We start from the raw sequence: 49987 nt of genomic DNA, 5'->3' as shown, positions 1-49987 counted from the left end.
CTTGGTGGTGGCGGTATGGTCCCATACGCAGCCACCACCAAAAGGGGCTAAAGCAGCACGATTGTTGTAGGTTTAGCCCTCCCCTCCCCCCAGAAGCTGCGCGCAGCGTCGGGACATCAGATCGCTCAACACTTCGGCGTCATTGGCGGCGTCCACAGGATCTCGCAGGGACGCCGCGATTAGCGCATCACGCAGCCAGTGGCTGGTGTCAGGGGCCGCGATGACCCGCTGAATTTCCTCATGGATACTCATTTTCCCGCCTGATTGACGGCATCCTTGAACGCCTTTCCGGGGGTGAACTTCGGGGTCGTCGATGCGGCAATGGTGATCTTCGCTCCGGTCTGAGGATTGCGCCCATCGCGCTCAGGCCGGCTCACCGGCTCGAAAGCGCCGAAGCCGACCAGTACCACTTTGTCCCCTGCAGCCACGGTGTCCTGGATCGTCCCAATCATGGCGTTGAGAATTTCGTTTACAGCGGTTTGGCTGTGGCCTGCCCGCTCTGCAACGGCCTTTACCAGTTCCTGTCGAGTCATGCGGTATCTCCTGTGCTTGTTGGAATGCAGTTTTCTGTTTCGAGAGCCCATTGGCTCAGATTGCGATGCCCTGGCCCGACTCCACTTTTGGCCGTGCCTCGCTGTTCGGCGCGTGGCCGCGCGGCTCGATCCATTGGCAGTGACGTACCCCTGCATGGGTCTTGCAGCTGGGCAGGATGTAGACCGGGATCGGCCGAACGGGTGTGGTGACGGCATCTCGCGCCGCTTGGGTGGTCGGCACGCTGCTCGGCGCAGCGTGGTTGGCGCAACCAGTGAGTGTTGCCATTAGGAGTGCGTAAGCAGTAAGTCGCTTCTGGTAGCAGTGCACAGCAATTTCCTTGATGCCGATTGACTGCAGATAGCTTGCCCCTGGTAGGGAAAATCCCAAGGCCCTCATGCGCGCCGCTTACTCTTCGCACGCCTGACGTTGTAGCCCTTGACCCATTGCTGCATCGGCTCGCCTGGCGGCACCGACGCAACCGTGTTCACCCACTCGCGCGGGATTGGCTCAGCCATGAACGCCTGATAGGCGCCTTGCGCCCACATAGGACTTTTGCCTTTCATCTGGGCATACCCCAGCAGCTCTGCGTAAGCGTGTTGCTTCGTGTTCGGGGCCAGCTTGGTCTTGCGGTCTGCCAATTTAACCAGAACGCCAGCTGCTACTTCCACGCCGGCGTCGATCTTGATCTCGAACCCGCAGCGGGGACAGATCAACCCGGTCATCACAAAGCTGCAGGTGGGGCACGGCTTGGTCTTAGCTTCCTTGTCAGGGTTGTTATCCGGCTTGGCCCGGTCTACCGGGTCACCGTCACCCATGTCGAGCCGATCTGGTAGCGGGTCAGTGGGGAGCCCGTTACGCAGAAGATTCCCCGCATGGTCGATGATGATGCCGTTGGTCTTGCCTTCGAATATCCGCAAAACCCGTCCCAGAATCTGGTAGTGCAACATCAGGCTCTTGGTCGGGCGGGCGATCACAATGCACGAGGTCCTGGGATCATCGAACCCCTTGGCTAGCATCCCCACTGAAACCAGCACCTTAATCTTGCCAGCCTTGTAGAGCCGAATAATCTCGTCGGACTCGTCGGCGTGCATGTATCCGTCGATGTGCGCGGCCATCACGCCCGCATTGAAAAACGACTCGGCAAGTTGCTTGGCGTGATGGACGTTGCAGGCAAATACAAGGGTTTGGCGGTTTTCGCCCAGTTGCTTCCAGTGGCTTACAACGTCGCCCAGGATATCCGCGCCACCCATGACGCGGGCTAGCTCATCTTCCGCCCAATCGCCGTCAGTCGATGTTCCTACACCTTTCAGGTCAGGCACATGCGGGGCGTAACACTCGGCTGGGACAAGGAAGCCTTGTTCTGTCAGCTGCTGAGTGCTGATGCGGTTGACCAAACGGTCATAGATTTTGCCGAGCCCCCGCTTGAACGGCGTTGCGCTCAATCCGATCACCGGAACCTTGTTTTTGCGGCACCACTGGATCAGATCCTGATGCGCCTTGAACAGGACGTGCGCCTCATCGATCACCACCAGTTTGGGCGGCTGAGTTCTCAGCAACCAGTCCAGGCGCGGCCCGAGAGACTGAACAGTCGCCACCTGAACCACTTTCGTGTAGTCGGTGCACGGGTGATTCGACTGAATTGCGCCGGCATATATGCCATCGGCGTGGAAGCGCGCCAGCGTCTGATCAAGCAGTTTGACGCTATCGACTATGAACCAGACCTTGTTCTGCTTTGCCGCCGCGTTGGCGATGACGTATTTCGCGACCTCGGTCTTGCCCGAGCCGGTAGGGCTCATGAGCATCTGCACGAGGAATTGCTGGCGAATTCCCTCACGCAAATCTGAAACCTGATCGTTTTGGTAAGCCCTGAGCTGCATGGTGCCTCCCTGAAGTGCTGACATCAGGAGAACACTACTTCTGGGAAACCCAAGCCCGGCTGACCGATGAGCCCCGACACCCCCATTTCGCTGACGCGCTGCCCACGGCTGGCCTCGGCGCGCCGGGCACCTCTATGGGCGGTACTGGCAATTCGCGGGATCTGCGGCGCCACCTGAGCGCTGGGCTCGCCCCACGCCGACTCGACATATGCGTCAGCGATAAGAGCGTGAGTAGCAAACGCCTGATCAGCAACCCTGCAGTAGCACGGCGGTGTTGTATCGGCTCCAATAATCACAGCATTAATAACGTTATGTGTTATTATGTTATTCGTTATCTGTTATTTCGTTACGGAGCACACCATGGCCAACATCACACCGGATAGGGTTTTCGCTGCAGCAGATGCCCTTGAGGCCTCAGGCAGCCGCGTCTCCGTGCGCTCCGTGCGCGATTATCTTGGTGGGGGCTCGCCAAACCAGATCACCCCACTGCTCGCCAGCTGGCGTGCACGCAAGCCTTCAGTGGCGGCGCCGGAGATTCAGCTGGACCCTCGCATCGTCCAGCTCATTGCCGAGCAAGTCCGCGCAGCAGCCGGCGAAGCCGCCGTTCGCGCCGATGAGCGCGCAAACGAGGCCGAGGACACCCTGACGCTGTGCCAGCAGGAAAATAGCGAGCTGGCCGAGCAGCTGGCCACGACCCTCCGCGCCCTGGACGAAGCCCGCGCCAAGGTCGAGCAGCAGGCAGGGACCATCAGCGAGATCCGCGAGGAGATCGAGCGCGTGCGCAGCGAAGCCGAGGAAGAGGTGGAGGAAGCCAACACCAGGGCAAACCGTGAGCGAGAAGTGGCAGAGACGGCGCAGCACGCCCTGGCCCGAGCCGAACTGCGGCTCGAATCCATGCCTCGCCTGGAAGGGGAAGTGGAACGGCTCCGCACCGCGCTCGACGAGGCACTGTCCGGTAAGCAGTCGGCAGAGCAACAGGCGGCAGTCGCCGCCGCCAAGCTCGATGCCGCTACCCAGCGTGTGTCGGCAGCAGAAGAGCGCGAGCGTGAGGCACGCCAGCAGCAGGCAGCAGCTCAGGAGGCAGCCGCCCGTGCCAACGGCGATGCCCACCAGGCCCAAATCACGCTGCAGGCCGTGCAGGCGCGGCTTGAGTCCACCAGCAGAGAACTGGAAACCGCCAGGGGCAGCTTGAGCGAGCTGAAGGAAGAGCTGAAGGAGCTTCGCGCTGAGAAGAAGCCAGCAAAGAACGGTGAGCAGGGCTAGGCACCCTCAGCAGCGCGCTTGGGGTAATCCCTGCCAGGAGGTGGTGTAGGTCGGGCTCAGATGCTTCTGCCGCATCACCCATCCGCCGCCCTCATGATCGCTGCCGAGGCGAATAGCTCCCCTGCCCTGTCTGGCGTTGATCGCATCCATCACCTGCATGACTGCCTTGCTGCCGCTGCGCGGCGCCGGTGCGAAGAGGTCGCCGGTGATGGCACCCCGCTCGACGAACTGGCTTAGGATCACACCGGCTTTGGCATAGGCCACGCCTTCTCGAAATATCGCGCCGAGCCCTTGCTGAGCTGCCGCAACCAGATCGCGTGTGTCGTCGGTCGGGTACGGCAGTGCCATGATCCGCGTTCCGCTGAAGCGCTCGCCGGGCGCAAAGGCGCTGCTTTGGGCAAAGACCTGAATGCAGTTGGCCAAACTCCCCTGGGCGCGCAGCTTGCCAGCAGCAACCGAGGTGTAATGCGCCACGGCGCTACGCAGGGATTCCAAGCGGTAAATCTTCTCCCCGAATGTCCGCGAGCTGATGATCTGCTGCTTGCGCTCCGGGCCTGCATCGCCAAAAGGGAAACATGGAATGCCACACAGCTCGCGCGCGGTGCGCTCGACGTTGACGCTGAAATACCGGCGCAACAGCTTCGGATCGGCATTGGCTAGCTGCCAGGCGGTCTTGATGCTCAGTTCCGCTTCGAGTCTTGCACTCAGCCTCCGGCCGATCCCCCAAACCTCGCCCACCGGCGCATAGCGCAGCAACTTTTCCTGCCGCAAAGGATCGGTCAGCAGCACCACGCACCCGGTTTTGGCCTTCCACTTCTTCGCAGCCCAGTTGGCCATCTTGGCGAGCGTTTTGGTGGGGCCTATGCCGACACCCACCGGCAGACCAATGCGCTGCATCACTTCTGCCTGTGCCTGTCTGCCCCAAGCCTCCGGGTCGGCAATACCATCGAGCCATGAAAAACATTCGTCGATGGAGTACGGGGATATTCGAGGCGACTGCTCCTCCAGGATGGCCATCATGCGGTTGCTGAGCGATTGGTAGAGCGAGTAGTTCGAGGAGAAAATCTTCACCTGATTTCGGGAGGCCAATTCCCGCAGCTCGAACACCGGCTGCCCCATCTTGATACCAAGCGCTTTGGCCGGGTCGTTGCGGCTGACCACGCAGCCATCACCGTTACTGGCCACCACCACCGGGAAGTCGCGCAGCCACGGCTGGAACAGGATCTGCGCCGAGCAGTAGAAAGCGTTGGCGTCGATCAGGGCAATCGTCATGGTACCCAGCCGCCCGAATCAGTCTTGTTCATCGTCCAACAGCGTCCGGCGAAGGAAGCTTTCCAGCGCACCATCCTCGATGCGCCAAGTGCCGTGTTCAAGGTTTCCAATGAGTTCGGCGCGCTGCAACCGCTTGAGCGCTGCTTGTACCTGCGCCGATGACGGAGCCGTACCGCTCGGCAGCCCGTCGCCAAGCCGGTTTCGGTAGTCTGCCGAGAACAGCGATTCGCCGGTGAGAATGCCAACGAGCAACGCCTGATCCAGCGGCGGCAGGCCCTCGATCAGGGTGGAGAATTGGCCTTCATCGAGCATGGAAGCCCAGACGATTTTATCCGCCTCGGCTACCGACAGGTTCTGGGTCAGGCTCAGGTTGTAAATCTCGCGCAGGTGCTTGGGCATCATGCCGCGCCGTACATAGAGCGAGAACGCCTCGGCGGCATCCCACTGGCGCCCGGTCGCTTTCAGGAACATGCCGGCCAGGTGCTGTGCGAACTCCATGCCCAGGTCCGGGAAGCTGACCTCGGAGCCGTACTGATAAAATGGGGCTTTGCTGCGACGAAACATACGGGCCAGACCATGCTGGGATGAGCCGGTGAATACGGCGTAAACCAACCCTTGCGCGCCCTGCAGCAGCGTGCGAAGCGTGGCCGTGAATGTCTCGAAATCCTTGCGCGTCGCGAGGTGCTGAACCTCGTCGATGATCAGCAGCGCCTTGCCCTTGCCTAGCGTGCTGAACCGCTCGAACAGCTCCGGGAGAAGCAGGCCCGCGTCGTCGGCCAGATCCAGTCCAAGCGTCACGCCTTCAGTGCCCGCGCCGGCATTCACGCTGCTGATTACCTGACCCGGCCTCGTAAAGCGCAGGAGGTTGCGCCGCACGAATCCGGTTCCATGGATCGCTTCCTGCAAAGCTCGTGCAATCACCCGCTCGGGATGGTCCTTGTCCAGCCATAGGTCCGCTGTCGCCACCAGGAAACCCTTGTCTTTGGCCATCGGGATCAGATCGTTGCGCACGAACGTGGTTTTGCCCTTACGACGAGGGGCGAAGATGGTCGTAGCGGTTTGCAGGTTGTTCTCGAACCCCTGCAGAATAGACTCGGCAAGGGCGTGGCGCGGAAAGTGAAGCTGATCCTTGGTGGCGGTCGGGGTCATAATTATGCACCTTTATCCGGTATTGAATATTTATTCATTTTCGAATAATTACGCATAATCCCAAGCCACGCAACTCACCGGCCTGTGCCGATCTGGTGCAACGACCAGATGCAGACCCCCCACACCTCAAGCGTCTCCCCCTCCCCCAGCACAATCGGCGGGTAGGCCGGGTTCGCCGCCGCGAGGTAGAAATTGCCTTGTTCATCCTTGGCCAGCTCCTTGACGGTGAACTCGCATCCGATGATGGCCAGCACCACATCGCCGACCTTGGCCTCCTTCGCCTTATCCACCACCAGGATGTCGCCGTCGCGGATGCCGGTTCCGAGCATTGAGTCCCCTGACGCGCGGAAGAGGAAAATCGAGCTGGTCGGCCTGATACCCACCAGCTCATCGAGCGATAGATCCGGTACCGCGTAGTCGGCCGCAGGCGATGGGAACCCGCAGCTCACAGGCCCAGCCAGGGGGAGCGGTTGACTTGAGGCGCTTGGCGAGAGCTTGGCAGTGAGCGGGATCATGATGCGAAACCAATACTGTACATACAGACAGTATTCTAGTGCGGCAGCCTGAATCCTGAAACGAGTTTTTCCCCTGGGAATTCCAGTGATTGCTCGCCTTGGGTTTCGCCGGTTCCATGCAAGCCTGTTCTCGCGGGGATTGGCCCCGCAAATAATCACAGCGGAGTCACCAATGGACGAGGCTGGAAAAGCACGCGGTCGCAAATTTGCGGCCCAAATTGAGAGCGCTGGGTGGGTGCTGGACGCCGGTCAGGAAGATGTTACGTCCTCGGGAGGCTTCTGGCTCTATTCCTACAGCATTCCGCAGGGCTCGCGTCTGGTTGCTCAGCTGACACCTGAGGGGTATCGCGCTATGTGCTCGGGCGAAATGCTGAAGCATGCTGCCGGGCTCAGCCCAGTTGATGTGCTAGGGGGCGCCTTGTCTCATTACGATGCGCTGCGCCCAGAAAAACGGGATCGGGCTTCCTCTCGTGATCTGGCGCTGGCTTTGGCTCTGTATGCCAGTCATACCCAAACGCTCAAGGCTTTGCCACAGCTACGAGGTGGCCTCTCGTTGCACTTCATGGTTTTCGATTGGCATACCGCTCAGGGCACCCGCATTTTGAAGCCAGGTGCAGCACCTCACCCCTCCCCCATTACGCCCGCCGAACTGGAAGGTTTTTCCGCGCGTGTGCTGTTCGAGCACTTGATCAAGAACCCGAACGAGCGACCTGCATAGAACCGCTTTCAGGGAGGAATTTTCTTCTGGGTTTTGTAGGCATGTACGGGCCTCGCTGCCAGTAGCTCAGCAAAGGCACGCCGGCTCAGCTTGGGTTTCTTCGGGTCAGCGATAGCCTGGAAGCAATCCAAACAGCGAGGACACCCGTATGCAACCCCTCAACTTTTCCTTGATCTTCACCGGCACCGTCAACCCGAATGGTGGTGATGAGGAGGCCACTGGGATCGCCATGCAACGAGGCGAGCTGTACGCCAATCTTGAGCAGATCGTTTGCGATATCACCGGCCAGGGCCTGGTCACTGGGGACACGCCCGCCACTCTCGAAGATCACTCTCACCGCGTCCGTATCACTGAAGGGCGGTTCGACATGATGGCGATGCCAATTATCTCGATTGCGCACCTGGACCATCCGACTGCGCAGGCCGTGAGTGAAAAGCCGGACGCCTGTACCTGGGCCATCGTCGCCAATTACGGCGAAGGAATGTTCATTCGCTTCTTGGAGCAAGAGGGGCTTGAAGCAGAGCTGCCGCAGTGTGCCGCTGATATTCGCCAGTGGCTCAAGCGTCAGGGGCTCGATGGCTGGGTGCGCCTGGATCGGGACTGGGATGCCGTTGATGGCCTGAAGACCTACGAGTGGTAGTGCCAGTGGCCCTTGAAAGATTTCATTTGCTCGGGCGGCGTACCAGTGCCGCCTCCCTGGTGCTGCGGGGATGCTTCCAAGGAAAAGAGCTTGTCGAGGTTGCGCCTTGGTCCGGTGAACAAACGGACCATTGGCAGACCACTGTCCAGCTGCGCTTGGAAGGGATCACTGCCATCGTTGAGTTCAACCTGTTCTTCCCAGATGGCGGGGAAGATCCTAAACGTGTGGATTTGATCCGATTGCCGAACCAGGAAGCACCGAGATGAACATTGAGCGTGTTAGTGGGCAGCGGCCATACGTGGCGAGCTGGCAGGCGTATGGCGGACACATGATGTATGTCGGTGTCTTCCCCTCACATGTCTGCGGTCAGGTGCTGCTGGCAACCGCGGAGTCCTCCGAAGCGGCTGGGTTTGTGTCCGGTGAAGCTTGCGCTGCCGCACTGATGGCGTTCGGCTTCAAGGTTGACGGTGAAACGTGGATTGACATCGCTCCGATGTGCGGTCAGTTGGCGCTGTTCTGATCGCCCTACTCGGTTTGGGTCAGGGATTCTGATTTCACTGGGTACCTGCATGCAAAGCAGCATTCGTTGCTCGCAAATTTGCGTGCTCCATAGTTGCCAGATCAGAGGTGCGAGCAGCCAAGGTCCGCTCTTCCCCTGGTAGGGATGCCCTGTCGCTGCTAGCTGGCAAAGTTGGTTCGCAGGAGGTGGGAGTCGTGGTATCAGGCCCCAGGCCGGGGCTCGATCCCGCCTTGTCCACAACCGCCTGCCCTTTTAAATCTTTTTTTCTTGTTTTATGGCTTGTTTTTAAAAGCTTTATCGGAACGCTCCAGCCCTTCTACCATGCGGGTTTCAGAAGGGTCATGACTACAGATTCCCACCTTCATGACTACAGATTCCATGTCTCATGCCTACAGATTCCAGTCCTCATGACTACGGATTCCATGCTTCGTGCTACAGATTCCATGCGCTATCCACAGGCAGGTGCGAACGGGGGGTGAAGGGGCGAGGTCAGGGCTACAACAAAACAACCAATTTGCAAGGCTCAATCTTACGCTTTTCTTGTAGGTTTAAGCTTTCGGCACCACTGAAGGCCGCTAAATCATTGATCTTCAATCAGTTTTCCTTTTATCGGAACCTTGAGCTACTTCCGATTGTCCCGCTGGTCTCACAGCTACAAATTCCATGCTGTGAGCATGATCAATGTCACGATTTTGAGCCGCAGATCGGTCGATGGGGGCGGCCTCATGACTACAAATTCCATGTTCGGCAGCGCTCCGAACGGGCTCATGACTACAGATTCCATGTCATAAGCGAGGCTTCGAAGCCCTCACGACTACAAATTCCAGGCTTCATGACTACAGATTCCAGGTGGAAAAACTCCCTCTCTCGGCGTCATGACTACAGATTCCATGCGAAATGAGCGGGCTGGAACGTGTCATGACTACAAATTCCATGTTCCCAACCAGGGCGGCGTGGCCTTATGACTACAGATTCCATGCTGAAATGACCTCAGGAAATCCTCATGCCTACAGATTCCAGGTCGAGAAGATCACCCGTATCAAGCTGTCATGACTAAAGATTCCATTACCTGCCGGCACCGTGCGAGATATCTGCAGGATGGTCGGTTGGGGTTTCCGGGAAAGGCCTTTATGCTCAACACCCTGAATGACTTTTGACCAGGATTGAGGCATGGGAGACATCATCACGACTGATAACGTCGCCACTGAGCTAGACAGCGACACCAGCAATGAAACGATGATTTCGCCTCACGTTGTCTCCAAGCACAACGATCTGGTGGGCGCGTCCTATCGCTTGTCCGTGGCTGAGCAGCGGCTGATCCTGCTGGCCATTGCCAAGATCGATTCGCGCAAGCCCATGCCCAACGGGATCGTAGTCACCGCGCACGACTTCATGAGCCGGTACACGGTCAACAAGAGCGATGCCTACACCCAGCTCCAGGACGCCGCCAAGCAGCTGTTCAACGCCAAGATCACCTCCATCACCGGGACAGGCAAAGGCCGGGCGATCCACGAGGTCCGCTGGGTTGAGCGCTGCACCTATGTCAAAGGCGAAGGCCGGGTAGAGCTTCTTTTCTCCACGACCGTTAAGCCATATCTCTCCAGGCTGATCGGCCATTACACGTCCTACGACCTTTGGCGTGTTTCCGGCATCGAATCAACCTATAGCTTTCGACTCTTTGAGATGCTGATGCAGTACAAGTCGAAAGGATGGCTTTACATCACAGTTGAGGAGCTGCGCCGGCGCCTTCAGCTCGGCGATGCCTATGAGCGCTTTAGTAATCTGCGCAGTCGTGTAATCGATGCTTCAGTGAAAGAGCTGCGCAATAAATGCAGCATGGAACTGGACTACGAGTTAATAAAAGAGCACCGGACAGTTAAGGCAATTAAATTCAACTTTAGACTGCTCGATCAAATGACGCTCCAGTTCCAGAATGGGAATTTTCCCCCTGAGGACCTTGAGCAAGACATGAACGATATCATTGCTGAGCCCGAAAGTTAGGTAGCGCTGATTTGGGTATTTAAGCCCGCGCGGGACAATTTGGTCATTTCCTTATAGGTGATGACCATGTTAAACAACATACCCGCCACTGAGCCAGAAGTAATACCTGCCGATATTATTGATACGTTTTATGCTCCGGTCGCTTTCGACCGATTCTCCTCCCTTGTCTCAGCTTATGAGGCAACCAAGAGAAAGATATTGGAAGTGCATGCTATCTACACCCAAGAGAATGTCTCGGGTGTTATGCACTACTTTTTCAATGGGAACAGTAAAGACAAGTACGGCCACTCGGCAAGTCTTCGTCACACAAACTCGTTCTCCGAGATATTTCAACTCCAAGGCGCCCTGTTTGAGCTGGAAGCCACATACTGGGATAAAGCGCTGCGGGAAACGGACCTGATGGACTATATGCCGCAGGAGCGCCGTAATCAGTGGAATGAAATCCTGAACGCCTGGCGTGACCATAATTATGTAAAGGGCCAGAACCCAGAACGTGATATGCCGGATTTTAATATCGACAATCTTCGGAGCACGATCATTTCTTTGCAGGCTCGGAGAGCCGAGTTCTTGGCTGAGCGGGTAGATGGAATATTCAAGGGACTATCGCGTCAGCACGTAACGAATGTTCCAGAGGGATTCTCCAAGCGCATGATCATGAGTGGCGTGTTCAACGAGTGGGGAAGCACGTCGCATGATCGCGAGGGGTATATCCACGACCTGCGGATGGTGATCGCGAAATTCATGGGTCGCGACGATCCCTGCCGATCTTCAACGGGACGACTACTGCAGACCGCTCGCGCGGCGTCTGGAGAGTGGATCGAAGCGGACGCCGGCGCATTTCGGGTGAAGGCGTTCAAGGTGGGCACAGCTCACCTGGATGTGCATCCTGAGATGGCGTATCGGCTCAATAGCATCCTTGCTTATCTGCACCCTGCAGCCATACCTGAATCGTTCCGCAAGCGGCCGAAGCGGGCACCTACAGGCACATTCAAGAACAGGCCACTGTTTGATCGGCCATTTTCAAATGCGGTAGGGGCTCTGCTGGCCCAGATCGAGCCTTTCAAGAAGATGGTTAAGTCTGAAAGCTTCCGTCGCGAATACGACTACATTCCGGTGCGTAACGCGGTGTCCCTGCCCTTCTCCTGCCGTGAGCACAGCAAGCATCTACGGGCCGAGGTCGGAGCCGTCATGCAGGCGCTCGGCGGCGTGCTGACGCCATGCGCGGAACAACCCAGGATCACGTATTGGCAGTTCGATTTTGATGCACTGGACCTGATCCACGAAACTGCCGCGTTGGGGGTCCTGCCGGACCAGCGGTCACATCAATTCTTCCCCACCCCCGAGGCGGTAGCACGCCAACTGGTGGATTGGCTGGATATCGGCCTGCTGGATACCGTGTGTGAGCCTCAGGCTGGTCAAGGAGGCATTGCGGATCTACTACCGAAGGATCGTACCCGGTGCGTAGAGATCAGCCCCCTGCACTGCGAAATCCTGCGCAAGAAGGGACATCAGGTCATCGAGGGCGATTTCCTCGCCTGGAGCCCTGGTGATGCCTTCTCTGTGATCGCGATGAACCCACCCTATGGCGAGGGGCGTTGGCAGGCGCATCTGCAGCATGCGGGCACTCTGGTAGCCCAGGGCGGGCGTATTGGTGCGGTGCTCCCTCTGAGTGCTCGCGGCAAGGCTGCGGATCTCCTTCCAGGCTTCGACCTTGAGTTTTCGCAGCCAATCGAGAACGCATTTGCCGGTACGTCTATAAGCGTGCTCCTTCTCAAGGCAACTAAGCGCTAAGAATTGGGATTCGCCAAAGCTCGATCATTGTAATCGAGCACGACTTATCGCGCCTATCAGCGGATAGGCGCAGATATTGGGCTAAGAGAAATATCGGTGCTTTATGAAATGGTTTTATTGGCTACTTGTGCTGTACCTGATGATCGCTCTTTATGGTGCGGTCAGATCACAGAGTCATTGGAATGCCGTCAGTATCATCACTCAGTTACTGATTTGGATCTATATGTATCGGGCACACAAACAGGAAAAAATATCCAAAGAAGGAAATGTCATATGAGCAGCTTCACTATCAATCGCGTTCCGGGTGGCGACTATATGAACCCAGCACAGAAAGAATTCTTCGAGGGCGTGCTGCGGGCTCGCCTTGGAGAAGTGGCTGATTCAGCGCGTGCTGCCAAAGAAGCATTGGCAGGCCTTGGCATTGCAGCGGACGCGTTAGATCAAGGCCTTATCGAAGAAGAACGAAACACGCTTTATCGCACCTTGGAGCGTTTGAATGCGCAGAGTGCCGAAATTACACGAGCTATCCAGGCAATCAAAGATGATGAGTATGGATGGTGTGAAGATACCGGCGAAGAAATCGGGCTAGAACGACTGATTGCTCAGCCCACTGCGAAGCTAAGCGCTGTGGCACAGGCGCGAATGGAGTCTGCAGCTGCTCACTATAATCGGTAAATTAAAGGTTTGACTAATTCGATTATTGTTATATTGTTGGCGTTAGAGTTTGAATTGATATGAGGTGGGTATGCTGGTGAGTGAAGAGATTAATTTTGACACGCTGTTGCGCTTCGATGGTAATGACCAAGTAAAAATGCACGCGGCGCTCCGGGGTTGGATGGACCTTGCCCAAGAGCAAAGAGCTTTATTGTGGAAATTCTACAATCTTTCAGAAGTGCTCACTGTACAAGACGCTCCGCGTGTAGAAAGTGCGCTGATGATTATTCGTCAGATTCGTGCGCGCATTGCCAATCTTGTTGAGCAATTTGCATTGACCCCGTGCGTGAATGTTCTAAAGAGTGCACTTGAAACATTGGACTCCTGTGCCAATGACGCAGAAAAGTACGCCAAGTGGATTCTTTCGTTCTACTACGAGCGCAACAACCTCATGTTGTAGGACGCATGAAGAAAGAGTTACAAAACAAGACCTGCCCTCTGCAGGTCTTTTTTTTTGGGGGGGCTTGGGTTATGGCGGACCTGGGATAGAGTCTATAGATAAATGTTCAGTGGGAAAAACAATGGTCGGTCGGACGCCAGTTGTCTCCGGTAATGGGCTCTATCATCAGTTCGGTGCCAATCATGCTGGTCGCGATTTCGTGGTTGGTGACCTTCACGGAGAGGCTGAAAAGCTCAATGAACTGCTCTGCATGGCGCGGTTTGACTGGGATTCTGACAGGATTTTTTCTGCTGGCGATCTGGTTGATCGTGGACCTCTCTCACTCCGAATGGCATTGATGACTCGCCAGCAAGGCTTCATCGCTGTGCGCGGGAATCATGATCAGTGGTGTATTGACGCAGGTTTAGAAGGTGATGCGCCGGGTCATATCAATAATGGTGGCGACTGGTTTTATGAATTAAACGTACTTGAGCGAAGTATGGTCGCAAGGCTTTTAAATAAGCTTCCAGTTGCACTTTCGTTTATTGGGCCGTGCGGAAAGAAATACGGATTAGTTCATGCCGAATGCCCGCATCACGACTGGACCCACTTTGAGGAAATACTTTGTGGTGAGTGGGGCAACAATGTGTGCGCCCACTTCGCCTCCAAGGCTATCTGGAGCCGAAAGCGCTACCAGCAACTCGACGCTTCCCTGGTGCGCAATGTTGAGGCGGTGTTCGTTGGCCACACGCGGGTCGATCAGGTCAAAACCCTTGGCAACGTCTGTTACCTCGACACTGGCGCCTGCTTTGAGGGCGGTCGGTTGACCATGATCGAGCTGATGCCGAACGGCGCCCGTCACGTCTATCAGGTGTAAATGTGGGAGAGGCTGTGGGACAGATTGAGCCGGAACGGCCAATAGGCCGTAAATATGCGCTCTACAGCTCGATTGTACGCAGATACTATATCTGCGTACAAAGCGTGAAATCTGACCCTGCTGCTGGCCCTGCGGTGCCGAGATTTGAATTTTGCATAAAAGGATCAGCATGGAATCAGTAGTTGCAACCGTCAGTGCAGTGATCGAGGACGGCATATGCGCAGCTGCCATCAGCATGGCCTTGGATCAGGACTTCACCCAGGTGCGCGCGGAGATGGAGGTGCGCGCGATATACCTCAGCGCATCGCAGCGTCCGTTGTTCATAAAGGATGCAGTCGCTCACCTGGTCATCGAAGCCATCGGTGCGTTCGCTGAGTCCGAGGGGTTCACAGGCAACCGCTGTGCAGGTTTTGTCCGCGCCTGGCTGGGCTGCCCGGTTGGTGCGCACGGATCTTCCGACACGCTCGCCGGCTGGCAGGCAGGCTTCAGCCACCCGGCCAAGCCGCAACTTGAAACCTTCCTTGGAATCGAACCATGAGCAAACTGACCCCGAAGTTTGTGAAGGACACGACCACACCCGGCGCCTATCAGGATGGGCGGGGCTTGATACTGCGTATCGCGGAGACAGGGCGGAAAAGCTGGGTGTTCCGATATTCATTCCACGGGGATCGGCACGACATCTCGTTGGGTACCTACCCTGCCCTCTCTCTGCGTGATGCCCGGCTTGCCGCCGACGCTGAGCGAGTGACGATCTCGCAGGGGAAAAATCCGCTGGACCAGCGCTACGCCATTCGCCAGAAATCGGCTGCCAGCAAAAAGGCGGGAAAGACGTTCAAGTCTGAAGCCAAGCAGTACGTCAGGACCCACTCTGCCTCTTGGAGCCCGGCGTATGCTCAGGATTGGGAATCGAGCCTGGAGAATCACGTATTCAATGTTATCGGCATGCTGCACCCACGCGATGTACACACCGATAACGTCCTGGCTGTTCTCGAACCCATCTGGCTGCAGATTCCAGCTACCGCAAAGCTGGTCCGCAATCGCATCGAGCTGATTCTGGATGCTGCCAAAGCCAAGGGGCTGCGTGAGGGCGAGAATCCGGCCCGCTGGCGTGGCCACCTCGACAAGCTGCTGGCCAGGCAATCCAAGAGTAAGCGGCCCTTCCCCGCCTACCCTTGGCAGAAGATCCACGGGCTATACAGCGATCTCATCACCCTGGATGGGAGTGCTGCCCGCGCAATGGAGATGGTGATTCTCACTGCCTGCCGAAGCGGTGAGGTCCGTAATGCCCAATGGCATGAGTTTGATTTTGTAGAGCGGATCTGGACGATCCCTGCAGAGCGCATGAAGTCTGGGGTAACACATCGGGTACCGCTCACCGAGGCAATGATCGACGTTCTCGACAGTGTGAAAGGGCTCGATCCAGTCTGGGTTTTTAAGAAGGGTCGCGGCTCAGGCCCTTTGGCGGGGAATGCGTTGGGCCGCGTGCTGAAGAAGATAAAGGCCGGTGATTGCGTCCCGCATGGGTTCCGCTCGACCTTCAGGACGTGGGCGGCAGACGCTACCGATTTCCCCCGAGAGGTCTGCGAAATGGCTTTGGCGCACGGTTTGAGTGACAGGGTAGAAGCTGCGTACAACCGCGCGGAGTTGATCGATAAACGCCGGCTGCTTATGCAGCAGTGGAACGATTTCTTGCTGGGTACCAGAGAGCAGCAAGAGGCTGCTTAATGCCAGGCTTAGATAGGCATCTCATGGGAGGCCTCCATTTGAGCGATGGTGGCCGTCATGTAGATGACTGTGGCTGTAGGCCGGAGCTGGGTAATGGCGGGTTCAATTCTCTGACCGAGGCAATGAGCAGCAGCTGCATCTGCAGCAGCGTGCCAAAAGTAGCTAGGTCGGCGTTGCACCATGCATCAGGTAGCCTGCTGCATGTGCATTGTTGAGCGAACCAGTGCGATAGCTGAACTGGCATCCAACCATGGAGAGATCTTACGGATCTGCAAGAGAAACAAGCTCGTGACAAAGAAGGCGTCTGCAGCCTCAATCGGTACAGCTTTCACACCCCCGCCCTTCTCGAAGACCTTCGTGAACACCTTAGTACCCTGGCGCTCCATAGAGAAGCCTTTCGTTTTATCGGCACCGTGAGAAGAGAACTCGCAGGATTGGCGAGCGCCAAGCAGTACGGCCGCAACCACGGGTAGCTCAGCGCGCGTCATTTGAATGCGAGTTTTCTGCCCCCAGTTGTAGGATCGCGGTCCCGTTGCACTTGCAGCATCGAGTGCAATGGTTGGCACCCCACCACGGGTAACATCGGCTTCAAAGCATAGCGCGGCTTTGCCACCGTAGACGTGGAACTTCGCACGATCACTCAGCAGATTGTTCTCGTCACGTTGGCTACGGCCCTGGTCATCATCGTTAGTTTGGCCATCCATACCACCTTGATCATCTTCCTCATTGGCCGACAGTATTTGCGCGGCTGTTAGCGATGATCTGACATATTCCAATGCGTTCGGGTCATCGAGCTGGTTGAGCGAGGCGATCAACTTACCGCGATCAGCATGAGCAAGAACCACCTGGATCTTTTCGCGCGGGATCACTGGCAAGCTGAAGCGCATTAGCTGGTGATTGATCTGGGCAAGAGTTGGATTCTGATTGAGTGCGACTGAGCTATTCATGGAACCCTCCGGTTTTTCTTAAATCTATCCTAGATGGCCAGAAACCCAATGGCTTGGGATATAGCAGCTTGGCCGTACAGTCGATATAGGCATTGACTGGAGAGCCTGTATGGAAAACATTATAAAGCACATTTGCTCTGTAAAAGAGATATGCAATGAGTGCCCGTTTCTGAAAAGTAACCGTGATGCTGAAGCATTGAGTATTCGCCGGCATCATCTGTCTGAAATGAAAGGCGACCTATTTTATCGCCCCAACTGCCGCAAGCACGCTGACGTTGCTGACGGTGGCGATAACCCTATGTGTCGAGGGGCAGCGGTCTACATGCATAAGACCAAACAACTTAACGCAGCACTAAAGGTAGCGCTCGATAGCGGGGAGATCAAGGAGGAAGAGCTTGTAGCCGAGCACAATAAGGTTATTTGAAATCTACTGAAACTCAGCGAAAGAATAGAAACAAAAAAGCCAGCTTAGCGCTGGCTTTTTTGTTTTACCTTTACGGTCATTCGGTAACCCAGCTTTCAACCACATCGCTGCCGTGTTCGGCTTTCCATGCCTTCAGGGTCTTGTGGTTGCCGCCTTTGGTGGAGATTGATTCGTTGGTGTGGGGATTCACGTAGGTCTTGACCTTACGCTCTCCACGCTTCTTGGGCACCGCAGCAGCTGGACGCTGCCGGGAATCGGGGTCCAGGATTGCGATGATGTCACGTAGAGACTTGTTGTAGTCGGCCATCAGACTGCGCAACTTCTCTTCGAACTCCATCTCCTTGATCAGGCGTTCATCATTGCTCATGTTTGCCAGACGGGCTTGAAGCTCTTTGATAGCTTCCTCGGTTTGGCGGTATTCAGTGATGAGGGACATCGTTATTCCTTCCTTATGTTGGGTGTGCGCAATTAGCTTGCGTGTGAGCCAAACCCGACAAGAGTAAGGCATCCGTAGGTCGCAAGCATACCGAAAGCAAATATGCCTGCATAGAAAAGCTTACCGCGTATCAGCTGAAATGTGCTCATTTGTGTTCACGAGTGGTACTCGCCCTCTTTGATGTCAACTGGTGTGGTCGGTACGTTCTATCTGTACAGCTTTATCTAACCACGGACCCGCAACAACCCAAGCGAGGTTTAACGCCTGAACGACATAGCTTTAAGACGGGGGTATAGAAGACTCATGGCCTCAGAGGTAAACAATAGTAGTTGCATGTCCAGACCCTGTTCTACCTCATCCAGAATCTGTCCCACCAGTGTCTCTGCCTCATAGCCTTGCTCCATCGCATCCTTCGCCAGTGCAAATAGCAATTCGGTGCTGGACGGAGACTTCACCTTTGGTTGAAGCAAATCGTCTGATGCGGAATCTCTATCACAAGTGGATGGATTGAAGGATGCAGGATTGGATTCGATTGCATCACTTAGCGATGCTGGAGTTATGGGTTTACTTGCAGCCTTGGGGGCCGGCCTGCTCTTCTCTCGCATTTGCTTCGCAGCTTTGCATATGGCTTTGGGTCCATCGTTGCAAAGTGTTTTTTGTTCCTGGTCTTCCAGTCCACTGATTCTTTCTGCAGCTGAAATACTGATTTCGCCCGACTTCACAGCATCAAGCAACTCGGGCACGCCCTGGCGCACGACCTTGCAAGCTGAAGAAATGGATCTGGGGCTTACGCCCATGATGGTTGCTGCGTCATCAATCGTTATGCTCCCCTCTTCATCTGCGCCCTTCAGAGAGGAAACCTCTGCTGCGATCAATGCTCGCTGCGCAACGCTCAGTTGCCGACGATAGAGGTTCAACGACAGCACGAAGCCTAACGCGTCGTCGCCTGTGTACTCCTCCGTCGCAGGCTCAATATCGAGATCACAGCAGCTCCTATAACGATTACGACCGTCAAGGATCTTGCCCTGGAACAGAACGATAGGATGTCGCAGGCCATTGGTGCTGATATCGGAGCGGAATGAGACGTATTCATCCTCATGCATCATCGGGAACAACTTGGCGTAAGGATGAATTTCGTACTGTGTGACCATGATGCGGAGCCCGGCTAGGTGATGGACTTACGTTATCAGTCATCAACATGATCCGGTGCTTTAAACCTACCAGTTTCTGGTAGGTTTCCTGCCAAAAAAAAGGCCGCGTGGAGCGGCCTTCTATGAATGTTCATTGTCAGTTTTGGTTCGTCTCAGTCAAACCCCCTCTTTTTCAAGGGCTGAGATAAGTGCTTCAAGTTCCTTAGGATCGGGGTTTGTTTCGACGATCCTCAGCGTTTTATCAGACAGGACCTCCATTACACACCAGTCGATGCTTCGGAGATCTTGTCCCGGCGCGGGCGGTTCGACCCAATAAGGGAATGAATGCACAACGCTAGGCTCTGACTTTTTCTTCATGGTGGCTAACCTCTTGCTCAGTCAGCAATTTCAACATTGCGGCACGCTGGCTGATGTGATCGCTCAGCTTTGAAAGGCCACCTTGTGTGGGGTGCCTTCAGGCCAGGCGAATCATGTCAGATTGGGTGGTATCAAATATTTTCTGCATTAACTTGGCATTATCCCTGATGGGACTGCAGCAGGATTCTAGGAGTTCTCGTTTCGCGCAGGGTGTGCATTTTCTCCAGTGCTCCACTACGGCGGCGTGCAGCTCAGCAGTGGAAGCGTCAATAAGGTCATTACGGGTTATGGTGTCCGCCAAGCGCATGCTCTCGAATCGAGAGATCGCCCGATGAGAAATTTGTGTGCTGTTTTTGGTTGGCTGTTGCATGCTCGCCTCCGAAAAGTTCGGATGGCATTGTGCCATCACGTAAGAATCTTTGGCACATCATATTGATATTTTAGTACGCCGTTCGTTCCGCTCACCTCACTCATTTACTCATATATAAGCGTTGTTTTAGACATTTTTGCTAAATGAAACTTTCTGGTGCTGTAGCCAAGAGTCATTTCTTGGCTGAACAGAGGCGCGTGTAGCTCTAGCTGTCCATCGTCTAGCTTGAAGAGCACGCTCCTGCTACCCCGTATGGGGTCGTTGGTGTTCATTACCTCCAGTGCCTGCGAAAGATTTGCCTTAAGACGCTCGAAATCTGCCGCGTCCATCGTCAGCCAGGCTGCATCAAGGGTGCTCGTTTCGTCGAAGGCTAGCAGGATGTGTTGCACCTCTGGGTACAGATCATTAGACGATATGACCTCTACTACAGGCCCGTTCGTGAAGCTGTACCCTTGCTCGCTCGTGACTATGAAATCTTCCAGGATCGATTTCATTGTGCTCTGCCCTACTCGCAAACCCAGCGGCAGGCGCAGATCGTCGCAGCGTTCTTTCGGGGTGAAGGCGTCATCATCTAATTTCAGCGCGCTTTCCATGACTGTCCTCTTTGTGGTGAGTGAGGACATGTTGGAGTTTTTTTTCAGCTGCGTGCGCTGGAATCCTGCAGCTTTGTTGTCGATTTAAAAAATAGTTTGGCGCCTGGCGTCGTCGGATGCAGGCCGATATGGCAACGGCTGCGCTCGAAGTCCTTCACTATGAGTGCGCATGCTCAAAGCGCTGCCAATACGGCAACTGGCCGTCCACGCTTGAGGCGCTATGCCAGACGGCATCCAATTTGGCAGCATCGGCAATTCCAGCCGATGATGATGTTTCACAGTGAAACATTGATAAGGCTGCATTCCTGATTTCACGCCGCCCATGATCATCGCGGTGTAGAGGAGGGGGCATCACAGTGTTTCACGGTGAAACACGCAGCCGATAGATGCGCCTCATTCGCTCTATATGCTGATAGATGTCAGATCTTGCTGAACCATCAGCATCACCTAGTGGGGCGCCCAAAGGGGGGGCGTTCTGAATGCGACCTGTCCTGTTTCACTGTGAAACAACGGCAACAGCAGATCGAGGCGGGTAGGGCAGGGTGGTTGCTTGTTGAGGAGTGGCGATTCGCCACTTAGCGTGAGGGCTCGCTCGATAATAACGGCCTGTGTTTCACGGTGAAACAAAAAGGCCCCGTCATGAACGGGGCCAGGGGTGGATTCGATAGAGCTGGCTACTGGATTGACTCAATAGCCTTGCGTATCACTTCCTGAGCCGCGCTCATGTCCAGGTCCTTAGGAAGCTTCAGGCTGATCGTGTTCTTTCTGACCGTCATTGATGCAGCGCGTCCATTTCCCAGCGTCAATTCAGAGGTGCTAAAGCTCGGAGATCTCTCCTTGTTGCTATCGTCCTTAATGGTCTTCTCGATCCACCTTAACGCCGCTTCTTGGCTGATGCCTTCTTCTTCGATCTTATGCAGCGCCTGCAAAACCAGATCTGGATGAGATTCGCCGGCCGTTACAAAGTCAGCAATGCTGCGGCCGCCAACCAGGGAAGGGTGGGTTTCGAGATACTGAATCGCCTGGGGCGGAAGCTTCATGAAGGACAAGCAACGGGTTACGGACGCTAGGCTTGCGCCAAGCCTAGAAGCTAGCGCCCTTTGATTCTTGATCTTGCCTCGGCTCAAGATCTTCGCGTATTGCCGGCCCTTCTCGAAGTCCGTTAAGTCGGTATGACCTTCGTTGTCGGCTACTGCGAGTATTTCGGCCTCGGCGTCATCAGCTTCGATGATTCGGATTGGAATCGATATCCAGCCAAGATCTGCGGCTGCTCGGTACCTGCCATAGCCGCCAAGCAGCTCCAACTTCCCGTCATCCAGCATCCTAACCAGAACTGGTCTGGTGATCTTGCCAGCCACAGCTATCGAGGTCGTAAGACGCTCCTGCTGATCGTCGGTACGCGCGAGGCGCGGTTGGATCTCAGGATTGACGACAATGCGGGAAAGGGGGGCTACGGTCGCGTCACCCTGATCAGCGTGCTCATCAGCACTTGGATGCAGGGGGAGGGCGGTAGCGCTTGCTGGATGTTCATCAGTGGACTGCTGCTGACCTTTTGTCTTGAGAATGTCGTCAAGCGAGACTCCAAGGCTCGCCGGTGGAATCTTGCTTGCACTCTCCTGCTTCTGCAGTTGCTGCAACTCCTCGACCGAGGGCCGGTCCTGGCCGAAAGGCCGCACCTTCTTGGGCATCTGAACCTCCGTTGTGGTGACCTGATTAGCTCAGCGCAATCAGTCGATCAAGAATTTCACTGTAAACAGACCGCATGGCGCCAGCGGAATTGTCAGAAGCACCCTTCCAGGTAAGGATCGGCAGGCCCAGTTCGAGGGCCTTGGAGTAGTCTTCAGACATATACAGCTTCGATTCCGTAACGCACCCAGGGAAAACATCTTCCAGCTTCGCCAGGTGTTCCATGGCCCGTGGGCGATTCTTGATAAACATCGTAGGAATGGCTGCTACGGCCGGGGTGCGACCGTACTCCTCGTGGGAAGCGCGAAGACGGTCACCCAGGCGGGCGAGGGCGCGCGAGGAGAATTTATCCATCCTGATTGGGCAGACAATCAAGTCACAAGCGACAAGACTGTTGCGAGTCATAAGGGATGCTGTAGGGGCATTGTCGAAAATAATCACGTCATAAGAGCGCAGGTCCACACCGGGGAACTCGCCTTTCAGCCCCTTCGAGATGAGGGTGGCGTAGCGGTAGTCGTGGTTCTGCGATGCGTTGATGCCAATCTCCAGCTCTTCCAGCTGCTCCTCCGATGGGATGAGGTGAGGCCCATACTCACCAAAAGGCTTTTTGATGATCTCATCGAGGGATTTGGGGGCGAAAAGTCCACGAATGCCCAGCACGTTGCCAAGGCTTCCGTCTACGCCGCGATCTGCAGGAATTCCAAGGTCCTCCAGCTCTTCCGGGGTGAGGTCGGGATAGTAGCCGAGCATCTCCGTTGCATCGCTCTGCGGGTCATTATCGATGATCAGGACCTTCAGCCCCATGAACCCCAAATAAATGGCCAAATTCACGCAGTTGGTGGTTTTGGCCGTACCCCCTTTCTGCACGTATGTGGAGATCGTCATCGGCCGCTTGAGCGTCCGGGTAAGACCTTTGCTGCGGCGCAAGGCAGCGATCTGGAACAGGTCAGCAGGGGAGTACACACGACGCGCAACCGAGCCGCTATTGATCCGGCGAATCTCTATTCCTGGCTCGTCTTCGACCAGGCGCAATGCGCGCTGAGAGATGCCCAGGCAGTCGGCGGCAAACTGAGGCGCGTAAGCGATCTCATCGTAGTTAGGGTAGGGCGGTCGGGTGTTTTCCATGTCGATTCCTTGAGTGATTTTGGTGAGACTTTACACGGTGTGCGTTGTAAATCAAGTCTGCGTCATACGCGAGCGTTGATTAGAGCTAAAAAGCTTACGTGGAAAGACTTAAAAGTATTTTTTACGGCAGGTAGAAAAAAGCCCGCATAGGCGGGCTCAGAGAAGAGGCCAGCGTCATATCGCAACGGCATTCGGGAACAGTTCGATCAGGTCCGGGTACTGATCGAGTACATGGGCCGGGGGGAGGGTGGTTGTGCCGTAGAGCGAGCCAGACTGCACAGGATCGTTGAAGAAGAGGGCGTTATTAACGGCAGCACGGTGCACGTCACGAAGGGCAAGGTCTGCCGTTTCGGCGTCCGAGAAAGCCGAATAATGCTCTCCAAGCTCAACATTCCACCGCCGGCCGTGGTTGCTAAGGCGAACTGCCTTGGCCAATGCACAGAACTCCTCACGAAGCAGCTCATGCGGTGCAGCCTGGCTATCTGTAGTGGTCATGAATTCAACCCTCAGTCCTGGATGTTTGCGGCACGAGCGTGATCAGAGCGCGTCGGTACCGAGCAGCTTGATCCGAGCTGAGCAGGCCTCGGGCTTTCAATGCTTCAAAGATCGATACGGCGTACTTCATGGCCTCGCAATCGTCAGCGTGCTGATCGATGACGACCACCGGGAAGGCGGATGGCGTATCGTGAGTCGCGCCGATGGCCAGCGTTTGCACGACCCAGCCGTGATCTGTCTCCACTTGGTCAACCGTGAGGCGCGAGATTGCAATGATGATTCCGCGCTCGATCAGATCGAGCATGCGCAGCTTCGCGTGCGGAGCCTTGGGCTTGATGATTTTGGCTTGCATGGGTGTCTCGTTGCAGCGGGAGATGTACTCAAGTTACCAACGATCCAAGGGAACCCAAGCTGACCTGATGCCGGCCATTCAGGTGGTATGGTCGCTGCTGATCCGTCGCAAACCCATCTTGGATCTGACCCGCGTCGATGCCGAGGCCTTCATGGAGTTCTGTCTGAATCCTCCTCCTGGATGGGTCGGCCCGGTGGTCAAGTCACGATTCAACCGTATCGGCGGACGCAAGGCCCAAGACAGCGATGTCTATCAGGTCAACGAGGCTTGGCGCCCCTTCAATGCGGTCGCCCCGAAGCGCGCCAAACTCAATTCAGGAACGCCCTGCCAGGAAAAAAAATACACCCCATCTCAGGGCTCCGTGGCGCAGATTTTCGCCGTCTGCGGCAGCTTCTATCAGCACGCCAATGATGAAGGTTTCACCGAGGCAAATCCTTTCCGGGCGATCAAGCAGAAGACGCGGTACAAGCAGAGAAATACCTGGGAGGTGGGCAGTCGGTCGCTCACGCCCCTGCAGTGGGACTACGTGATCGAAACCGCCGAGAGAATGGCTGATGCCGATGACGCACATGAGCGCACCCTGTTCATCCTAGCCACCATCTTCTCAATGTACTTGCGGGTGTCCGATCTGGTTGGCCGGGATAACTGGGAGCCAACAATGGGGGACTTCCGGCGCAACGGACAGGGCATTTGGTTCTTCCATGTGGTCGGCAAGGGCAACAAAGCTGCCAAAATCAGCGTTCGTGACGACTACATGAACACCTACATGGCGCGCTACCGGCGCCACCTTGGCCTCTCAGCAACACCAGCCCCTGGAGAGCGCACGCCGCTTCTGCAGGCCCTCAATGGGCGCGCCGGGTTGAGTGATCGGCAAATTCGTCTGCTCATCCAGGGAGTATTTGACCAAGCCATCGAACGGATGAAACACGACGCCTGGAACGAGACGGAAATCGAAAGTCTCCGTGATGCGTCTCTGCACTGGCTGCGCCACACCTCAGCAACCTTCGACGCACCGCTGCGTGATGCAAAAGATCTGCAGGCTGATTTGCGCCACGAGAGCATGAGGACCACGGTCGATGTCTACTACAACTCTCTTGATGATCAGCGGGCCAGTTCCGTCAAAGGGCTGCCAGTCAGGAGGCAGTAGCTCACGGGTGATCGCCTAATCGACTGTGCTTGCCGCAAGCAGGCGTCGAGAGCTATGTGCGGGCCATACAGGGCTACCAATACCTCATTGGCATTGTCCTAGTTTTCTTACCAGAAAGTGGTGACCTTTCAGGCCTTCCATGTGTGCAGGCTATGGGAGAATGCCGGCATGGCATTGGGATTGCGCTAAGTGTCGTCATGCTGGACTCATATCAACCTACCTCAGCGAACAAACCACGGTAATCGACAATGGCCATCTTCGACGAGATGCGGGAACAGCTTCAGGAACTGCTGGATCTGGTAAAGCAGGACGAACAGTACACCGCAGCTGTCGCATACGGCGCGTTTAAGGCTGATGAGGGCTCCGCCCAGGCCCACCGAAAGCGCGTCCTACGCATCGTAGAGCTGAAGCGCAACTTCGGACTGAAGTGATCGAGGGCATCGACCATGGGCATCATTGCCGCTGACCCAATGGGCCGCATTCTGCGAGTTACTGCGGTGCTGTGCATCACCGTTGGTGTCATCGCACTTACTGACTATTTCAGCCTGTTCCGGGCTATCGGCGTCATGTGTGTTGCACTGTCGCCTATCGTTTTTGCCTACGGCTATTTCCTCCGTAAACCTTGGATTACTCGCGTAGCTTCAAGTTTGATCATCACTGGGATGATCTTATGGTTTATCAATGCTGACATGGGTTGGCAGGATCGTTACTGCATCTTATCTCCGATTGGCTGCTGAAGTTTTTGAGGAAATTGTATGAATGTTTGGGTACTTATTTTGTCCTTGGCGACTGGAAGTTCAAGTGGTGGCCAGGCAATAACACACGTTCCTGGATTCTCCTCGCAGGAGAAGTGCAACGCGGCAGCGGCTGCATGGTTAAATACGGCCGTTAAAGAGCACAGTCCAGTCCGTCCAACAGCCATTTGCGTTCTGCTTTGAGAGTAGAGGCGTGTGAAGCACTACCTAATATGTTCACCTGGGGAGTCGGTTGCGAATTGAATCAGTAGTCGCGCCTTAGACTATTCTCAGGTAAAAGTAATCATCTAAATATGTCAGGAAACTCGTATGTCCGTACTTGTTGAGTTTGTGATTTTCATCTTTGCGTTGCCAGCGTTGTTTCTGTACTTGTTCTACACGATGCTGCACATGGTTGCTGATTTCTTTGGGTGGTCTTTCATCCCAGGCGTAATGGGCATCCACATTGGCGTCACACTTTTTGTGCTCGGTCAGCCCGATCCCGGTGTTCAATGGGAGAGCATCTTCCAAACGCTTGCTGGGATTGAGGTGGTCGGCATGCCGTTGCCCCTTGTCCTAGTTTGCGCTGGCGTGACCATCCTCGTGATAGGTGCGGCTATGAACATTCGAAACCAAACCGCGAGATAGTTTGATGAACGACTGGGAGACGGCCTGCCGAATCAAGAAGGTGATGCAACGTGACCGCTTTGGATGCGGTATCGCTTGCGCTGCAATGGTGTCTGGCAAGAGATCTTTGTGGCATCGTTGTGCTGTTTCGCTGGTACGAATTTATTGTTAAGGCTAAGCGACCTCTGTGCTAATTGCTGCGGTGGTTGACGAATTAAATTAGTCTTAAACGAGGTCTTTGCACATGTCTTTTCTTCTCTTAATTATTGCTTTCCTGGCCTTCATGTGGTGTTTCTTGCAGTTCGGGAAAAGGTATCCTAAGGCGTTATATGCCTTGGTTCCCGTAGTGGCGTTTGGGTTGGTTGCCGCCTACAGCGTAGGCCTACTTGCAGACTGTGAGCAGCCGTTCTGTGTAAATATCGCGGAGCGATAATGGGTAATGCTTGGGTTTCCTTTTGAGCGAGGGATAATTTCATTCAGCCCAGGAGGAAGTAACCATGTCATTCGCCTTCACGCACGAGCAACAACCTGCGATTAACTCGCTTGCTCGCCTGATCAGGCTTGTCGCATTCGCCGGAACTGGCAAGACAACCACACTGGTTGGGTATGCCCAAGCTCATCCCCAACAGCGCATTCTCTACCTCTGCTACAACAAGAGTGTCGAGATAACGGCCAAAGAGAAATTCCCACTCCATGTGACATGCAAGACCTCACACGGGCTTGCTTATGGTTCGATGGGTGCGAAGTACCAGCACAAGCTCACCGGGAATCTCAGGCTGACTGATATCGCCCGCGCGATTTCGAGTCAGAGCTGGGATTTCGTGCGCGCGGTGCAAGACACGCTCAATGCCTTCCTGGCCAGTGCGGATGACAGCATCACAATCGATCATGTGCCATCGAGCAGGCTCAAGAACGAACGCATGAAGCGCGCCGCAGGAAAGATCGTCGCCAGCGCCAATCATCTCTGGAATCGCATGCTCGATGTGCGCGATACCTCTGTCCTCCAGACCCACGATGGGTACCTGAAGGCGTGGGCGCTCACCCGCCCGGATCTGTCGAAGCGTTTCGATATTGTGCTGGCGGACGAGGCGCAGGATATCAACCCTCTGCTGGCCGGCGTCCTTGCTGACCAAGCGCGATACGGTATGGGTGTTGTTGTGTGCGGTGACGGCCACCAGATGCTGTATCGCTTCAGGGGAGCCGTCGATGCGCTAGATGCTCACTGGCTCGACAAGGCCGAGACGCACTACCTCACCCAGAGCTTCCGCTTCGGCCCGGCCGTCGCGAAGGTGGCGAACATGATCCTGCACTTCAAAGGCGAAACGCGGCCGCTGGTAGGGCTGGGCGAGGCCACCCGAGTGACAAAAACCCTTCCCGAGGACCTGGAGCACCGTACCGTTCTCTGCCGCACTGTAATCGGCGTCATCGAGACGGCCCTGATTGCACAGGCCAAGAATGAGCAAATCTACTGGGTCGGCGGCATCGATAGCTACCACCTGCAGGACATCGAAGACCTGTATTGGCTCTATGCCGAGCAGCGGGACAAAATCAAGAACAAGCGCCTGATGCAAGAATATCCTACGTTCGACCTGTACGAGGAAATCGCAACAGAGAGCCAAGATGCTGAGATGCAGCGCACGCTACGAGTGGTCGAGCAGTACAAAAACGCCCTGCCCGACCTCTTTGCCAAACTTCGCCGCACGGCAGTCAAGGACGAGCTGGAAGCCACAATCTCGGTCAGTACAGCGCACCGAGCCAAGGGCCTGGAATGGGATGCGGTGGAGCTAAGCGATGACTTCTCCTTCGAGCCGTTCAACCCGGAAAATACGCTTGAGCAGTTCGAGGACGAAATGAACCTGCTGTATGTCGCCAGCACGCGAGCGATGAAGGTTCTGGCTATCAACGGTCCAGTGCTGGAAATCATGCACGAATTCGTGGGCCGGCGTGACGGCAAGCGGCCGAATATCCCCCTTACCTTCAAGCGCGCAGCAGAGGCGGCGTAGTCCTTGGGTTTGACCAATGCAGCGGTAGTGTGGGCAATACCAGCCTCCCGGAGTGCCCCCGATGTCCGATCATTCGCCTTTGACCATCGTCACCGCCTGCAGACTTGAACTTGCACTGACGCCGGTACCGATGCCCGTGATGCCTAGCTCCAGAAGCGAGCATTGGCTGGCCTTCATCTTGCCGAGCAGTTCCCAGTACGGGTTCGAGTTGCACCCTGATGTCGTTGAACGTATTCAGGCGTACATGATCGAGCACCAGACCGAGTGCCTGAACGATGGTTGGCGCAACTACACGATCTACGGGCGCCGTCTCGCCGGCTGTAACCCTAAGGCTGTTGCCGAGCGGCTTAGCCATGAGTGAGTCGATTGAGTTCAGCTCCTTCGTGGACTGGTTGGAGCACCAGGGCGAAATCGACGGACCCGTAGTGGTGTCGGTCACGAGGAGCAGATTTTCCGGCAATCACCAGGACTTCGCTCACGGCCTTGTCGAGGCCCGGCTGGACTCTCCTTTCGGCCGACTGTCGATCATCAGCGGCTGGTCGGCTTTCGTGCAGCCTCGACGTGCGGACGGTTGGTATGTCGAGCATCGGCCCGATGCAACGGGCGCAGGAATTACCTCCGAACATCCGGTTGTCATGACGGTTGAGGCGGAACAAATTCGCCTTGAAGCCCGCTGCGAGGAACTAGCGAAAGAGGCCTGGGACTTTTGGTCCTATCAGGATCTTGAGCGCTATGTGACTCCCCACCTGCTCAGCTAAGCCCCCACTTCCCTGCTCTTGGGTTTAAGCGCCCATGAGACAGCATTGCGCTGCACCTTCAACAAAAACGGAGTTTTCACATGTCGGTTACGACTAGCTCAATCCAGGTTCATGTCCTGCCCAACAAGGCCACCATCCATCTGCACGAGGCTGATCGCGAGCTGGTAGGCGTCCATGGCGTTGAGGTTGATGTCATGGATTACCCCTCCCAACAGGCGACGGCGGCGCTGAATGCCTTCAATGCGAATGTCACCCTGAACCGTGCCGAGCATTTCACCCTGATGGTGTTCGATCCCAAGAAACAGAGCTGGCTGACGCCCCCTGAGGGCCATCAGGCATTCCCAAGCGACGGCGATTACAGTGGCATGCTGGATGTCCCTCTCCTACCCCTCGGGTGCGTTCTCAAAGCTGAGAAGGACGTAGCTTATGAAGATGGCGATGGCCAGCCGATTATGGCCGGATCGAAGTGGAAGGTCCTCGCGGCTGATCGGGCGACCGTGCGGCTGGTGTGTGAGGATACTGAGGCGGAAATCTTCATGCCCGTCTGCCAGCTTCATGAGGGCCTGGTGATCAACACTGGCTACGATGAAGACGCGCATCTGAGCGCCGATCAGCTTGACGATAAGTACAACCCCGAAGGCGCCGGTGAGCATCCGATGTTCACTCGCCAAATGTGGCGCGAGGCGGTGGCCAATGAGGACACGATCTGCGGCTATTGGTCGTGGTTGGTGAGCGAAATCGCGCAGGCACACTGGAAGTAGCGGCCTTGATCGCCGCATAGCGGCCTGTTGTTGAAGCTGAGGGCGGTGGTGATTCAGCCGAACCACTTCAAAATGAAGCCTGGGACTGACCGCTACGCTTTCCAGAATCCCGCAGGAGACGCCTCGCAAGGTCGTTCTGCGGGTGTGGCGTGTAGTCCTAGCCCTCAGCGTCCAAAAGGAGCACCAGCGAGCCCATAGGGGCCGTAACTTGAAGATTGCCCGCCATGCCCGGCTGTTCGTGCCGGCAAAATCATCTTGGCATCAGCCCCACGCCAACACCCCAGCGTTTGCACGAGATTGCTCAAGCCCCACCAGAGCATGAGTCGGCCCTACGACTTCAGGCCGCGAGAAACAGTACCCCTGAAACCACGCAGTATTCCTAATCGGATGCAGCAGGTGGTCGATATCTTGCGACGACTCGACTTTCTCCATGATCAGGTGCGTCTTGTTGGCATAGCAGTGCCGGATTGCTGCATCAACCCAGTTCAGATTTTCCGTGGTCTGGATTGCCGGGAGATCGATCTTGCAGAAGTCCCAATCGAACGCCTCCAGGCGCTCTTGATTGGCGTGTTCCTGCCCGAAATCATCAATGGCTACCTTGGCTCCGGTGCTCTTGATCGCACGCAGCCGCCTCACAAGCTCAGCGCCACGCATATCGGAACTCTCTGGAATTTCGATCACCAGGCGATTGCGGACTTCTGGATCAAGCGCCATCAGTTTCGATTGGAACAGGCTGAAGAATGTACGGATGTCGAGTGTTGCAGCCGATATGTTCATGAACACGAGCAGCGGTGAATGGAGCTGCGCCGTGCTGGCCTGCAGCATGCGCAGCACCTCAATGTCGAGCGCGAACCATGATGCCATCGACTTGCCAGCCATGAAGCGAGGTGGGCTTAGCACGGTGTCGCCAAGCTGCAGGCGCGCCAGAACCTCGGTTGCGACGGCGGCTCCGTTGCTGCTGTGAATGGTTTGCTGGGCAATCTTGAGCATGTGGCCCTCGGATCGTGGAGGTTTCGGTTATCTGCAATTCCCAGCCAGGCGGAAGCCTGCTTGTTCGGCCTGTGCAGCGGTCTGGAAGCTAACGCGGTTGTGCTCGCGCACGAGGTCATAACTGGGGCAACCAGTCGGCAGGTGATAGACGCGGCTATTGCGGTTGCCTATAACGCTGCCTGCCGTGGCGCCCGTCATTTGTGAGTGCTGCGAAATGGAGCGGGAATTCTTCCCCTGGAAGGGATGAGTGGCCACGCCCGGTGTCGCAAGTCCGTCGCCACTCGGTTGCTGCCCCACCGACCAGGTGCGCTCGCCGGTGACATAGGGATTGCTGTGCCCCATCACCTTCGCAATTCGCCGGTCGCGTTCGAGTTCCCAGTCGCTGGGTGGGTACATGCGATCCCAGGCGGTAAAAAGCTGCTGCTGCTGCCGGGACATCCTCAAGCCGTACCAGTCGTGCATGTAGAGCTGCACACGGGCCACGAGTCCTTTGGCTTCGTCGCGAGGCTCGGCTGCACGCTGGTTGAAATCCACGCGGGTCGCGCATGCGCCGTACTGATAGGGGGTTTTGGAGAGCTGTGCGTAGTTGTAATGGGATCGGTCAGCGTTGACCTCACCGACGACTACGGTGAGGTTGTGTGCATCGGCCTCCATGGCGCGGAACACAGGATCGGTCGCCACGCAGTTCTTCCGCCCGCCGTTCTGCCAGCATTGGCGCTGGTGACCAAACGACCAGGCCGGCGTTATGTGCTCGTACTCGATCCGCGCCGCACGCTCAGGTAACGCTCGAACCTCATATCCGCAAGACCGGGGGTCGATGCGTCCACCCGTGCGACCAACCCAGCGCCATGTGCAGCCGCAGTAGGTGTCACCCTGAAGGTTACGGTCGAAGTAGACGCGCTCGCGTAGCTCAACTTTCGCTTGGTCGAACGTCGCCGGTGCGGCAGTGCACACCAGTGAGATGGCAGCCGGAAAAGCAGCGAGAATGAGGGCAGTGGTTTTCATGGAGCACGGCGTGGGTAGTTTCACGCCATGCTATAGATCGAAACCCGGAAATTGGGCTGGTATCTGACACGATTGTTGTCAGTTTTAGACTTCCGTGCTTCCTACCCATTCGCCGGCTATGAAAGCATCTGCACCATCCTGGGTGCGGTCTTTCAGTAAGCCGGCTATGGCAAGCAACGCCTCATGTGTCCAGCCAGATGCAGGAGCCGGCTCAGCATGAATCCGCGTTCCCCGCAGATCGCAGATCTCCAAGGGACCGTTGGCGATGGTCACCAGAATGTCAGGCTCGCCAGCATTCACATCAGTAACAAAGCAGATCATTTTTCCCTCGCTGCTGCCTGTCGCCATTCGTCTCTCATGCGCTGATACCGAAGCATTTTGAGAGCTTGGCGCTCCTTCTCCACAAGCACTTTATGCTCGATGGCACGAAGCATGGACCAGGTATTGCGTGGAAGCTTCGGCGGCTTTCCGTCAACGTAGGGAGGGTAAGCGCCATCTTCTACGCATGGATGCGACCAGTCCAACGCATTGGATTGTAGCTCTTCCCGAACAATCCGAGCTGCGTGCGACCAGGCGATATCGCCATCTCCTTCCCCTCCGTCTGGGCCGTAGTCGGTCCAGCAGAAAAATGCCGTGCGCTTGGGTGTCAGCATGTCGCCCAAGCGCAATGAGCCTTCCCGGTGACGGTACCGTGAGCGGTGGGAGGGTTTCCGACTCGCCCGCTTAGGGGTGTGGTAGGCCGCGCACGGCCCGTCCAGATCGATGCTGTAGCCGAGCGCTTTCGCGTGGACGGCCACGCGCTTGCTTAGCTTCTTCAAGATGCGCGGATTCATGCGTCGGCTCCCTTGGTATCCTCGTTCGGCTCTGCTGGAAGCGGCATCCAGAACGCTACCTTCGCCTGGTAGTCAGCGCCGTATCCACCGTCGATATAATCGCCGTTGTTCAGGCAGAACCATTTCCCGTCGCGGTACAGCCCCTCAAACCCACACACTGCATGCTGACCTTCGTATGTGCCGTAGCACCAGACCGTGCCAGCGTCACGCTCAGGCAGACGATCAGCGACGTTGATCCATCCCCCTGCGTCCCGATGGAATGCGTGGTTCTGCTCAGGCAGGGTGTCCATGGGCTCAATTACCTCTTCTGGCGCTTGCTTAGCGAGAAGGTCTGCGTAGGCATTCAGCAGCCGCTCTACCCCGCTGCCACCGAATGGCCCAAAGATATCGATGCACGCGTTCCAAGTATCTGGATCGAAGCCGTGCCCCTCGCACAGATACTCCCAGTCTCCGACCTCGTTGCGGCGCACCTGAATGCCATCAATCTCGAACTCACCCTGGTCCTGCCGCGCCTTAGACGATGGAGCCTCGGCCCACTCTGTGCCTGGATGTTCGTAGGCCCACGGCCCGCTGTACGTCGAGAACGGAGAGCAGCATTCACGCCGGAAACAGCGTTGCTCGCAACGATGATGGCATTTCCCGCCGTCAAGACAGGTTTCGCCCAGCAGCTCGGTTGGTTGTTGTGTGCCTTGTGTGGTCATGCTGCAGCCCCTTGAGTTGTAGGTACGCATAGCGTCTCACCTGCTCGAAGGAACCCAAGTGCTCTGTCGGTCGCCGTACTTCGTCAGCGCCGGGATCACCTCATTCGCGCTTCCGGTTACGGCTGCGAGCGCCACCGGCATCTACCCATCCAGGATGTGGATGACGAGCGCTTGGCTCGCGGTAGGCGCTGGCGGCCACGCTTGGGATTCATTCAGATCGCGAGATGCTGGATGAACAAAGCAACAGGAGCTGCCGAATGTCATCCCCAGCCGTCGCCACAACCCCCGAAGTCGAAAACATGCTCGCTCGTAACGCTGTCGTTGCCATCGGCGTAAGTGGTGGCAAAGACTCAGACGCCTGCGCAATCGCCACAAGCGAATATCTGGACCGTATCGGTCACACCGGGGCGCGCCTACTGATCCACGCAGACCTTGGATCGGTGGAGTGGCGGCAGAGCCTGCCCAAGTGCCACGCGCTGGGCGAACGACTGGGCTGGGAGGTGGTGGTTGTAGAGCGTAAAGCCGGAGGGATGATGGAACGCTGGCAGACTCGCTGGAACAACAACGTTGAGCGCTATAAAAACCTCTCGTGCGCGAAGCTGATTCTGCCCTGGAGCACTCCAAGCATGCGTTTCTGCACGTCAGAGCTGAAGAGCGCTGTGATTGCCAGCTATCTCAAGAAACGTTTCAAAGGCCAGGAAATTCTCAACGTCACCGGAATTCGTCGGGAAGAAAGCGCCGGTCGCCGCAAAGCGGACGTTGCCAAGGCAGATCCACGCCTTGCTCAGCGCGGAGCCCAGGGTTTCACCTGGAATCCGGTGATCGAGTGGAAGATCGATGAGGTGAAGGCTGCGATTGCGCGGCGAGGCCTGGAGCTTCATGAGGCCTATACCCGGTACGGGATGACACGGGTTTCCTGCGCATTTTGCATCATGTCCTCAGCGGCAGATCTGAAGGCCTCCACCACCTGCATCGACAACCAGGATATCTACCGCACGATGGTCGAGCTTGAGGCCAGCTCAACATTCGCATTCCAGTCTAACAACTGGCTGGGCGATGTCGCTCCACACCTGCTGGGCAGCGAGCTTGCAGATCGGTTTCAAGCTGCAAAGCGGGCGGCACAACTGCGCGAGATTGCAGAGAAAAAAATTCCCCTCGGGTTGGAGTACCAAAAGGGCTGGCCCACTCGCCTGCCGACGATGGACGAGGCGAAGCGGCTTGCTGAGGTTCGGCATACGGTTGCAGGACTCGTAGGGGTTGAAGCGCTCTATCTTGATCCGGCAGCGATCCTTGAGCGCTACGATGAGCTGCTGCGGACGCGTATCGACGCCACCCCTGCTGTGCCGGTCCATCTGGCGTTCAACTCCAGTCAGGACAACAGCTGGGGGCAGCAGGCGGCGTTCGGCTTCTGAGGCGGGCACTTGGGTTTCTGCAGGATGGAGTGATGCTGAACGCGTCCAAACCATTGCGCAGAGGTACGCAGCATGTTCAAGCCCAACTCTCGTGTTATCTGGAGCAGCACTGATTCAGATGGGCCGGGGCCGGTGGTGGCCACGGTAGTTGGTCCTCTGAGTCCAGCTGAATTCGACCGTGAAGAGGTCGGGCCGATGTTCACGATCAGCTTGCCGAACGGAACCACGGAAACCGCGTTCGCGGATGAGCTTTCGGCGGCGGATGCGGCGCCCGATTTTGCCGTGATGGACCGAGCCGAATTGTCAGCCTGGTATGAGGAGAATGTCGGCTACGATCTCGGTCAGGATGATCCAGCGATGACGCTTGAGAGCTATCGCCAGCAGTGCGGTGAAATGTTTGCCCTACACGCGCTGGCCCGATGAGTGTTTCTGATGGATCAGGGATGCTGTAGCCTCCGTTTACGGCCATAGCGTCCAGCCCATTCCAGTTCGAGCGGCCAATACCCGGATGATTACTTGGACCTTCTTTTTCGTATCGGTGATCGCGGCCTGTGTTCACCGCTACAGCGGCAATCATCAGAAGTGCACGATCACATTCCTACTGCTGGGGGGCGTAACGCTTTGGATGCGGGAGGATTGGGAGCAGATGCCTCATATCTTTAGCGCCGACACCCAACTGGTGATCTGGACGGTGTTGCAAGCCATTTTCGCTGGCATTGCCTTCTATGTTCGGGACATTCCTGTTGAGGATTCACACAGGTCTAGTGGCGCCTCGTGAGTGCCGTGATAGCAGCGCTTACACATGCCGCTGCCGTCAGACGTTCATACCCACCCACTGCGTCATGCATATTCACCGCGCATCAGGCCCTCTTCGTCCGGGCGGCATGCGCCGTCGCCGCCATCGAACACACCGTCCAGCGAAGCCAGTACCAGCGCGCCGCGCGGGTGGTCATCCTTGCGAAGTGAGCCCGAGCCCGAGCCGCCAAACACGCACAACCCCAGCGCCTGCGCCTGCTTGGCGTAGCGCGACAGGCCGCGTGTAATCCTGGCCACCTCGGCGGGGTCGAGGCCTGCAGCTTGGCATTCTGCGTCGTTCACATACATGGGGGCGGGTTCCTTTTCAACTCGCCATTATTCGATAGGCTTCAGTGTGCTGCGCTTCGATATCGAGCAGTGCTTGCGTGCCCTCTTCACTGAGCCCTGATTCAGCCTGGTGGGCAAGCGACAGTAGCGCGTTCAGCGAGTTGTAATGACCCAGGTATTCCAGCCATGCGTCCTCGCCTTTGGCGGCTTTGATGCCGGCCGCTTTCTGGCCGTAGTAAACCAGCACAACGGCCAGTTCCCGTTTAGCGTTGGCGATGATGGTCTGTTCTAGTTGCGTCATGTAGAGGTTCCTTTCAGTTGGTGGCGGCTTGACGCTGCTTGCGCGCTGCGACCTTGGCCCATGCTTCGTCAGCGTCTTCGGTGTGGCCGCAATGCACACACTGGTAGCCGCTGCCGTCGCCGGCTTCGGCGTCGTGAAACTCCATCGGCGTGAAGTGACACATCGGCGCCGGGCCGGTGAAGTGCTCGCGCATGGCCTCGTCGTAACCGGCCATGATCTGCATAAAGCGGGCTTCGTCTTCAGGGCTTATGGGCTGCTCGATCATGGAGGGGATTCCTTTCTATTGGGCTGAGGCAATGCGGTGACGCTGCCGATCCTGCTCTTGGATGGGGTGCATTGAGTCGGGATGGCAGCTACTGACGCTCATTGTCGGAATCTGATTTCGACCGGCGCTTATCCTGCAGCGATAGCAGGAAAGTAACGCCCAGCACCGCTATTGCTGCGATAAGAGGTGAAAGGCCCACAAGAATCATCTTCATCACTTCCCAAGCGGGAAACATGAAAAATGAGGCGACCACCGCGCAACTGATCCAAATCAGAAGCACGGCTATGGCCTTGAGGATGGAATGGGCGTCCAGGCTGAGCAATTCGTTTCCCCTACGATCATAGATGCGAGCATTTCAGTGCTGGCCACAGAAGCCAATGGCTCGCGCAGTATCTTATCTGGGTAAAAGCCCCTGCGGGATAGCGAGGTTGATGCATTTGCAGGCTCTCAAGCCTCGCGGGAAACCCAAGCGGTCGCAGAACAATTTTGCTCAGCCGGCGACACAAGCATCCTTATCGGCGGGCCGCTGGTGGAAAGTCCGGGATCTGGAGCCCTCTGGGGTCACGGAAAGCATTCCAGCTCCACCAGGCAGTCGGGCCGTATTCGCTGTTGTAATGGTTCACCTTGTCCGCCTTGCGCTGAAGGTACTCCGGCGTGCCCATTCCAAACACCTCCATCGGGAATTTTGCGTCAACATCGAGCAGCCAGAAATCGGGGAAGACGCAATCCTCGTCGGCGTCAAACCGCATTGGCTTCTCAAATGCCCGACCTTCGGCGCGCAGCTTCGACTCGATAACGGCCTCGAACCCAGAATCGAGTGGAATCCACTGCTCAGAGAGGTGCATCAGGGCAATGTCCAGGATCTTGCCATAGGCGCTCTTGGCACCGGCTTTCATCTCGACGTGGGCGATAGCCATGACGGTATCGCCTCGCATCCAAGCGGATAATTCCTGCCGGAAACACTGGTGCACCCGGCCCCACTGCCCTTTCTGCAGGTACAGGGTCGGCATTCCAAACGGCCAGCTCAGCGGCAATTTTTCAAGCCCATCACCGTGTTTCTGGGCGTCGTACCGAGCAAGCGGCGCGACCACAACCAGGCGCCTTTTTCGTTCCAGCGCTTGTGCGGCTACCCGTTGGTTGGCCAGTGCGCCTTTTCCATCCTTGCGCGCAGGCACCAGCAGAACATCAGCGATGGTCAGCCTGTCCGTTGCGACGCGTTCAGCTGCTCGGCGAAGGGCACTGCCCACTACCAATGCGTTGCGCTTGCCTGCCATCGCCGGGTACCACGTATTCAGCCGTGATTCCTGCCATAGCAGATGCAGAAGGCCCAGCAGAGTCATCGCAGGTTTGCGAGCACCGGGGCGGGAAGGAGCAGGCTCGCTGTCATCAGCCGCTTCCCTGGCCGGGAGAATCCTGATGCCGCGTGCAAGCCTGATCCGCAGCTGTCCATCATCCCCCTCCTCCACCACGCCCTTGTCGTAACCCTTCATCCCGGAATGCTCGGGGGCAGGCGCATAGAACCTGCATTCGTTGGCGTGTTCGTACCCGGTCAGGGGGAATCGTGCCAGGTGGTAGGTGCCCGCCCGAGGCTTGATTGCCAGCTTTCGGTCACCCCTTCCAGGACAACAGCAGGTACCGTGTGAATGGCCGTAGTGTTGAGCCAACACGCGCTGCCAATGCGCGGCGAAGCGTTCGGCAGTCTGAAATTCCTTTGAGTACCGTTTGTCCCCGATCAGGACGGGGAAGATATGATCGACCATTGCAAGCCTCGGATTTCAACTAAGGGGGAGATTAACTCCCCGGTTTTTCCGCCTGGACGCGCTCAGTGGCCTGCTGGCCTGTGTAAATGCAAAGCGCCGAGTTGAAGCCGTTGTAGGTAACGGCATAGTTGAAGTCGCAGAAGTAGGCGGGATGCTTGGTCGCAATGGCGTCGCCGGCCTTGCAGTGTTCTTCGATGGTCTCGACCAGGGAATCATTATCCGCCCCGAGGCAGGCATAGCCGGTGGTCTTGTCCTCGCTGCAGCCGGCGAGCAGTGCAGTAGCCGTGGCGACAGCCGCCACGATGAGAATGCGTTGCATGGGTTTCCTCCAGTGAATTAGTTGGGCCGAACGGAATTCGGCTTCGCTTATTCTCTGGGAAACCTCAGCGCAATAATCCTCTAATCCTGCAGGATTGTTGTCGGTTTAGGCACGACCTGGCGTCACGGTAATGCGAGTGAGTAGTGCGGTAGTTGGGTTCTCCTGAGCGCGGGCCACTATCAGGCCTCTACTCTCGAAGGAGCTACCACATGGCACGTCAGACACACATCCCCGGTCTTGAGCAGCTTCAGCTCAACGGCATCGCATACAGCTGGAACGCAACTATGGGGGAATATTGGTCTGAATCCGGCGACCCGCGCGTTCTTCAATCCGAAGAGATTCACGCCTGGCTTCTGGCGTTCAATACGAAACGCCCTTATTCCCCTGAGGGGCAGAAGATCGAGGCGAAAATAATCGCTCAGGATGTATGCCCGGTAACCGACCGCCCTCTCTTCGGCCTGCGCTTTCTGGACCACACTCGCGGCATCTGCGGCGATGTGCTCGTGTCGGAGGTCACCGCCGACGCCCTGATGGCCGAGTACGACGCCGGTCGATACCAGAGTCTTTGGACCGGGGCCTTCTAGCTCGCCAGTGGCGCGGAGCGAGGATTCTTGGGATTTCGGCGGTCACTGACAACATGGGGTCATCTTCTTCCCCGATCCGAGGAACCGCCCCATGAGTCATTCGCTTATCGCTATCAAAACCAGCTGCAGCGTCCCGGAGAAAATGCACGCGCAATCTGTGTTGGCAGGACAGGGACTCGTAGGTTGCCGCTATCCGCACACCATGACAGAGGTTCCTCTGTCGATTCGGCATTTCTTCGAGGAGGTGCCAGCAGCACCGCCTGCAGAAGCCAGTGTCTCCCAATTTGAAGAGCAGTACAGCGCAGCGATGGCTCGGTTGGCAACGGAGTTCCCCAGCTCCGACACGCCGGCGCCAAGCCTCGAAGTGATGCAAGCCAGCATCACCACCATGCTCGATGACGAAGTAATCAGCTTCCCGACATTCGAGTCTTTCCAAGCCTGGTGGGAAGGACTCAACGCCTATGAAGAACTCGATACCGAGATGTCGGTGGCTGAGCATCTGCCGTTGCTGCGTATTGCCTACAACGCGCTCGTGCATGAAGGCGTTATTGCCGTTTAAGGCAGGTGGATTGCCTCGCCAAGTTGGGTTTCTCAGCGCAACACCGATTATCGAAGTGCCCGCCACTTCAGTACGGAGACACCATGAACGAAGTAATCAGCCAGAACGCCGAACCTGTATCGGCGCGATTCACGACCCATGTAGCCGGTGAGGTAGCGGTAGTTACGTCAGCCCTGCATAAAGCTGAGCGGTTCATTGAGGGCTTCGAGGATGACGCGGAGCAGGAAGGTATCGCGGAACTCTTGGCTGACCTACGAGCCGCGCTCCGGGTGGTTACTGGCGAGCCACACCCGGCGACAATTGCTGCCGAGAAGAACTACTGCGTAGTCTTCAGCAACTACACCGGCAACCTCATGGCCTGGGAAGGGACGGCGGATGAAATCCGCAAGTACCTGGGCAATCGTGAGATTGTTGGCGCACTTAGCGCCGTTGACGAAGAGTCTGCGATGGCCAAGTGGCGGTTGATCAACCACGGGAAGACTCGCGAAGGAGTGTGAGGCCATGCGCGTCCGTTCTAGCGCGGACCACCCGCTCATGGTTGCTACCGGGACTACGGCGGCGCCTGTTCGAAAGGAGCCATAATCGACATGACTGAGCCGACCCAAACCCTGTGTACTGCCAAGACCGGCAGCGACGTGCTGAGCATCGAGCGCACCGGCCGTAAATGAGGGAAAACAGCCATGACGATGCGGACCTACCGCTACTTCGCTTGCACTAACGGTCACCAAGGCGAAGAAAAAACCAGCGAGAACGATCAGCCATATTCTGCTTGCTGGGAAAGTGTTTCGACTAAAGGGCTCAAAGGAGCCCCAAACGGCGGTTACCTATGCGCAGTATGCGGGGCGCCGATGGCCGAAGTTCCCAGGGCCGAGATGCCTAAACCTGATGCACTGTAAGCGGCTTACGTTGGAGATGGATTATGAGGAAGTCAAAAAGCGAGCGTCTGCAGCTCGATGCGCTGATGTTCAATATCAAGGCCGCGTTTGCGCTCGCCCTGATCGCGGGTGTAGGTCTTGTCTTTTCATTCGTGGGCTCGCCGATGGCTGAGATCGGCGGCCAGCTGGCAGCTAGTCGCCCACTTATGCTGATTGCGCTTGGATTCGCTGTTGTGTCGGTGATCCTCAGCGCCATCAGGATGCGGCGCTTGGGTGGAGCAAAGGGAAGGAGCTTGCAGTGAGGCGGGTATTTTCTTCTGTGATCGGGCTTGCGACGGTTCTTCTCGCCGGTTGCGGAGAGAGCAAACCCTTCCCCCGAGTAGATTTCCCCGTCGCGCCGGGACATTACGTGCAGTTCTATCAGGGGGCGGGAGCCAAGGTCTACACTGAGTTCTCCAGGGTGGATAAGGCAGGACAGGCGCAGTCCCTCGTTTCTGGCCTATGGCATGGCCGTTTCAACCTCAGCAACGGCGTCGAGAACGAAACGCTGTACCTGAACGAGTGCGGCATACTGGTCACATTCCACCGGGGCGATGTGGATGTGGTGCGCACCACCTATGACGTGAACTCCTACGTGCAGCGCGACGCCTGCCCGCTCAATCCGCTACCGGCAAACTGGATCGCCGTTGGCCCCGGCGCACTGATCGGGACAACCAAGTGAACGCCGCCGAAACCTACCAGATCACTCTCACCCGCGAGCAGCTGCAGTTGCTGTGCCGGGCGACCGAAACCTGCAGTCGGCTGGTCATGGGTCAGATGGATATGGCGTTGGATTACCTGCGCAACCGCGACGGCGAGATGATCAACGGCTATGAACTCACCCGTGCGGTGGAGGCCATCACCAAGCCCGCACAGGGCTTGGCACCCAACCAGAGTGGCGGTGTGGGCTGGCATGCGACCGGCGACCAGCTCTGGGACATGTTCACGCAAATGCGCCACCGTCTTGCCTGGGATTCCGCCATTTCTCAGGGGGTAATTTCTGCTGGCGAGCCGCGCAAGTGGCCTGAGATGGGAGGTGTTGCCTATGACGCCCCCACGACGCTGACCGGCGCTGGTATCAAGATCGAGCGCGTTACTGCCGATGACCATCAAGGTTGAGCTTAATGACTGCTGCCCTTGGGTTTGCCCTGTGCAGAGCTATGGTAGTCAGCAAAGATCGCTGAAAACGAGGTTTCGCAGATGAATGTCACACTTCCCAGCCTGGACGCCTTGCCTGTCATCCGGCATCCCTATGCGGATTACGGCCTGGATGAGGCCGTGCGCCTCGCTGTAGCTACCAAGCGCATACGGATGGAGCCGGAGCCAAAGAACTTGATCGAGGTGCGTGAAACCATCGAGGACATGGCAAAGCGCGCGAGCCACCTCTGGTGCACCGGCATGGCCGCTCTGGACGTGCTTGATGCCGCCATTGACGGCCGTGATCTGCGCCAATCCTGCCGCCTCTGCTGACGCTTAGTTCTGAGGCGAGAAAAACCCCGCCGAGGCGGGGTTTTTTTGTCACTCTTCATCGTCGCCAGTTACACCCAGCCGCTTGTAACTCTCCAGAACGCGGGCGCATTCGGAGGAGCCATTGCGCGTGCCGTCTGAGATCGCACCCTTCACGGACTCAAGCCCTGCCACGAACCCAACCAGCGTGCCGGCTTCAAAGCCTTCCTGAAATCCTTGCTCGTGCCCACGCTGTAGGCCGATCTCGAACGCCGTTCGCGCCGCAGCATCGACCGCCTTGGCTGCGAACTGATCGTACAGCTCTTCTTTCTTCATGCCATTACCTCGCTTGTGAACCGGCAGCGCAGGAAATCCACGCCGCCAGTGCCAGCATAGGGGCATCACTACCTGCCGACCAGCAGCGGCCGCGTGTCCTGCAAAATCAATCTTTCGTTCTGCACATCCTCACTTGGGATTCAAATGGTCGGCGGGAAGATTAGGTTCATCAGCTCGGTTTGCCGGGCGTTAATCCACCGGACCAGGGGCAGCATGATGGACCGCAAGCAAGCAATCGACTTTGCAATCCGCTCCGCACGCATCGGCGTGGACCAAGGTCAAGTCGCGGACTATCGCGACAACGTGCGCGACACCCTCAACGATGAAGGGGCCAGCGAATGGGATCAGATCGCGGATGACGCCTTCACCGCCGAGGTGGCGCGGCTCCAGCCGGACTACGACGCCGCAATGGCTTCTTGGGAAGAAGAACAGGACAACTTCGCCTGGGAGCGTGAGCAGAGCGCAGTTCGCCGGGCCGAGAATGGTGGATATCCGGTATAGGCGACACTTTCATTCGCTACGCACATGGGGGCTTCGGCCCCTTTCTTGTGCATGGGGCTGCGGCTTGGGTTCTAGGGCCATCGTGCGAAGCTGAGGCTATCTAAACCAGCACACCGCGAGGATACGAGCATGGCAGTCATCTGCGAATTCGGTACCGCCCCCGAGCAAGCCAGGGATGGATACAAGATTGTCGGACTCGTCTACGGGACCGATGAAGAGTTGCTGGCCGAGTACAGCAGCCTCGATGTGCGCTTCGTCCGTGGCGCTGCGGTCCACGGGCAGCCCGGCGTCTGGGAGTTTGCTGCCATGCACCCGCTCAAGTCGGTTCAGGTCAAGCACTGGCAAGCCTACGGCGAGGGTGAGGCCAAGCCGGCTACGCATCAGATCGACATCGAGGACCAGCGAGGCGTAAATGGTCAGGTTTACCTAACCGTTGGCGCTATGGATGGCGCCTTGGATGACATGATTTCTGTCGTGGCCGAGGTCAACACCAACCCCGCGACCGGAACTGATGAGGTTCCCTGTGTGCATGTATCGTTCGACGATGATGCTATGGCCTTCTCGCTGTTCAAAGTGGGCGACAAGATCCTGCTGCGCCTGGAGAACGATGTGACGCTCACACGCACGGAGTCGCCCACCGGCCCGCTGTTCGTTGTGGAATGAGCGAACACCACGCCGGCATGCAACGGGTGATCGCGGTCATCGGCACCGCAGGGCGCGATAAGCAATTCCCAATGGATATTTCCCACTGGGAGTTCATTTGCCGTGCGGTCAGGTTCTATGTTCGACCCGGCGACTATCTCGTTTCTGGCGGTGCTGCGTGGGCCGATCATGCTGCAGTCTGGGCCTTCAATGAGGGCTTATCTGCCAGCCTGACACTGCATCTTCCTGCGCCATTCGAGGCGAGTTTTTCCGGTGGCAATGGCACCAGCGGCGGTGCAGCAAACCATTACCACAGGCAATTCAGCCGGGCGATCCGGCGAGACACGCTAGCCGACATCCAGGAAGCGATCCTCGGTGGCGCGCAATGCACCTACCAGGCCGAGTGCAAAGGCTATGCAGCGATGTTCGCACGCAACCGGCTCGTGGCAGAGCAGTGCACGCATGTGCTGGCCTTCACTTTCGGGATGGGCGCTGAGCCGGCCGATGGCGGTACCAAGGCCACATGGGACATGGCCGGACCTGGGAAGATGCGCAGGCATGTCAGCTTGAAGCCGCCCTAGCAGCTTGGGTTTTGCGGGCCTGGCCGTAGCCTGAAGCCATCTCCCCCGCTTCCCCAGGACAGCGCCATGACCATCACCGATATCACTGTTCAATCCGCCCGCCTGGCGGCTGCTGAAGCGCAGTTCTGCACAACAGACTTTGGCTACCGCAATACGGCCGTCGAGCCGTGGCGAGAAGACGGAGCCAAGCTCGTGCGCTTTGTCCAGGCCGAGCGTAACGGACAATCCAGCCTGCTTGAGTACAGCGTTCTGTTTGCCCCGGACTCGGCACGGGTTATCTGCTGCCGAGTCTTCGACTTCACCGAAGCGCTGGCCGAAGATGACGACTGGGTGCCGATGTTCAGTGCGTGGCGTAAGGGCGGATGGTACGTCTGGAACATCGCGCGGCCGGAAGGAGGTTGCGGCTGTGTCAGTCGCAACTATGCGGACGGAAAGTGGCGGATCGTGTGCGACCCGCGCCGCGACGAGCCGGGAGCGCCTGGCGACTTCACCTACGCATCGCGCACCGAGGCGGCCAAGGCCGAACGTGCTTTGATTGCCGAGCAGGCCCGCGCGCTGCTGCACAAGGCCCGCTGCAACGAGTCATCCCCTCAGCTGCTCAGCGCGCGCCTAGTATGCGACAAGCACGGCTACCAGGATTTCGATATCGAAGGCCACCCGGCCGTGCATCGGGCATGCGTGCCCAACGGTATTCGTGTGGGCCAGCAGTTCAATGTCTATCACGGAGAAGGCATGAAATCCGGGGCAATCTGGACCGGGACCCTCGAAGGCTCCCTTCGCAAATTTGCGTGCTGCTGAGGGAGTCATCATGTGCTTCCCACGAAAACCCAGCCTGGGGCGCTACAGCGGTACCAGAGCTGAATGGCATTGTGCATACCGTGCTGCCCGAGTGGCAGCTGGCCAAGGCTTGCCTCCTAATCCGGCGTATTCTGGCATTCAGTGGAAGGCCCAGCTGATAGTGGCATATGAGCGGCCATTGCTTGACCCCCTCGCCTGCTCGGTTCTAGGCAGGCTCGCCGCTTATCGGATCATTGAAGAAATTGTTTCGGATGAGCGCAAGGCTGTCGATACCAGTGAAAGTTATCTCTCTGGATGGGAAGTCTGACCATGCTCGATATCGCATTTGATTCAAAGACCTACAGCACCTACAGAAAGCGGCTTGAAGAAATTGCCGGCCTATCGGTGTCCATCCCAGAAAGGGAGGTGTTGCGCGCAGTAGGGGACGGTCTGCCGGCGTCGGTGATCGATCAGATATCGGCCAGTAGGCCCCTGGCTGCGTATGCACGCCAGATCCGCCCGAAGGGCGCCTGCTTGGGCCAGAAAGAGAGCTATGTCGCCTTCGAGCTGGCTTTCGTGTTGGCTTTGGCGCAGGCGGTTCTCGGTAATGCCGAAGCTGCTGATCAGTGGCTTGCTACTCCGAGCGAGCAGCTGGGCGGGCACAGGCCTGCGGAAGTCTTTCATCATGACAACGGCGCTGCTCATCTGACAGTCAGCCTGATCCGAAGCGCTCGGTAGCCCGCCAACACTTCCTCTGGGGCTTGGGTTCTTCGCGCCTGATGTGATTCTGGATATCAGATCCATCGCCGTCGAGCTGGTTATTCTGATCGACCGCCCACGCCAATTCGCCAAATGGAGCAGCTATGGCGCATCTGATTCCCGACTTTGAGCAGCACCTGCTCAGCATCATTCAGCCTCTGCACGCGGCCAAGTGGCAGGCCGACTATCGTTGGTTTGACCTGGAGCGCTCATTGGCCAGACTCGCCATAGATTATGGTGGACTAGACCTTTGCCCGGATTTCCAGCGGGGCCATGTTTGGTCCGCCGAGCAGCAGCGCCACTTCATTGAAAACTGCCTCCGCGCTGTAGTCCCCACCAGCGCATTTCTGATCCAGTTCAACTGCTCGGAATGGGGTGATCCTGATCCTGAGTCGGATCTGCCGGTTGGCCTGCAGTGCGTCGATGGCCTGCAGCGCTACACCGCTGTTGCCGAGTTCGTCAAAGGCAATGTCAAACCGTTCGGATTCACTGCAAACGAGCTAGCCGGTACCCAATTTTCCCCGAAGCGGATGTGCATGAAGGTGGCCATTCACGGCTTCACCAAGCGTGCGGATCTGCTGTCGCAGTACCTCGCCTTGAACGCAGGTGGAACGCCTCATAGCGCAGAGGAAATTGCCCGCGTGCGCGCCCTGCTGGTCGAGGCCCAAACTGACGGCGCGACTGGCTAACCAAGTGTCTTCAGATCAGGCGCTTTATGTAGTGGAGCGCCGGTAATCCCGACTCGCTCTCACGGATGGGCGTCGGTTCGCAGAAGCGCTGTTCGGCGACGCGGTTAGATGGACAGTTCAGTCGCCGGCCTGGTCTTTGGCCAGGATCGCGTTCAGCACGGTTTCGTCATCGTCGAAGTAGCAGAACTGTGCAACACGAACCCCTCTGCTTTCCATGCTGTTTTCCTTCACCACCACGCAAATACGAAGGAGCCAGGAAAGAAAAGCTCCACACCGAACAGCACAGCAGCTGCTGAAGCCAAACCTATCGCCACGTCGCGTGCCATTTACGTTTTCCTATCTAGTCGCGGCAAAACACAAAGAGCATTACTGGCACGATGCTTATGCAAACTAAGCCTTCCAAGATGGTCATTTGGTCCTCGCCCGTCACAAAACCCCAACCTTGAAACAAGTTCGAGTCTAAGAGCAGGACCAAGCCAACCAAGCCCACAAGGGCCGCCACGGCACCACAGAAAATGTGAAAACTTTCTTTTGCAGAGCTTGGCCATTCCGATTCTAAAGACAGGTTCTTCAAAGACGCCCAATAGCAATAGTCGTCATCGCCACGTATCGATTCGTCAAGCATGATCTCGGCCCGCCTACTGTCTTGGTCGATTTGCCTGACAGTGCCAAAGCCGAATTTTGATAGCACCCTTGTTCCAGGCTGAATTGTCTCCATAGTTTTCCTCGATCTTTAAGACCTGCCGCGCCTACCACCAAATTCTGATGTGAGGACGGCGGTCGAATTCTTCCTCAGTCAATCCGTAACCAAGGGACTTTAGTTCGGCCATAGCTTCCTCGAACGCAGCAGGATTGAACCCGTAGTTCACAGGGACAAATACAGATACTGCACCCTGCTCGGCACCTTTCCGTATTTTGGCGGCTACGTGGTCAAGTACGGTTTGCTTGGCCGAGGTGTGTTTGCCGCCCAGTCGGCGGGCTTCATCAGGTGTAAGCATGGATTTCCTCTAACTCGGGTTGTAGCCGGTGTAGCCCTCGGGTGGCAGCTCCAGCGTCGAGCTGTCCATACCCTTTGCCTCACGCTCCCGGCCCCACATTTCGACCATTGCGGCTTCTTTCAGCCGCTCGGCGAATGCAACAATGTCGTGTAGCTGATCCAGGGTCGCCTCGCCCAAGTTATGGGCCAGACCAATCGAATCTAAATCCGGTTCTTGGGCCGCTTGCTCAAGGTGCCAACTGAGGTCTTTGTCCATCGGTGGAGCCCTCCAGGGCGTTTTCCTTGTCAGCTCAGGGTGAGGCCGGTCAGGTCGAAATACTGACTCGACAGCATCGCCATCTCGGTTCGCATCTCGGCCACTTCTTCGTCGCTGTACTTGTTGCCATAGCCGGCAGCAATCACGCGGTCTTTTAGCGTGTCGAACTGCCCTTCGATGCGGTTGGCTTGCTCTTGCTTCTCAACGAAAGTCGCCTGGGCGATGGTCATGCTGATTTCCGTGATCAGTTAAAGGATGCGCAGCGCTCACTGCTTTGCTCAGTTTGTCAGTGCTTGTCCAGTAAGCACCTGCACGACCGTGAAGCTGATCGTGGCAATGACGAAGAGCATCAAGCATGCTCGCCAGCCTTTTGCAGGACTGATGCCGAATGAAGCAGAAATGGCGCCAGCGGAAACGGCAGCTAGGCTAGGAAAGAGCTTATCGATGCTACTGTCGTTGATTGCTGACAGGAGCAAGTTGATAGCCAGGAAAGTCAGAATGATGAGTGTGGCTAAGCCCAGCCCCCTAGGGGACGGGTGTTTGACCTCGATGCCAAACAAATTCATGTTTTTTGATTCCCTATTGAGCACACGTGTTTAACCCAGATCGCTAACATGGCTAGTGCCATGAACGGTGCGACTCCCATTGAAGCGAGCCCAAAGGCCACTTCGGGCGAATGCTCGTAAGCGAGATACGAAGTATGTGCATGTTCGCCGGCTGGAAGTAGTTCCGAGAGAAGCACGCCAAGCGGGAAGAAGGCGTGCACGATTATGAGTACAGCCAACGCGAACGCACCGACAACGAGCGAGGCGAAATAGATATCTGCGAGACCGGGCTTTGCTTCACGCTCCCACCAGATATAGAGCCCTCTGGAGAAGCTTTCCACGTTGCACTTCGTTACGGGATGCTCTGGTTGCTGTGCCATGGTGTTTTCCTCGAACAAGGCGCTACGTTACTTGCTGTGCCTTAGTGTGCGCCGCCAGGTCATCGAGCAATTCAAACAGCTGCTTTTCCTGTTGCTTGCTAATGCCGCCGCCGACGCGAAGGCCGACTACAAAACCATTTGCCTGGGCGGTGGCTTCGCGAAGTTCAACTGGGTCAGTTGCCAATCGCACGCTGTTGCACAGTTGCGTCACATGCAGCATTGCCTCGGGGGGGATGCCAACGGCTTTGATGCGATCAGTAGTTGCCATAATTGATTCCTCAGTCCTCGATATAGTCTTCACCGCGACGCTGACGGCGCAAAGCGATCATTTGAATGGTGACCCAAACCCTCTCAGGGGGTGGCATTTTCTGATCAAGCACATAAGCATCCGCCTCTGCGTTGAACTCACCGTGAGGGTCGTTTGGATCGCCTGGAGTCATCGGCAACCCCTTCGGGTGCAACACCCCGCCATAACAGTGCGCGCAGAATTTACCGAACGGAACGGCCGGCTGACCGCAGGCCGCGCATGGGCGATCTGGTGATGGGGCGGTCATTTGGCGCGCTTGTTCTCTTCGTCGGCGAAGGTGATCGCGATGCACCAGGCCGGAGTTTTCACTTTCGACGTCATTGCCTCAGTCCTATCTGCGCGGGGCGCGAAATGGCGTCCCTTCTACGGCCTCGGCCCCACAGATGCAGGGCTTTGGCATTACACGGAATTTTCCTACTTATGTCTCTTTCCAAGGGGGAGGTCGGATGTTTCCGCTTTGGGTATTTGCTCCCGCCATAGATTCCACTGGCCCCACGCGATCACAGCCGTAAGCACCGCACCGAGCGCGTAAAGAACTGCAAACTCGGGAATAGGGCCATCCGTAAGCCAGGTGATGAGAGATAGGGCTAGAATTAGCGCGGTGCCAAGCCCAGCAAAAATGGCGACAGCAAGGTTCATTCCGGCATTCATGGGCGTTTTCCTATCGCTCCGGCTGGTATATCGGCACGTAATCAAGGCTCAGGCTGGAGCCGTGAGTTTTCAGTAGCTTCGAGTGTTCGTGCCGAGCTGCTTCTGCTTGCTTGAGGCCGATAGCCTCATACAGTGGTAGACCGTAGCTAAAAGGTCGCTGTGGCTTTAGGCCGACTACCGAAGTGATCACAGGAGCCGCCGCGTCAAGAGCTTCGCGAACCGCCGAATGAGGCAGCTCCCCAACGACGCGAGCGAACCGCATTTGATCGCGCCCCTCGGCATCGAGGCCTTCATATTCCGGGCGTGGCATCAGGTTCATGTTGTTTTCCCTCAACTGGCGAGCTGTTCGGTAAACGTCGATTTCAGCGCCGCAAGGTGATTAATCGCGGCCTGCAAATTCACCGTTGGATTGCGCACAAACGCCGGTTTGCCTATGTATGTTTTCAGGGACTG

77 protein-coding genes are annotated in these 49987 nt (G+C 56.9%); 40 read left to right on the top strand and 37 right to left on the bottom strand.

Going from position 1 to position 49987, the window contains the following annotated elements; all coding sequences use genetic code 11:
- Nucleotides 1–72: 72 nt before the first annotated feature.
- Genes ACN0VI_RS13150 through ACN0VI_RS13135 form a run of 4 tightly spaced genes read right to left on the bottom strand, consistent with a single transcriptional unit; the run spans nt 73 to nt 2435 of the window.
- The gene (locus tag ACN0VI_RS13150; protein ID WP_114249792.1) at nt 73–252 is read right to left on the bottom strand and encodes a hypothetical protein; all 180 of its coding nucleotides are present in this window, start codon (nt 250–252) and stop codon (nt 73–75) included.
- Nucleotides 249–533 carry an HU family DNA-binding protein gene (locus ACN0VI_RS13145; protein ID WP_114249791.1) on the bottom strand — a complete coding sequence of 95 codons (285 nt, stop codon included), beginning with the start codon at nt 531–533 and terminating at the stop codon, nt 249–251. Before ACN0VI_RS13145 ends, ACN0VI_RS13150 begins: the two co-directional genes overlap by 4 nt.
- On the bottom strand, nt 530–952 hold the full coding sequence (locus ACN0VI_RS13140) for a hypothetical protein (RefSeq protein ID WP_417447089.1): 423 nt from the start codon (nt 950–952) through the stop codon (nt 530–532). The genes ACN0VI_RS13145 and ACN0VI_RS13140 overlap by 4 nt, the downstream gene beginning before the upstream one ends.
- On the bottom strand, nt 927–2435 hold the full coding sequence (locus ACN0VI_RS13135; RefSeq protein WP_172693571.1) for a DEAD/DEAH box helicase: 1509 nt from the start codon (nt 2433–2435) through the stop codon (nt 927–929). Before ACN0VI_RS13135 ends, ACN0VI_RS13140 begins: the two co-directional genes overlap by 26 nt.
- A 336-nt stretch (nt 2436–2771) precedes the next feature.
- Here ACN0VI_RS13135 and ACN0VI_RS13130 point away from each other — a divergent pair, with 336 nt between their 5' ends.
- Nucleotides 2772–3674 (top strand): DNA-binding protein, encoded by a 903-nt coding sequence (locus ACN0VI_RS13130; RefSeq protein ID WP_181087037.1) that lies wholly within the window; start codon nt 2772–2774, stop codon nt 3672–3674.
- A gap of 6 nt (nt 3675–3680) precedes the next feature.
- Here the strand turns inward: ACN0VI_RS13130 and ACN0VI_RS13125 are convergent, their stop codons facing one another.
- From ACN0VI_RS13125 to ACN0VI_RS13115, 3 genes are all read right to left on the bottom strand, one after another.
- Nucleotides 3681–4946, bottom strand: coding sequence for a Y-family DNA polymerase (locus ACN0VI_RS13125; RefSeq protein WP_417447088.1), 1266 nt, complete (start codon nt 4944–4946; stop codon nt 3681–3683).
- A gap of 18 nt (nt 4947–4964) precedes the next feature.
- Nucleotides 4965–6095, bottom strand: a complete 1131-nt coding sequence (locus tag ACN0VI_RS13120) for a hypothetical protein (protein WP_237145166.1) — start codon at nt 6093–6095, stop codon at nt 4965–4967.
- Nucleotides 6096–6169: 74 nt separating this feature from the next.
- A complete protein-coding gene (locus tag ACN0VI_RS13115) occupies nt 6170–6610 on the bottom strand; it encodes a LexA family protein (protein WP_237145165.1) in 441 nt (146 codons plus the stop codon).
- A 172-nt stretch (nt 6611–6782) separates the two neighbouring features.
- Between ACN0VI_RS13115 and ACN0VI_RS13110 the strand changes: the two genes are divergently transcribed.
- The 11 genes from ACN0VI_RS13110 (at nt 6783) to ACN0VI_RS13060 (ending at nt 15975) form a co-directional block, all read left to right on the top strand.
- The gene (locus ACN0VI_RS13110) at nt 6783–7328 is read left to right on the top strand and encodes a hypothetical protein (RefSeq protein ID WP_417447087.1); all 546 of its coding nucleotides are present in this window, start codon (nt 6783–6785) and stop codon (nt 7326–7328) included.
- A gap of 148 nt (nt 7329–7476) precedes the next feature.
- Nucleotides 7477–7968 carry a hypothetical protein gene (locus ACN0VI_RS13105; RefSeq protein ID WP_279648781.1) on the top strand — a complete coding sequence of 164 codons (492 nt, stop codon included), beginning with the start codon at nt 7477–7479 and terminating at the stop codon, nt 7966–7968.
- 262 nt (nt 7969–8230) lie between these two features.
- Nucleotides 8231–8488, top strand: coding sequence for a hypothetical protein (locus ACN0VI_RS13100; protein WP_279648782.1), 258 nt, complete (start codon nt 8231–8233; stop codon nt 8486–8488).
- A gap of 918 nt (nt 8489–9406) precedes the next feature.
- Nucleotides 9407–9541, top strand: a complete 135-nt coding sequence (locus ACN0VI_RS13095; protein WP_417447086.1) for a hypothetical protein — start codon at nt 9407–9409, stop codon at nt 9539–9541.
- Nucleotides 9542–9658: 117 nt separating this feature from the next.
- Complete coding sequence (locus tag ACN0VI_RS13090; protein WP_417447085.1) at nt 9659–10489, top strand: replication initiation protein; 831 nt, start codon at nt 9659–9661, stop codon at nt 10487–10489.
- Between the two features lie 66 nt (nt 10490–10555).
- Complete coding sequence (locus ACN0VI_RS13085; RefSeq protein WP_417447084.1) at nt 10556–12280, top strand: DUF4942 domain-containing protein; 1725 nt, start codon at nt 10556–10558, stop codon at nt 12278–12280.
- Nucleotides 12281–12553: 273 nt separating this feature from the next.
- Entirely contained in the window at nt 12554–12955 is a 402-nt protein-coding gene (locus ACN0VI_RS13080) for a TraR/DksA family transcriptional regulator (protein ID WP_063542199.1), read from the top strand.
- A 76-nt stretch (nt 12956–13031) separates the two neighbouring features.
- Nucleotides 13032–13394 carry a hypothetical protein gene (locus tag ACN0VI_RS13075; protein WP_417447083.1) on the top strand — a complete coding sequence of 121 codons (363 nt, stop codon included), beginning with the start codon at nt 13032–13034 and terminating at the stop codon, nt 13392–13394.
- 121 nt (nt 13395–13515) lie between these two features.
- On the top strand, nt 13516–14250 hold the full coding sequence (locus ACN0VI_RS13070; protein ID WP_417447082.1) for a metallophosphoesterase: 735 nt from the start codon (nt 13516–13518) through the stop codon (nt 14248–14250).
- Nucleotides 14251–14419: 169 nt separating this feature from the next.
- A complete protein-coding gene (locus ACN0VI_RS13065; protein WP_417447081.1) occupies nt 14420–14788 on the top strand; it encodes a hypothetical protein in 369 nt (122 codons plus the stop codon).
- Entirely contained in the window at nt 14785–15975 is a 1191-nt protein-coding gene (locus tag ACN0VI_RS13060; protein ID WP_417447080.1) for a tyrosine-type recombinase/integrase, read from the top strand. The genes ACN0VI_RS13065 and ACN0VI_RS13060 overlap by 4 nt, the downstream gene beginning before the upstream one ends.
- Before the next feature lie 185 nt (nt 15976–16160).
- On the opposite strand, the gene ACN0VI_RS13055 is transcribed toward ACN0VI_RS13060, so the two are convergent.
- Nucleotides 16161–16922, bottom strand: coding sequence for a hypothetical protein (locus tag ACN0VI_RS13055; protein ID WP_279648788.1), 762 nt, complete (start codon nt 16920–16922; stop codon nt 16161–16163).
- 109 nt (nt 16923–17031) lie between these two features.
- On the opposite strand from ACN0VI_RS13055, the gene ACN0VI_RS13050 reads away from it, so the two are divergent.
- Nucleotides 17032–17346: a hypothetical protein gene (locus tag ACN0VI_RS13050; protein ID WP_417447079.1), complete on the top strand. Its 315-nt coding sequence runs from the start codon at nt 17032–17034 to the stop codon at nt 17344–17346.
- A gap of 76 nt (nt 17347–17422) precedes the next feature.
- Here the strand turns inward: ACN0VI_RS13050 and ACN0VI_RS13045 are convergent, their stop codons facing one another.
- The 7 genes from ACN0VI_RS13045 to ACN0VI_RS13015 form a co-directional block, all read right to left on the bottom strand.
- Complete coding sequence (locus tag ACN0VI_RS13045; RefSeq protein ID WP_417447078.1) at nt 17423–17782, bottom strand: histone-like nucleoid-structuring protein, MvaT/MvaU family; 360 nt, start codon at nt 17780–17782, stop codon at nt 17423–17425.
- A gap of 257 nt (nt 17783–18039) precedes the next feature.
- The gene (locus ACN0VI_RS13040) at nt 18040–18933 is read right to left on the bottom strand and encodes a hypothetical protein (protein WP_417447077.1); all 894 of its coding nucleotides are present in this window, start codon (nt 18931–18933) and stop codon (nt 18040–18042) included.
- 831 nt (nt 18934–19764) lie between these two features.
- A complete protein-coding gene (locus ACN0VI_RS13035; protein WP_417447076.1) occupies nt 19765–20253 on the bottom strand; it encodes a hypothetical protein in 489 nt (162 codons plus the stop codon).
- 674 nt (nt 20254–20927) lie between these two features.
- Entirely contained in the window at nt 20928–21941 is a 1014-nt protein-coding gene (locus tag ACN0VI_RS13030) for a ParB/RepB/Spo0J family partition protein (RefSeq protein WP_417447075.1), read from the bottom strand.
- Between the two features lie 25 nt (nt 21942–21966).
- Nucleotides 21967–23064, bottom strand: coding sequence for a ParA family protein (locus ACN0VI_RS13025; protein ID WP_044314870.1), 1098 nt, complete (start codon nt 23062–23064; stop codon nt 21967–21969).
- A gap of 174 nt (nt 23065–23238) precedes the next feature.
- A complete protein-coding gene (locus tag ACN0VI_RS13020) occupies nt 23239–23559 on the bottom strand; it encodes a hypothetical protein (RefSeq protein WP_279648796.1) in 321 nt (106 codons plus the stop codon).
- 4 nt (nt 23560–23563) lie between these two features.
- A complete protein-coding gene (locus tag ACN0VI_RS13015) occupies nt 23564–23911 on the bottom strand; it encodes a hypothetical protein (RefSeq protein ID WP_279648797.1) in 348 nt (115 codons plus the stop codon).
- Between ACN0VI_RS13015 and ACN0VI_RS13010 the strand changes: the two genes are divergently transcribed.
- The 9 genes from ACN0VI_RS13010 to ACN0VI_RS12970 all read left to right on the top strand — a co-directional run bounded on the left by ACN0VI_RS13010 (nt 23895) and on the right by ACN0VI_RS12970 (nt 29941).
- Entirely contained in the window at nt 23895–25058 is a 1164-nt protein-coding gene (locus ACN0VI_RS13010; protein WP_417447137.1) for a tyrosine-type recombinase/integrase, read from the top strand. The genes ACN0VI_RS13015 and ACN0VI_RS13010 overlap by 17 nt on opposite strands.
- 248 nt (nt 25059–25306) lie before the next feature.
- Nucleotides 25307–25489, top strand: a complete 183-nt coding sequence (locus tag ACN0VI_RS13005; protein WP_044316033.1) for a hypothetical protein — start codon at nt 25307–25309, stop codon at nt 25487–25489.
- Nucleotides 25490–25504: 15 nt separating this feature from the next.
- Nucleotides 25505–25795, top strand: coding sequence for a hypothetical protein (locus ACN0VI_RS13000; RefSeq protein WP_044316032.1), 291 nt, complete (start codon nt 25505–25507; stop codon nt 25793–25795).
- Nucleotides 25796–25813: 18 nt separating this feature from the next.
- Complete coding sequence (locus ACN0VI_RS12995; protein WP_417447074.1) at nt 25814–25996, top strand: hypothetical protein; 183 nt, start codon at nt 25814–25816, stop codon at nt 25994–25996.
- 126 nt (nt 25997–26122) lie between these two features.
- Nucleotides 26123–26440 (top strand): hypothetical protein, encoded by a 318-nt coding sequence (locus ACN0VI_RS12990; protein ID WP_417447073.1) that lies wholly within the window; start codon nt 26123–26125, stop codon nt 26438–26440.
- A 476-nt stretch (nt 26441–26916) separates the two neighbouring features.
- Nucleotides 26917–28422, top strand: a complete 1506-nt coding sequence (locus ACN0VI_RS12985) for a UvrD-helicase domain-containing protein (RefSeq protein WP_230486074.1) — start codon at nt 26917–26919, stop codon at nt 28420–28422.
- A 61-nt stretch (nt 28423–28483) separates the two neighbouring features.
- Entirely contained in the window at nt 28484–28783 is a 300-nt protein-coding gene (locus tag ACN0VI_RS12980) for a hypothetical protein (protein ID WP_417447072.1), read from the top strand.
- The gene (locus tag ACN0VI_RS12975; RefSeq protein ID WP_417447071.1) at nt 28776–29180 is read left to right on the top strand and encodes a hypothetical protein; all 405 of its coding nucleotides are present in this window, start codon (nt 28776–28778) and stop codon (nt 29178–29180) included. The genes ACN0VI_RS12980 and ACN0VI_RS12975 overlap by 8 nt, the downstream gene beginning before the upstream one ends.
- Before the next feature lie 80 nt (nt 29181–29260).
- Complete coding sequence (locus ACN0VI_RS12970; RefSeq protein ID WP_019406669.1) at nt 29261–29941, top strand: hypothetical protein; 681 nt, start codon at nt 29261–29263, stop codon at nt 29939–29941.
- Nucleotides 29942–30202: 261 nt separating this feature from the next.
- On the opposite strand, the gene ACN0VI_RS12965 is transcribed toward ACN0VI_RS12970, so the two are convergent.
- The 5 genes from ACN0VI_RS12965 to ACN0VI_RS12945 all read right to left on the bottom strand — a co-directional run bounded on the left by ACN0VI_RS12965 (nt 30203) and on the right by ACN0VI_RS12945 (nt 33470).
- Complete coding sequence (locus ACN0VI_RS12965; RefSeq protein WP_417447070.1) at nt 30203–30931, bottom strand: EAL domain-containing protein; 729 nt, start codon at nt 30929–30931, stop codon at nt 30203–30205.
- A 27-nt stretch (nt 30932–30958) separates the two neighbouring features.
- The gene (locus ACN0VI_RS12960; RefSeq protein WP_230486070.1) at nt 30959–31936 is read right to left on the bottom strand and encodes an endonuclease; all 978 of its coding nucleotides are present in this window, start codon (nt 31934–31936) and stop codon (nt 30959–30961) included.
- A gap of 84 nt (nt 31937–32020) precedes the next feature.
- On the bottom strand, nt 32021–32284 hold the full coding sequence (locus ACN0VI_RS12955; RefSeq protein WP_125869317.1) for a hypothetical protein: 264 nt from the start codon (nt 32282–32284) through the stop codon (nt 32021–32023).
- Nucleotides 32254–32769 (bottom strand): hypothetical protein, encoded by a 516-nt coding sequence (locus tag ACN0VI_RS12950; protein ID WP_019405861.1) that lies wholly within the window; start codon nt 32767–32769, stop codon nt 32254–32256. Before ACN0VI_RS12950 ends, ACN0VI_RS12955 begins: the two co-directional genes overlap by 31 nt.
- Complete coding sequence (locus ACN0VI_RS12945; protein WP_417447069.1) at nt 32766–33470, bottom strand: DUF551 domain-containing protein; 705 nt, start codon at nt 33468–33470, stop codon at nt 32766–32768. The genes ACN0VI_RS12950 and ACN0VI_RS12945 overlap by 4 nt, the downstream gene beginning before the upstream one ends.
- A 257-nt stretch (nt 33471–33727) precedes the next feature.
- On the opposite strand from ACN0VI_RS12945, the gene ACN0VI_RS12940 reads away from it, so the two are divergent.
- From ACN0VI_RS12940 to ACN0VI_RS12930, 3 genes are all read left to right on the top strand, one after another.
- A complete protein-coding gene (locus ACN0VI_RS12940; protein ID WP_417447068.1) occupies nt 33728–34882 on the top strand; it encodes a phosphoadenosine phosphosulfate reductase family protein in 1155 nt (384 codons plus the stop codon).
- A gap of 72 nt (nt 34883–34954) precedes the next feature.
- Nucleotides 34955–35305: a hypothetical protein gene (locus tag ACN0VI_RS12935; RefSeq protein WP_364520932.1), complete on the top strand. Its 351-nt coding sequence runs from the start codon at nt 34955–34957 to the stop codon at nt 35303–35305.
- A gap of 85 nt (nt 35306–35390) precedes the next feature.
- Entirely contained in the window at nt 35391–35660 is a 270-nt protein-coding gene (locus tag ACN0VI_RS12930; RefSeq protein ID WP_063542343.1) for a hypothetical protein, read from the top strand.
- Between the two features lie 62 nt (nt 35661–35722).
- Here the strand turns inward: ACN0VI_RS12930 and ACN0VI_RS12925 are convergent, their stop codons facing one another.
- From ACN0VI_RS12925 to ACN0VI_RS12900, 6 genes are all read right to left on the bottom strand, one after another.
- Nucleotides 35723–35986, bottom strand: a complete 264-nt coding sequence (locus ACN0VI_RS12925; RefSeq protein WP_417447067.1) for a hypothetical protein — start codon at nt 35984–35986, stop codon at nt 35723–35725.
- A 16-nt stretch (nt 35987–36002) separates the two neighbouring features.
- On the bottom strand, nt 36003–36266 hold the full coding sequence (locus ACN0VI_RS12920; protein ID WP_040138036.1) for a hypothetical protein: 264 nt from the start codon (nt 36264–36266) through the stop codon (nt 36003–36005).
- Nucleotides 36267–36279: 13 nt separating this feature from the next.
- A complete protein-coding gene (locus ACN0VI_RS12915; protein WP_019405868.1) occupies nt 36280–36531 on the bottom strand; it encodes a hypothetical protein in 252 nt (83 codons plus the stop codon).
- An 88-nt stretch (nt 36532–36619) separates the two neighbouring features.
- Nucleotides 36620–36853, bottom strand: coding sequence for a hypothetical protein (locus tag ACN0VI_RS12910; RefSeq protein WP_230486063.1), 234 nt, complete (start codon nt 36851–36853; stop codon nt 36620–36622).
- A gap of 190 nt (nt 36854–37043) precedes the next feature.
- Nucleotides 37044–38291: a DUF1173 family protein gene (locus ACN0VI_RS12905; protein WP_417447066.1), complete on the bottom strand. Its 1248-nt coding sequence runs from the start codon at nt 38289–38291 to the stop codon at nt 37044–37046.
- A 31-nt stretch (nt 38292–38322) separates the two neighbouring features.
- A complete protein-coding gene (locus ACN0VI_RS12900) occupies nt 38323–38610 on the bottom strand; it encodes a hypothetical protein (RefSeq protein ID WP_040138030.1) in 288 nt (95 codons plus the stop codon).
- A 209-nt stretch (nt 38611–38819) separates the two neighbouring features.
- Here ACN0VI_RS12900 and ACN0VI_RS12895 point away from each other — a divergent pair, with 209 nt between their 5' ends.
- From ACN0VI_RS12895 to ACN0VI_RS12860, 8 genes are all read left to right on the top strand, one after another.
- A complete protein-coding gene (locus ACN0VI_RS12895; RefSeq protein WP_417447065.1) occupies nt 38820–39194 on the top strand; it encodes a hypothetical protein in 375 nt (124 codons plus the stop codon).
- A 91-nt stretch (nt 39195–39285) separates the two neighbouring features.
- Nucleotides 39286–39753 carry a hypothetical protein gene (locus tag ACN0VI_RS12890; protein WP_417447064.1) on the top strand — a complete coding sequence of 156 codons (468 nt, stop codon included), beginning with the start codon at nt 39286–39288 and terminating at the stop codon, nt 39751–39753.
- An 83-nt stretch (nt 39754–39836) separates the two neighbouring features.
- Complete coding sequence (locus tag ACN0VI_RS12885; protein WP_044316241.1) at nt 39837–40250, top strand: hypothetical protein; 414 nt, start codon at nt 39837–39839, stop codon at nt 40248–40250.
- Nucleotides 40251–40433: 183 nt separating this feature from the next.
- Entirely contained in the window at nt 40434–40649 is a 216-nt protein-coding gene (locus ACN0VI_RS12880) for a hypothetical protein (protein WP_417447063.1), read from the top strand.
- A 23-nt stretch (nt 40650–40672) separates the two neighbouring features.
- Entirely contained in the window at nt 40673–40930 is a 258-nt protein-coding gene (locus tag ACN0VI_RS12875; protein WP_417447062.1) for a hypothetical protein, read from the top strand.
- On the top strand, nt 40927–41349 hold the full coding sequence (locus tag ACN0VI_RS12870) for a hypothetical protein (RefSeq protein ID WP_040138019.1): 423 nt from the start codon (nt 40927–40929) through the stop codon (nt 41347–41349). Before ACN0VI_RS12875 ends, ACN0VI_RS12870 begins: the two co-directional genes overlap by 4 nt.
- Complete coding sequence (locus ACN0VI_RS12865) at nt 41346–41786, top strand: hypothetical protein (RefSeq protein WP_019406418.1); 441 nt, start codon at nt 41346–41348, stop codon at nt 41784–41786. Before ACN0VI_RS12870 ends, ACN0VI_RS12865 begins: the two co-directional genes overlap by 4 nt.
- 81 nt (nt 41787–41867) lie before the next feature.
- Nucleotides 41868–42137 carry a hypothetical protein gene (locus ACN0VI_RS12860; RefSeq protein WP_230486058.1) on the top strand — a complete coding sequence of 90 codons (270 nt, stop codon included), beginning with the start codon at nt 41868–41870 and terminating at the stop codon, nt 42135–42137.
- Between the two features lie 48 nt (nt 42138–42185).
- Here ACN0VI_RS12860 and ACN0VI_RS12855 read toward each other — a convergent pair whose 3' ends face one another.
- Entirely contained in the window at nt 42186–42449 is a 264-nt protein-coding gene (locus ACN0VI_RS12855; RefSeq protein ID WP_019406416.1) for a hypothetical protein, read from the bottom strand.
- 213 nt (nt 42450–42662) lie between these two features.
- Here ACN0VI_RS12855 and ACN0VI_RS12850 point away from each other — a divergent pair, with 213 nt between their 5' ends.
- The 7 genes from ACN0VI_RS12850 to ACN0VI_RS12820 all read left to right on the top strand — a co-directional run bounded on the left by ACN0VI_RS12850 (nt 42663) and on the right by ACN0VI_RS12820 (nt 46398).
- Nucleotides 42663–42950 carry a hypothetical protein gene (locus tag ACN0VI_RS12850; RefSeq protein WP_019406415.1) on the top strand — a complete coding sequence of 96 codons (288 nt, stop codon included), beginning with the start codon at nt 42663–42665 and terminating at the stop codon, nt 42948–42950.
- 129 nt (nt 42951–43079) lie between these two features.
- Entirely contained in the window at nt 43080–43613 is a 534-nt protein-coding gene (locus ACN0VI_RS12845) for a hypothetical protein (protein ID WP_040138013.1), read from the top strand.
- Nucleotides 43610–44173 carry a hypothetical protein gene (locus tag ACN0VI_RS12840; RefSeq protein WP_279648816.1) on the top strand — a complete coding sequence of 188 codons (564 nt, stop codon included), beginning with the start codon at nt 43610–43612 and terminating at the stop codon, nt 44171–44173. Before ACN0VI_RS12845 ends, ACN0VI_RS12840 begins: the two co-directional genes overlap by 4 nt.
- 66 nt (nt 44174–44239) lie before the next feature.
- Complete coding sequence (locus tag ACN0VI_RS12835) at nt 44240–44971, top strand: hypothetical protein (RefSeq protein ID WP_417447061.1); 732 nt, start codon at nt 44240–44242, stop codon at nt 44969–44971.
- A 10-nt stretch (nt 44972–44981) separates the two neighbouring features.
- Nucleotides 44982–45278 (top strand): hypothetical protein, encoded by a 297-nt coding sequence (locus ACN0VI_RS12830; RefSeq protein WP_417447060.1) that lies wholly within the window; start codon nt 44982–44984, stop codon nt 45276–45278.
- Between the two features lie 2 nt (nt 45279–45280).
- Nucleotides 45281–45688, top strand: coding sequence for an antitoxin Xre/MbcA/ParS toxin-binding domain-containing protein (locus ACN0VI_RS12825; RefSeq protein WP_417447059.1), 408 nt, complete (start codon nt 45281–45283; stop codon nt 45686–45688).
- Between the two features lie 125 nt (nt 45689–45813).
- Nucleotides 45814–46398 carry a DUF262 domain-containing protein gene (locus ACN0VI_RS12820; RefSeq protein WP_417447058.1) on the top strand — a complete coding sequence of 195 codons (585 nt, stop codon included), beginning with the start codon at nt 45814–45816 and terminating at the stop codon, nt 46396–46398.
- 340 nt (nt 46399–46738) lie between these two features.
- Here ACN0VI_RS12820 and ACN0VI_RS12815 read toward each other — a convergent pair whose 3' ends face one another.
- The 10 genes from ACN0VI_RS12815 to ACN0VI_RS12770 form a co-directional block, all read right to left on the bottom strand.
- Nucleotides 46739–47116, bottom strand: coding sequence for a hypothetical protein (locus ACN0VI_RS12815; protein ID WP_279648819.1), 378 nt, complete (start codon nt 47114–47116; stop codon nt 46739–46741).
- A gap of 31 nt (nt 47117–47147) precedes the next feature.
- On the bottom strand, nt 47148–47396 hold the full coding sequence (locus ACN0VI_RS12810; protein ID WP_040138000.1) for a hypothetical protein: 249 nt from the start codon (nt 47394–47396) through the stop codon (nt 47148–47150).
- Between the two features lie 9 nt (nt 47397–47405).
- Nucleotides 47406–47651 carry a hypothetical protein gene (locus tag ACN0VI_RS12805; RefSeq protein ID WP_044316235.1) on the bottom strand — a complete coding sequence of 82 codons (246 nt, stop codon included), beginning with the start codon at nt 47649–47651 and terminating at the stop codon, nt 47406–47408.
- 29 nt (nt 47652–47680) lie between these two features.
- The gene (locus ACN0VI_RS12800; protein ID WP_044316234.1) at nt 47681–47881 is read right to left on the bottom strand and encodes a hypothetical protein; all 201 of its coding nucleotides are present in this window, start codon (nt 47879–47881) and stop codon (nt 47681–47683) included.
- Nucleotides 47882–47929: 48 nt separating this feature from the next.
- On the bottom strand, nt 47930–48217 hold the full coding sequence (locus tag ACN0VI_RS12795; RefSeq protein ID WP_417447057.1) for a hypothetical protein: 288 nt from the start codon (nt 48215–48217) through the stop codon (nt 47930–47932).
- Nucleotides 48214–48576, bottom strand: coding sequence for a hypothetical protein (locus ACN0VI_RS12790; RefSeq protein WP_417447056.1), 363 nt, complete (start codon nt 48574–48576; stop codon nt 48214–48216). Before ACN0VI_RS12790 ends, ACN0VI_RS12795 begins: the two co-directional genes overlap by 4 nt.
- Before the next feature lie 22 nt (nt 48577–48598).
- Entirely contained in the window at nt 48599–48844 is a 246-nt protein-coding gene (locus ACN0VI_RS12785; RefSeq protein ID WP_139803316.1) for a hypothetical protein, read from the bottom strand.
- Nucleotides 48845–48854: 10 nt separating this feature from the next.
- Nucleotides 48855–49130, bottom strand: a complete 276-nt coding sequence (locus ACN0VI_RS12780) for a hypothetical protein (RefSeq protein WP_417447055.1) — start codon at nt 49128–49130, stop codon at nt 48855–48857.
- Nucleotides 49131–49297: 167 nt separating this feature from the next.
- Complete coding sequence (locus ACN0VI_RS12775; protein ID WP_279648821.1) at nt 49298–49534, bottom strand: hypothetical protein; 237 nt, start codon at nt 49532–49534, stop codon at nt 49298–49300.
- A gap of 10 nt (nt 49535–49544) precedes the next feature.
- Nucleotides 49545–49796, bottom strand: coding sequence for a hypothetical protein (locus ACN0VI_RS12770; RefSeq protein WP_417447054.1), 252 nt, complete (start codon nt 49794–49796; stop codon nt 49545–49547).
- Nucleotides 49797–49987: the final 191 nt, after the last annotated feature.

This window comes from Kangiella sp., from assembly GCF_048265365.1.
GTDB lineage: Bacteria > Pseudomonadota > Gammaproteobacteria > Enterobacterales > Kangiellaceae > Kangiella.
This window is presented reverse-complemented; position numbering and strand designations above follow the sequence as displayed.

Coding starts and splice junctions, on each gene's coding strand:
- ACN0VI_RS13150 (WP_114249792.1), bottom strand. CDS start 252: ATGAGTATCCATGAGGAAATTCAGCGGGTCATCGCGGCCCCTGACACC.
- ACN0VI_RS13145 (WP_114249791.1), bottom strand. CDS start 533: ATGACTCGACAGGAACTGGTAAAGGCCGTTGCAGAGCGGGCAGGCCAC.
- ACN0VI_RS13135 (WP_172693571.1), bottom strand. CDS start 2,435: ATGTCAGCACTTCAGGGAGGCACCATGCAGCTCAGGGCTTACCAAAAC.
- ACN0VI_RS13130 (WP_181087037.1), top strand. CDS start 2,772: ATGGCCAACATCACACCGGATAGGGTTTTCGCTGCAGCAGATGCCCTT.
- ACN0VI_RS13125 (WP_417447088.1), bottom strand. CDS start 4,946: ATGACGATTGCCCTGATCGACGCCAACGCTTTCTACTGCTCGGCGCAG.
- ACN0VI_RS13120 (WP_237145166.1), bottom strand. CDS start 6,095: ATGACCCCGACCGCCACCAAGGATCAGCTTCACTTTCCGCGCCACGCC.
- ACN0VI_RS13115 (WP_237145165.1), bottom strand. CDS start 6,610: ATGATCCCGCTCACTGCCAAGCTCTCGCCAAGCGCCTCAAGTCAACCG.
- ACN0VI_RS13110 (WP_417447087.1), top strand. CDS start 6,783: ATGGACGAGGCTGGAAAAGCACGCGGTCGCAAATTTGCGGCCCAAATT.
- ACN0VI_RS13105 (WP_279648781.1), top strand. CDS start 7,477: ATGCAACCCCTCAACTTTTCCTTGATCTTCACCGGCACCGTCAACCCG.
- ACN0VI_RS13100 (WP_279648782.1), top strand. CDS start 8,231: ATGAACATTGAGCGTGTTAGTGGGCAGCGGCCATACGTGGCGAGCTGG.
- ACN0VI_RS13095 (WP_417447086.1), top strand. CDS start 9,407: ATGACTACAAATTCCATGTTCCCAACCAGGGCGGCGTGGCCTTATGAC.
- ACN0VI_RS13090 (WP_417447085.1), top strand. CDS start 9,659: ATGGGAGACATCATCACGACTGATAACGTCGCCACTGAGCTAGACAGC.
- ACN0VI_RS13085 (WP_417447084.1), top strand. CDS start 10,556: ATGTTAAACAACATACCCGCCACTGAGCCAGAAGTAATACCTGCCGAT.
- ACN0VI_RS13080 (WP_063542199.1), top strand. CDS start 12,554: ATGAGCAGCTTCACTATCAATCGCGTTCCGGGTGGCGACTATATGAAC.
- ACN0VI_RS13070 (WP_417447082.1), top strand. CDS start 13,516: ATGGTCGGTCGGACGCCAGTTGTCTCCGGTAATGGGCTCTATCATCAG.
- ACN0VI_RS13065 (WP_417447081.1), top strand. CDS start 14,420: ATGGAATCAGTAGTTGCAACCGTCAGTGCAGTGATCGAGGACGGCATA.
- ACN0VI_RS13060 (WP_417447080.1), top strand. CDS start 14,785: ATGAGCAAACTGACCCCGAAGTTTGTGAAGGACACGACCACACCCGGC.
- ACN0VI_RS13055 (WP_279648788.1), bottom strand. CDS start 16,922: ATGAATAGCTCAGTCGCACTCAATCAGAATCCAACTCTTGCCCAGATC.
- ACN0VI_RS13050 (WP_417447079.1), top strand. CDS start 17,032: ATGGAAAACATTATAAAGCACATTTGCTCTGTAAAAGAGATATGCAAT.
- ACN0VI_RS13045 (WP_417447078.1), bottom strand. CDS start 17,782: ATGTCCCTCATCACTGAATACCGCCAAACCGAGGAAGCTATCAAAGAG.
- ACN0VI_RS13040 (WP_417447077.1), bottom strand. CDS start 18,933: ATGGTCACACAGTACGAAATTCATCCTTACGCCAAGTTGTTCCCGATG.
- ACN0VI_RS13035 (WP_417447076.1), bottom strand. CDS start 20,253: ATGGAAAGCGCGCTGAAATTAGATGATGACGCCTTCACCCCGAAAGAA.
- ACN0VI_RS13030 (WP_417447075.1), bottom strand. CDS start 21,941: ATGCCCAAGAAGGTGCGGCCTTTCGGCCAGGACCGGCCCTCGGTCGAG.
- ACN0VI_RS13025 (WP_044314870.1), bottom strand. CDS start 23,064: ATGGAAAACACCCGACCGCCCTACCCTAACTACGATGAGATCGCTTAC.
- ACN0VI_RS13020 (WP_279648796.1), bottom strand. CDS start 23,559: ATGACCACTACAGATAGCCAGGCTGCACCGCATGAGCTGCTTCGTGAG.
- ACN0VI_RS13010 (WP_417447137.1), top strand. CDS start 23,895: ATGATTTTGGCTTGCATGGGTGTCTCGTTGCAGCGGGAGATGTACTCA.
- ACN0VI_RS13015 (WP_279648797.1), bottom strand. CDS start 23,911: ATGCAAGCCAAAATCATCAAGCCCAAGGCTCCGCACGCGAAGCTGCGC.
- ACN0VI_RS13005 (WP_044316033.1), top strand. CDS start 25,307: ATGGCCATCTTCGACGAGATGCGGGAACAGCTTCAGGAACTGCTGGAT.
- ACN0VI_RS13000 (WP_044316032.1), top strand. CDS start 25,505: ATGGGCATCATTGCCGCTGACCCAATGGGCCGCATTCTGCGAGTTACT.
- ACN0VI_RS12995 (WP_417447074.1), top strand. CDS start 25,814: ATGAATGTTTGGGTACTTATTTTGTCCTTGGCGACTGGAAGTTCAAGT.
- ACN0VI_RS12990 (WP_417447073.1), top strand. CDS start 26,123: ATGTCCGTACTTGTTGAGTTTGTGATTTTCATCTTTGCGTTGCCAGCG.
- ACN0VI_RS12985 (WP_230486074.1), top strand. CDS start 26,917: ATGTCATTCGCCTTCACGCACGAGCAACAACCTGCGATTAACTCGCTT.
- ACN0VI_RS12980 (WP_417447072.1), top strand. CDS start 28,484: ATGTCCGATCATTCGCCTTTGACCATCGTCACCGCCTGCAGACTTGAA.
- ACN0VI_RS12975 (WP_417447071.1), top strand. CDS start 28,776: ATGAGTGAGTCGATTGAGTTCAGCTCCTTCGTGGACTGGTTGGAGCAC.
- ACN0VI_RS12970 (WP_019406669.1), top strand. CDS start 29,261: ATGTCGGTTACGACTAGCTCAATCCAGGTTCATGTCCTGCCCAACAAG.
- ACN0VI_RS12965 (WP_417447070.1), bottom strand. CDS start 30,931: ATGCTCAAGATTGCCCAGCAAACCATTCACAGCAGCAACGGAGCCGCC.
- ACN0VI_RS12960 (WP_230486070.1), bottom strand. CDS start 31,936: ATGAAAACCACTGCCCTCATTCTCGCTGCTTTTCCGGCTGCCATCTCA.
- ACN0VI_RS12955 (WP_125869317.1), bottom strand. CDS start 32,284: ATGGCGACAGGCAGCAGCGAGGGAAAAATGATCTGCTTTGTTACTGAT.
- ACN0VI_RS12950 (WP_019405861.1), bottom strand. CDS start 32,769: ATGAATCCGCGCATCTTGAAGAAGCTAAGCAAGCGCGTGGCCGTCCAC.
- ACN0VI_RS12945 (WP_417447069.1), bottom strand. CDS start 33,470: ATGACCACACAAGGCACACAACAACCAACCGAGCTGCTGGGCGAAACC.
- ACN0VI_RS12940 (WP_417447068.1), top strand. CDS start 33,728: ATGTCATCCCCAGCCGTCGCCACAACCCCCGAAGTCGAAAACATGCTC.
- ACN0VI_RS12935 (WP_364520932.1), top strand. CDS start 34,955: ATGTTCAAGCCCAACTCTCGTGTTATCTGGAGCAGCACTGATTCAGAT.
- ACN0VI_RS12930 (WP_063542343.1), top strand. CDS start 35,391: ATGATTACTTGGACCTTCTTTTTCGTATCGGTGATCGCGGCCTGTGTT.
- ACN0VI_RS12925 (WP_417447067.1), bottom strand. CDS start 35,986: ATGTATGTGAACGACGCAGAATGCCAAGCTGCAGGCCTCGACCCCGCC.
- ACN0VI_RS12920 (WP_040138036.1), bottom strand. CDS start 36,266: ATGACGCAACTAGAACAGACCATCATCGCCAACGCTAAACGGGAACTG.
- ACN0VI_RS12915 (WP_019405868.1), bottom strand. CDS start 36,531: ATGATCGAGCAGCCCATAAGCCCTGAAGACGAAGCCCGCTTTATGCAG.
- ACN0VI_RS12905 (WP_417447066.1), bottom strand. CDS start 38,291: ATGGTCGATCATATCTTCCCCGTCCTGATCGGGGACAAACGGTACTCA.
- ACN0VI_RS12900 (WP_040138030.1), bottom strand. CDS start 38,610: ATGCAACGCATTCTCATCGTGGCGGCTGTCGCCACGGCTACTGCACTG.
- ACN0VI_RS12895 (WP_417447065.1), top strand. CDS start 38,820: ATGGCACGTCAGACACACATCCCCGGTCTTGAGCAGCTTCAGCTCAAC.
- ACN0VI_RS12890 (WP_417447064.1), top strand. CDS start 39,286: ATGAGTCATTCGCTTATCGCTATCAAAACCAGCTGCAGCGTCCCGGAG.
- ACN0VI_RS12885 (WP_044316241.1), top strand. CDS start 39,837: ATGAACGAAGTAATCAGCCAGAACGCCGAACCTGTATCGGCGCGATTC.
- ACN0VI_RS12880 (WP_417447063.1), top strand. CDS start 40,434: ATGACGATGCGGACCTACCGCTACTTCGCTTGCACTAACGGTCACCAA.
- ACN0VI_RS12875 (WP_417447062.1), top strand. CDS start 40,673: ATGAGGAAGTCAAAAAGCGAGCGTCTGCAGCTCGATGCGCTGATGTTC.
- ACN0VI_RS12860 (WP_230486058.1), top strand. CDS start 41,868: ATGAATGTCACACTTCCCAGCCTGGACGCCTTGCCTGTCATCCGGCAT.
- ACN0VI_RS12855 (WP_019406416.1), bottom strand. CDS start 42,449: ATGAAGAAAGAAGAGCTGTACGATCAGTTCGCAGCCAAGGCGGTCGAT.
- ACN0VI_RS12850 (WP_019406415.1), top strand. CDS start 42,663: ATGATGGACCGCAAGCAAGCAATCGACTTTGCAATCCGCTCCGCACGC.
- ACN0VI_RS12845 (WP_040138013.1), top strand. CDS start 43,080: ATGGCAGTCATCTGCGAATTCGGTACCGCCCCCGAGCAAGCCAGGGAT.
- ACN0VI_RS12840 (WP_279648816.1), top strand. CDS start 43,610: ATGAGCGAACACCACGCCGGCATGCAACGGGTGATCGCGGTCATCGGC.
- ACN0VI_RS12835 (WP_417447061.1), top strand. CDS start 44,240: ATGACCATCACCGATATCACTGTTCAATCCGCCCGCCTGGCGGCTGCT.
- ACN0VI_RS12830 (WP_417447060.1), top strand. CDS start 44,982: ATGTGCTTCCCACGAAAACCCAGCCTGGGGCGCTACAGCGGTACCAGA.
- ACN0VI_RS12825 (WP_417447059.1), top strand. CDS start 45,281: ATGCTCGATATCGCATTTGATTCAAAGACCTACAGCACCTACAGAAAG.
- ACN0VI_RS12820 (WP_417447058.1), top strand. CDS start 45,814: ATGGCGCATCTGATTCCCGACTTTGAGCAGCACCTGCTCAGCATCATT.
- ACN0VI_RS12815 (WP_279648819.1), bottom strand. CDS start 47,116: ATGGAGACAATTCAGCCTGGAACAAGGGTGCTATCAAAATTCGGCTTT.
- ACN0VI_RS12810 (WP_040138000.1), bottom strand. CDS start 47,396: ATGCTTACACCTGATGAAGCCCGCCGACTGGGCGGCAAACACACCTCG.
- ACN0VI_RS12805 (WP_044316235.1), bottom strand. CDS start 47,651: ATGGACAAAGACCTCAGTTGGCACCTTGAGCAAGCGGCCCAAGAACCG.
- ACN0VI_RS12800 (WP_044316234.1), bottom strand. CDS start 47,881: ATGACCATCGCCCAGGCGACTTTCGTTGAGAAGCAAGAGCAAGCCAAC.
- ACN0VI_RS12795 (WP_417447057.1), bottom strand. CDS start 48,217: ATGAATTTGTTTGGCATCGAGGTCAAACACCCGTCCCCTAGGGGGCTG.
- ACN0VI_RS12790 (WP_417447056.1), bottom strand. CDS start 48,576: ATGGCACAGCAACCAGAGCATCCCGTAACGAAGTGCAACGTGGAAAGC.
- ACN0VI_RS12785 (WP_139803316.1), bottom strand. CDS start 48,844: ATGGCAACTACTGATCGCATCAAAGCCGTTGGCATCCCCCCCGAGGCA.
- ACN0VI_RS12780 (WP_417447055.1), bottom strand. CDS start 49,130: ATGACCGCCCCATCACCAGATCGCCCATGCGCGGCCTGCGGTCAGCCG.
- ACN0VI_RS12775 (WP_279648821.1), bottom strand. CDS start 49,534: ATGAATGCCGGAATGAACCTTGCTGTCGCCATTTTTGCTGGGCTTGGC.
- ACN0VI_RS12770 (WP_417447054.1), bottom strand. CDS start 49,796: ATGCGGTTCGCTCGCGTCGTTGGGGAGCTGCCTCATTCGGCGGTTCGC.